At 54.2% G+C, this 41,453-nt stretch carries 38 protein-coding genes and 8 pseudogenes (1 of these 46 only partly in view); 28 read left to right on the top strand and 18 right to left on the bottom strand.

Features of this window, described 5'->3' with window-relative positions; translation table 11 throughout:
• Positions 1–71 precede the first annotated feature (71 nt).
• The 5 genes and pseudogenes from tnpB (FQ192_RS24500) to FQ192_RS24480 all read right to left on the bottom strand — a co-directional run bounded on the left by tnpB (FQ192_RS24500) (position 72) and on the right by FQ192_RS24480 (position 2,927).
• Positions 72–431 carry an IS66 family insertion sequence element accessory protein TnpB gene (gene tnpB / locus FQ192_RS24500; protein ID WP_231987099.1) on the bottom strand — a complete coding sequence of 120 codons (360 nt, stop codon included), beginning with the start codon at positions 429–431 and terminating at the stop codon, positions 72–74.
• A 79-nt stretch (positions 432–510) separates the two neighbouring features.
• Positions 511–1,569 (bottom strand): annotated as a pseudogene (locus FQ192_RS24495) (heavy metal-binding domain-containing protein); the annotation flags it as partial.
• Positions 1,570–1,659: 90 nt separating this feature from the next.
• Positions 1,660–1,911 (bottom strand): annotated as a pseudogene (locus FQ192_RS24490) (DUF2933 domain-containing protein).
• 125 nt (positions 1,912–2,036) lie between these two features.
• Complete coding sequence (locus FQ192_RS24485) at positions 2,037–2,432, bottom strand: hypothetical protein (protein WP_149660847.1); 396 nt, start codon at positions 2,430–2,432, stop codon at positions 2,037–2,039.
• A 99-nt stretch (positions 2,433–2,531) separates the two neighbouring features.
• Positions 2,532–2,927, bottom strand: coding sequence for a hypothetical protein (locus tag FQ192_RS24480; RefSeq protein WP_149660846.1), 396 nt, complete (start codon positions 2,925–2,927; stop codon positions 2,532–2,534).
• 285 nt (positions 2,928–3,212) lie between these two features.
• Here FQ192_RS24480 and FQ192_RS24475 point away from each other — a divergent pair, with 285 nt between their 5' ends.
• The 5 genes from FQ192_RS24475 (at position 3,213) to copD (ending at position 7,829) form a co-directional block, all read left to right on the top strand.
• The gene (locus FQ192_RS24475; RefSeq protein WP_149660845.1) at positions 3,213–3,422 is read left to right on the top strand and encodes a co-regulatory protein PtrA N-terminal domain-containing protein; all 210 of its coding nucleotides are present in this window, start codon (positions 3,213–3,215) and stop codon (positions 3,420–3,422) included.
• A 150-nt stretch (positions 3,423–3,572) separates the two neighbouring features.
• Positions 3,573–5,438 (top strand): copper resistance system multicopper oxidase, encoded by a 1,866-nt coding sequence (locus tag FQ192_RS24470; RefSeq protein ID WP_149660844.1) that lies wholly within the window; start codon positions 3,573–3,575, stop codon positions 5,436–5,438.
• 10 nt (positions 5,439–5,448) lie between these two features.
• On the top strand, positions 5,449–6,438 hold the full coding sequence (locus tag FQ192_RS24465; protein ID WP_372242360.1) for a copper resistance protein B: 990 nt from the start codon (positions 5,449–5,451) through the stop codon (positions 6,436–6,438).
• 69 nt (positions 6,439–6,507) lie between these two features.
• Positions 6,508–6,891, top strand: coding sequence for a copper homeostasis periplasmic binding protein CopC (copC, locus tag FQ192_RS24460; RefSeq protein WP_149660843.1), 384 nt, complete (start codon positions 6,508–6,510; stop codon positions 6,889–6,891).
• Positions 6,892–6,893: 2 nt separating this feature from the next.
• Positions 6,894–7,829: a copper homeostasis membrane protein CopD gene (copD, locus tag FQ192_RS24455; protein ID WP_149660842.1), complete on the top strand. Its 936-nt coding sequence runs from the start codon at positions 6,894–6,896 to the stop codon at positions 7,827–7,829.
• A 51-nt stretch (positions 7,830–7,880) separates the two neighbouring features.
• On the opposite strand, the gene FQ192_RS24450 is transcribed toward copD, so the two are convergent.
• Positions 7,881–8,327 carry a DUF411 domain-containing protein gene (locus FQ192_RS24450; RefSeq protein ID WP_149660841.1) on the bottom strand — a complete coding sequence of 149 codons (447 nt, stop codon included), beginning with the start codon at positions 8,325–8,327 and terminating at the stop codon, positions 7,881–7,883.
• Positions 8,328–8,611: 284 nt separating this feature from the next.
• On the opposite strand from FQ192_RS24450, the gene FQ192_RS24445 reads away from it, so the two are divergent.
• The 4 genes from FQ192_RS24445 (at position 8,612) to FQ192_RS24430 (ending at position 12,379) form a co-directional block, all read left to right on the top strand.
• On the top strand, positions 8,612–9,295 hold the full coding sequence (locus FQ192_RS24445; RefSeq protein ID WP_149660840.1) for a heavy metal response regulator transcription factor: 684 nt from the start codon (positions 8,612–8,614) through the stop codon (positions 9,293–9,295).
• Positions 9,292–10,680 (top strand): heavy metal sensor histidine kinase, encoded by a 1,389-nt coding sequence (locus FQ192_RS24440; RefSeq protein ID WP_149660839.1) that lies wholly within the window; start codon positions 9,292–9,294, stop codon positions 10,678–10,680. Before FQ192_RS24445 ends, FQ192_RS24440 begins: the two co-directional genes overlap by 4 nt.
• Before the next feature lie 255 nt (positions 10,681–10,935).
• Entirely contained in the window at positions 10,936–11,235 is a 300-nt protein-coding gene (locus FQ192_RS24435; protein ID WP_101209371.1) for a metal-sensing transcriptional repressor, read from the top strand.
• 7 nt (positions 11,236–11,242) lie between these two features.
• Entirely contained in the window at positions 11,243–12,379 is a 1,137-nt protein-coding gene (locus FQ192_RS24430; protein ID WP_149660838.1) for a nickel/cobalt efflux protein RcnA, read from the top strand.
• 8 nt (positions 12,380–12,387) lie between these two features.
• On the opposite strand, the pseudogene FQ192_RS34595 reads toward FQ192_RS24430, so the two are convergent.
• Positions 12,388–12,525: pseudogene (locus tag FQ192_RS34595) on the bottom strand (chromate resistance protein); the annotation flags it as partial.
• Between the two features lie 573 nt (positions 12,526–13,098).
• On the opposite strand from FQ192_RS34595, the gene FQ192_RS24420 reads away from it, so the two are divergent.
• The 5 genes and pseudogenes from FQ192_RS24420 (at position 13,099) to FQ192_RS24400 (ending at position 19,778) form a co-directional block, all read left to right on the top strand.
• On the top strand, positions 13,099–13,440 hold the full coding sequence (locus FQ192_RS24420; RefSeq protein ID WP_149660837.1) for a hypothetical protein: 342 nt from the start codon (positions 13,099–13,101) through the stop codon (positions 13,438–13,440).
• 110 nt (positions 13,441–13,550) lie between these two features.
• Positions 13,551–14,795 (top strand): annotated as a pseudogene (locus FQ192_RS24415) (TolC family protein).
• The gene (locus FQ192_RS24410) at positions 14,792–16,276 is read left to right on the top strand and encodes an efflux RND transporter periplasmic adaptor subunit (RefSeq protein WP_149660836.1); all 1,485 of its coding nucleotides are present in this window, start codon (positions 14,792–14,794) and stop codon (positions 16,274–16,276) included. The pseudogene FQ192_RS24415 and the gene FQ192_RS24410 overlap by 4 nt, the downstream one beginning before the upstream one ends.
• On the top strand, positions 16,273–19,431 hold the full coding sequence (locus FQ192_RS24405) for an efflux RND transporter permease subunit (protein WP_149660835.1): 3,159 nt from the start codon (positions 16,273–16,275) through the stop codon (positions 19,429–19,431). The genes FQ192_RS24410 and FQ192_RS24405 overlap by 4 nt, the downstream gene beginning before the upstream one ends.
• Positions 19,428–19,778 carry a copper-binding protein gene (locus tag FQ192_RS24400; RefSeq protein ID WP_149660834.1) on the top strand — a complete coding sequence of 117 codons (351 nt, stop codon included), beginning with the start codon at positions 19,428–19,430 and terminating at the stop codon, positions 19,776–19,778. Before FQ192_RS24405 ends, FQ192_RS24400 begins: the two co-directional genes overlap by 4 nt.
• 271 nt (positions 19,779–20,049) lie before the next feature.
• Here the strand turns inward: FQ192_RS24400 and FQ192_RS24395 are convergent, their stop codons facing one another.
• Complete coding sequence (locus tag FQ192_RS24395; protein ID WP_256672362.1) at positions 20,050–20,388, bottom strand: DUF5329 domain-containing protein; 339 nt, start codon at positions 20,386–20,388, stop codon at positions 20,050–20,052.
• A gap of 443 nt (positions 20,389–20,831) precedes the next feature.
• Here FQ192_RS24395 and FQ192_RS24390 point away from each other — a divergent pair, with 443 nt between their 5' ends.
• The 5 genes from FQ192_RS24390 (at position 20,832) to FQ192_RS24370 (ending at position 24,578) form a co-directional block, all read left to right on the top strand.
• The gene (locus FQ192_RS24390; protein ID WP_149660833.1) at positions 20,832–21,596 is read left to right on the top strand and encodes a hypothetical protein; all 765 of its coding nucleotides are present in this window, start codon (positions 20,832–20,834) and stop codon (positions 21,594–21,596) included.
• Between the two features lie 30 nt (positions 21,597–21,626).
• Positions 21,627–22,064 carry a hypothetical protein gene (locus FQ192_RS24385; protein WP_149660832.1) on the top strand — a complete coding sequence of 146 codons (438 nt, stop codon included), beginning with the start codon at positions 21,627–21,629 and terminating at the stop codon, positions 22,062–22,064.
• A 109-nt stretch (positions 22,065–22,173) separates the two neighbouring features.
• Positions 22,174–22,839: a response regulator gene (locus FQ192_RS24380; RefSeq protein WP_149660831.1), complete on the top strand. Its 666-nt coding sequence runs from the start codon at positions 22,174–22,176 to the stop codon at positions 22,837–22,839.
• Complete coding sequence (locus FQ192_RS24375) at positions 22,815–24,215, top strand: ATP-binding protein (protein ID WP_149660830.1); 1,401 nt, start codon at positions 22,815–22,817, stop codon at positions 24,213–24,215. Before FQ192_RS24380 ends, FQ192_RS24375 begins: the two co-directional genes overlap by 25 nt.
• 177 nt (positions 24,216–24,392) lie before the next feature.
• Positions 24,393–24,578, top strand: coding sequence for a DUF3606 domain-containing protein (locus FQ192_RS24370; protein WP_149660829.1), 186 nt, complete (start codon positions 24,393–24,395; stop codon positions 24,576–24,578).
• A gap of 167 nt (positions 24,579–24,745) precedes the next feature.
• Here the strand turns inward: FQ192_RS24370 and FQ192_RS24365 are convergent.
• Positions 24,746–25,021 (bottom strand): annotated as a pseudogene (locus FQ192_RS24365) (TspO/MBR family protein); the annotation flags it as partial.
• A gap of 83 nt (positions 25,022–25,104) precedes the next feature.
• Between FQ192_RS24365 and FQ192_RS24360 the strand changes: the two are divergent.
• Complete coding sequence (locus FQ192_RS24360) at positions 25,105–25,884, top strand: SDR family NAD(P)-dependent oxidoreductase (protein WP_149660827.1); 780 nt, start codon at positions 25,105–25,107, stop codon at positions 25,882–25,884.
• 450 nt (positions 25,885–26,334) lie between these two features.
• Here FQ192_RS24360 and FQ192_RS24355 read toward each other — a convergent pair whose 3' ends face one another.
• The 3 genes from FQ192_RS24355 to FQ192_RS24345 form a co-directional block, all read right to left on the bottom strand.
• Complete coding sequence (locus tag FQ192_RS24355; RefSeq protein WP_149660826.1) at positions 26,335–26,787, bottom strand: PAS domain-containing protein; 453 nt, start codon at positions 26,785–26,787, stop codon at positions 26,335–26,337.
• Between the two features lie 38 nt (positions 26,788–26,825).
• Complete coding sequence (locus tag FQ192_RS24350; protein ID WP_149660825.1) at positions 26,826–27,950, bottom strand: alkene reductase; 1,125 nt, start codon at positions 27,948–27,950, stop codon at positions 26,826–26,828.
• Between the two features lie 138 nt (positions 27,951–28,088).
• Positions 28,089–28,766 carry a type 1 glutamine amidotransferase domain-containing protein gene (locus FQ192_RS24345; RefSeq protein ID WP_149660824.1) on the bottom strand — a complete coding sequence of 226 codons (678 nt, stop codon included), beginning with the start codon at positions 28,764–28,766 and terminating at the stop codon, positions 28,089–28,091.
• Between the two features lie 221 nt (positions 28,767–28,987).
• Between FQ192_RS24345 and FQ192_RS24340 the strand changes: the two genes are divergently transcribed.
• Positions 28,988–29,572 (top strand): TetR/AcrR family transcriptional regulator, encoded by a 585-nt coding sequence (locus FQ192_RS24340; protein WP_149660823.1) that lies wholly within the window; start codon positions 28,988–28,990, stop codon positions 29,570–29,572.
• Positions 29,573–29,853: 281 nt separating this feature from the next.
• Here the strand turns inward: FQ192_RS24340 and FQ192_RS24335 are convergent, their stop codons facing one another.
• The 5 genes and pseudogenes from FQ192_RS24335 to FQ192_RS24320 form a co-directional block, all read right to left on the bottom strand.
• Positions 29,854–30,624, bottom strand: coding sequence for an EAL domain-containing protein (locus FQ192_RS24335; protein ID WP_218585796.1), 771 nt, complete (start codon positions 30,622–30,624; stop codon positions 29,854–29,856).
• 71 nt (positions 30,625–30,695) lie between these two features.
• Positions 30,696–31,130, bottom strand: a pseudogene (locus FQ192_RS35135) (methyl-accepting chemotaxis protein); the annotation flags it as partial.
• Positions 31,131–31,238: 108 nt separating this feature from the next.
• A pseudogene (locus FQ192_RS35130) lies at positions 31,239–31,922 on the bottom strand (PAS domain-containing protein); the annotation flags it as partial.
• An 858-nt stretch (positions 31,923–32,780) separates the two neighbouring features.
• Entirely contained in the window at positions 32,781–33,191 is a 411-nt protein-coding gene (uraH, locus tag FQ192_RS24325; RefSeq protein ID WP_149660821.1) for a hydroxyisourate hydrolase, read from the bottom strand.
• Between the two features lie 10 nt (positions 33,192–33,201).
• The gene (locus tag FQ192_RS24320; protein ID WP_149660820.1) at positions 33,202–33,705 is read right to left on the bottom strand and encodes a heme-binding protein; all 504 of its coding nucleotides are present in this window, start codon (positions 33,703–33,705) and stop codon (positions 33,202–33,204) included.
• 150 nt (positions 33,706–33,855) lie between these two features.
• Between FQ192_RS24320 and FQ192_RS24315 the strand changes: the two genes are divergently transcribed.
• The 7 genes and pseudogenes from FQ192_RS24315 to FQ192_RS24285 all read left to right on the top strand — a co-directional run bounded on the left by FQ192_RS24315 (position 33,856) and on the right by FQ192_RS24285 (position 40,890).
• Positions 33,856–34,527 (top strand): heavy metal response regulator transcription factor, encoded by a 672-nt coding sequence (locus tag FQ192_RS24315; protein WP_149660819.1) that lies wholly within the window; start codon positions 33,856–33,858, stop codon positions 34,525–34,527.
• Positions 34,524–35,894, top strand: coding sequence for a heavy metal sensor histidine kinase (locus FQ192_RS24310; protein ID WP_149660818.1), 1,371 nt, complete (start codon positions 34,524–34,526; stop codon positions 35,892–35,894). The genes FQ192_RS24315 and FQ192_RS24310 overlap by 4 nt, the downstream gene beginning before the upstream one ends.
• A 309-nt stretch (positions 35,895–36,203) precedes the next feature.
• Positions 36,204–37,763, top strand: a complete 1,560-nt coding sequence (locus FQ192_RS24305; protein WP_149660857.1) for a sensor domain-containing diguanylate cyclase — start codon at positions 36,204–36,206, stop codon at positions 37,761–37,763.
• A 288-nt stretch (positions 37,764–38,051) separates the two neighbouring features.
• Positions 38,052–38,567, top strand: a pseudogene (locus tag FQ192_RS24300) (TerC family protein); the annotation flags it as partial.
• A gap of 83 nt (positions 38,568–38,650) precedes the next feature.
• Positions 38,651–38,968, top strand: a complete 318-nt coding sequence (locus FQ192_RS24295; protein ID WP_149660817.1) for a transposase — start codon at positions 38,651–38,653, stop codon at positions 38,966–38,968.
• Positions 38,965–39,300: an IS66 family insertion sequence element accessory protein TnpB gene (gene tnpB / locus FQ192_RS34580; RefSeq protein WP_149660816.1), complete on the top strand. Its 336-nt coding sequence runs from the start codon at positions 38,965–38,967 to the stop codon at positions 39,298–39,300. Before FQ192_RS24295 ends, tnpB (FQ192_RS34580) begins: the two co-directional genes overlap by 4 nt.
• Positions 39,301–39,363: 63 nt before the next feature.
• Entirely contained in the window at positions 39,364–40,890 is a 1,527-nt protein-coding gene (locus FQ192_RS24285) for an IS66 family transposase (protein ID WP_149660815.1), read from the top strand.
• Positions 40,891–40,973: 83 nt separating this feature from the next.
• Here FQ192_RS24285 and FQ192_RS24280 read toward each other — a convergent pair whose 3' ends face one another.
• Positions 40,974–41,453, bottom strand: the 3' portion of a protein-coding gene (locus FQ192_RS24280) for a hypothetical protein (RefSeq protein ID WP_149660814.1). The gene runs 27 nt beyond the window's last position; only the last 480 of its 507 coding nucleotides appear in the window; its start codon lies off the right edge, out of view; its stop codon occupies positions 40,974–40,976.

Raw genomic sequence — 41,453 nt, 5'->3', positions numbered from 1 at the left:
ACATTTGCTTGAGCAGAACAGGGTCGTCAGGGAGGTCTTCGGGCATCAAATTCATGCCCGGATTATACCCGTCAGGCGACGAATCTTGGCGTTAAAACCTTGTGTGGACGGTTGCGCCAGAGATCAAATCCATCCAGTAGCCAGTTCAGTTCTTGGACGGTCAGCACGATAGCCTCGTCCACCTCTTCGGGTGAAGTCTTAAAACGCTCGGACTCCAGGCGCTTGAGCCAAAGGCAGAAGCCGTTACGCTCCCAGTACAACACTTTGACCCGATTACGGTGGCGATTCAGAAAAACAAAGAGCACGGGGTCAAACACCGCGACCTTGATATCCAGTTCGACTAGCGCAGCTAGGCCATCAATGGACTTTCGAAAATCTACCGGCTTTGGGTAGAGGTACACTTTTTCAACGCTGGCATTGGGACGCATCATGGTGATGGACTCCTGATGGAAATCGGGAGCACAGCATCAGCCGTCAGCTATCCGCTTGGAATGTGGGGTTCATGGAGCGGATACGTTGCATCGGCGCTTTTGAGCGTTGTGCCTGCACAACCATCTGCACAATCTGTGCGAGCAGTGTCGCCGACCCTATCTTCTGCGCCTGCATCACCAGACAGCCGTGGATGTTGAGAGTGGCGCCAATCAGCGCGTCGCCGGCCCTCTTCATGATCGGTATCGGTTCGCCGGTGAGCATCGACTCATCTACAGCGCTTTCGCCTTGCAACACCTGACCGTCGACAGGCACTTTTTCGCCCGGTCGCACACGTAACGTGTCGCCGCTGTGTACGTGTGTCAGAGGGATGTCTTCTTCCGTGCCATCGGCATTGATCCGTCGGGCAGTTTTGGGTGCCAGTCCAAGCAGCGACTTGATGGCAGCCGAGGTTTGCGAGCGAGCCTTGAGTTCAAGCATCTGGCCGAGAAGGGTCAGTGAGATGATCACAGCCGCCGCTTCGAAGTACACACCGATGCGGCCCTCCATCATGAAGTTGCTGGGGAATACATCGGGGGTCAGGGTGGCCACGACGCTGTAAAGGAAGGCCGCCGCCGTGCCGAGGCCGATTAGCGTCCACATGTTCGGACTTCGCTGAATCACCGAACGCACACCACGCACATAAAACGGCCAGCCAGCCCACAGCACGACGGGTGTAGCCAATCCCAGCTCGACCCAATTTTGCGTGGTGCCATGGAACAGCACCAGGGCATGGCCACCCATAGCCAGCACGGTTACGATCACTGTCAGTGGCAATGTCCACCAGAAGCGCCGGGTGAAGTCCTTGAGTTCTAAGTTCTCTTCTTCCTCCAATTCGGGAATCACCGGCTCTAAGGTCATGCCGCACTTAGGGCAGACGCCGGGGCCGATCTGGCGAATTTCCGGATGCATGGGACATGTGTATTCAGCGGCACCCGTTAACGGTTCTGCTGTTGTCTGAGGGATTTGTTCGTTTTTCAGTTGGGATATTCGATAACGCTCGGGCGCTGCCCTGAAGGTCGTTTGGCATTTCTGGCTGCAGAACCTGTATTTTTGCCCCTCATATTCCGTACTGAACTGGCTGTCGTTACTGACGGTCATTCCACATACCGGGTCATGGGAACCGGTGGGTTGGGGTTCAGAGTTCTGTATAGGGCCGTGCTCTTGACGAACCTCAGGGGTGTGCATGAGCTAACTCCTGTTCGCATCCTTGGTTGAGTCTAAGGTCTCGCCGTGATGATTGTGACCACCGTGGTGGTGCCCGAAAAAATGCATCAGCGGGCACAACAGCAAAATCATGTAAGGCAGTAAGCCCAGCATATGGCCTTAGTGTTCTCTTGCTAGATAGAACAGCACGATCACCAGCAGCATGCCCAGCGCTATACCGGGTTTACTCCTCCAAAATGTTGGAGAGGTGTTAGCGGAATGTGGTGAATTCATCATGGTTTTGTACTCCTGAGGGAGTGCTGTTTAGTGATACGTCGTATAGGTGCAACGGGCGGCAGTTTTACCCTTGGCATATTGGCTAAAGTAAAACCGTCGCTGCATTGCCTACAGGCTTGTGCGCGTCACTTGCTCATCGGCATGTTCATCATGCTCGTTTGCTGATCCATCATTTTCATCATCATGTTCATCATTCCCATCTCCATGCCGTCTTTGTTGCCGTCCATGCCCTTGCCATGACAGTTCTTATGCATCATGGCCATGCTGTCCTTCATCGTCTTCATGCTCTCCTGCATGGCGGCGTGTCGCTCGGCAGGGGTCTTGGCGGCGGCTGCCTTGTCGTGTGCAGCCTGCATTTTTTGCATTTGCTCGGTCATGACATTGTTTTGCATCGGCGTAGCTGCTTCGCTTGTCTTGGCGGGCGCGGTCTGCCCCTCCGGGTGATGCTCATCGACTGCCGAGGCGATAAGTGGGCTGCTCACGAGCAGGGTGGCGAGGATAAATTTCAATGTGGCATGCATGGCAATCTCCAAAGGGTCAGGACAACTCAGGTAATACCAAGCCGCGCCAGGTTGGCGCAGTCAGACAGTGCGCCGAAGACCGGCGCGCAGAAGGTCGGATTAATCGTTGAAACGGACGAAAATCAGGCGGGCAGGAGGTCTGGCCGGTACAGGGCGCCGTAATGCAAGAAAGGCAAAAGCGGAGGGATTGGCGGGATACAAAATCAGCAACGCTGGGATAAGGAGCAGAAACGTCCAACTGAACAGGTCAAATATATGAAGATGGAGCGAAGGACTTACAGCTATTGCCGCATCGGCGCAGTGCTGAAGGCAACCGAGGGCATGGGCGTCGTGGCTATCGTGGTCTTGCGCGGTGATCAGCGAGACATGAGCTGTAGCCGGATTGTGGCTGGGCTGTGCCAGACATCCCTGGGTCGCTGCCAGACCAAACGCTAACACCCACAGCACGATGGCGAGGCGTATGAACGTTGGTTGACGATGGCGAAACCAGAACATGGAGAATCTCCGGTACTGATTAGCGGATTTTGATTTTTCAACATACGCCACATTGAAGTGCCACGGTTGATCTACATCAATTTATGCAGCCGGCTGTCGGTTCTGTGGTGCGGTCAAATTTTACGACACCCGTCGATCTTTCAGATGTTGAGTTTCTCCGTGTGCTGTCAAAAGTGTAATCACCGGCTAAGCGTGCTGACAGGTGCGTCCCCTCATCATCCTCATCGAGCTGACGCTCAAACTCTCTGGTTTCAACGAGAGTCAATTCCTTGAAGGAGATGCACTATGAAAGCAACCAACGTTGTGATTCTTACACTCAGTTTGGCTATATCGTCCCTGGCCTTTGCCGAAGGTGGCGGCGACAGTGCGGTTGAGCGCATGGAACGAGCTCGCGAGACGGCAATGGCCACCACCAAGCCCGTCCCACAAGCGAAAGCGCAAGAGGATATTGCACAGGAAAAGCCCACGGCTGAAGAGCAGAAGCATCAATGCTGAGCCGCCCAGCTTACGGAAATGTAATCACCCCGTTTGCTGGCTTATGGCATCTTCCAATGTATCAAGCGCACTAGCTATCCAAAGCGTGAACCCTCGGGAACACGCCAACGTGCGTGCACCTGACATCCGACTGACGGGACATGAATCGGTATGCATTCCAAAACTTCTCGGCGCACCTTTGTGAAAGGTCTCACCGCAGGCGGGATTCTCGGTGGCTTAGGCCTCTGGCATACCCCTATTTGGGCGGCCCGTAGCTTGGGCGAGACTAATGTCCTGTCAGGTACAGAGTTCGACCTCTTTATCGGAGAAACACCGGTAAATATCACTGGGAATGCCCGGACTGCCATGACAATCAATGGTGGGATTCCGGGGCCTCAGCTGCGCTGGCGTGAGGGCGATACCGTGACCTTGCGGGTCAAGAACCACCTCAAGGATATGACATCAATCCACTGGCACGGGATTATCCTCCCCGCGAATATGGACGGCGTGCCGGGCCTTAGCTTCCATGGGATCGAGCCTGACGGCACGTATGTCTATCAATTCAAGGTCAAGCAGAACGGAACGTACTGGTATCACAGTCACTCCGGCTTCCAGGAACAAGTAGGTGTGTACGGCCCACTGGTAATCGACGCGAAAGAGCCCGAGCCGTTTGAGTATGACCGTGAATACGTGGTGATGCTTACCGACTGGACGGATGAAGATCCGGCTTCGATGATGAAAACACTGAAGAAGCAGTCTGACTACTACAACACCCACAAGCGCACAGTCAGTGATTTCATCCATGACGTAGCTGACAAAGGTTGGTCAGCTACCGTCGCTGACCGCAAGATGTGGGCCGAAATGAAGATGAATCCCACTGACATTGCAGACGTCAGTGGCGCGACATACACCTACTTGATGAACGGCCACGCGCCGAACTCCAACTGGACGGGCACCTTCAAACCTGGCGAAAAGCTTAGGTTGAGGTTCATCAATGGTTCAGCCATGAGCTACTTTGATGTCCGTATTCCGGGTTTGAAGATGACTGTTGTGGCTGCCGATGGCCAGTATGTTATGCCCGTAAGCGTGGACGAGTTCAGGATCGCCACTGCCGAGACTTTCGATGTGATCGTCGAACCAACTCAGGACGCCTACACACTGTTTGCGCAGTCGATGGATCGATCGGGGTACGCAAGAGGCACCTTGGCCGTCCGGCCTGGTCTGGCTGCCCCAGTACCTAAGCTTGACCCTCGTCCTCTCGTCACCATGGCCGACATGGGCATGGCGGGTATGGATCATGGCGCGATGGCTGGTATGGGGGATATGGCTGGGATGGATCACAGCAAGATGGCCGGCATGGGGGACAGCTCAATGGAGGGCATGTCAGGCATGGACGGCGGTGCCATGAAAGGTATGAACCATGGCGCTACGCAAGACATGTCCGGCATGGACAGCATGGCTGGGATGGATCACAGCAAAATGTCTATGGGCGGCATGAGTGGTATGGGAGAAATGCAGTCGCACCCAGCCACAGAATCCAACAATCCTCTCGTCGATATGCAGGCAATGTCAACGTCGCCAAAGCTTGATGATCCTGGCATGGGCCTTCGCGAGAATGGTCGAAAAGTGCTGACGTATTCTGACCTAAAGAGCACGTTTGAGGATCCAGATGGCCGTGAGCCAAGTCGAACTATTGAACTGCACTTGACCGGGCATATGGAGAAATTTTCCTGGTCTTTCGACGGGGTGAAGTTTTCGGACGCCGAGCCTTTAAAACTGAAATACGGCGAGCGAGTCCGGATCGTTCTCGTCAACGACACCATGATGACTCATCCCATCCACTTGCATGGCATGTGGAGCGACCTTGAAGATGAAAACGGGCAATTCCTTGTACGCAAACACACCATTGATATGCCGCCAGGGTCGAAGCGCAGCTACCGAGTGACAGCCGATGCGCTGGGGCGCTGGGCCTACCACTGCCATCTCCTGTACCACATGGAAATGGGGATGTTCCGCGAAGTGCGTGTAGAGGAATAAGGAGTCGACTATGAGCAATTATTTTTGCGGGACTCGCATGCACTCAGCTGTATTTACCGTCGCTCTAGCCGCTGGTTTTGTCTTGCCGGCAGCCGCTGAAACAAGCCAGGGTACCGAAGACGGGCAGATGCAGACCATGGATCACAGCCAGATGCAGGGCATGGATCACGGCAAGATGGAAGGCATGGATCATAGCCAGATGCAGGGTATGGATCACAGCCAGATGCAAGGTATGGATCACAGCAAAATGGAGGGTATGCAGCCCGCCAAGCAACAACCGCAGACCCAAAGCCGGACGCCGATACCGCAATTGACTGATGCCGACAGAGCCGCTGTCTATAAGTCCCCTGGTGGTCACGCGGTTCATGACACAGCCCTCAACTCATTTTTTATATTTGAGAAGTTGGAATGGCAGGATGCTGACGATGGAAGCGCACTGAACTGGGAAGCCCAAGGTTGGATAGGGGGAGATGTTGATCGTCTATGGTTGCGTTCCGAAGGCGAGCGCACCAATGGGAAGACTGAAAAAGCTGAAGTGCAAGCATTGTGGGGGCACTCAATCAGCCCCTGGTGGGATCTAGTCGGCGGTGTTCGTCAAGACTTCAAACCAGAAAATCCTCAAACGTGGGCGGCTTTCGGTGTCCAGGGCTTGGCGCTCTACAATTTCGAGGCCCAGGCCACAGCTTATCTAGGTGAAGGTGGCCAGACCGCAGCGCGACTGGAAGGGAACTACGACATTCTTCTAACCAATAAGCTGATTTTGCAACCAACGGCAGAATTCAATTTCTATGGCAAAAACGATCCCAAACGTGGAGTCGGTTCAGGGTTGTCTGAGAGTGAAGTTGGTTTGCGGCTGCGATACGAAATCCGTCCAGAGTTCGCACCTTACGTAGGTGTGACTTGGAATCGGTCTTATGGAAAAACCGCTGACTATGCCAGCGACGAAGGCGAAGACCGCAGCGAAGCACGTCTAGTGCTTGGCGTCCGGGTGTGGTTCTAAATCACGGTAAGCGGCACCAAATAATTACTTAACCTCATTACAACAGCTACGCGCTGTGAGGAGCCTTGCATGTCTGTATTTAAATCCTGTGTTGTGGCCGTCGCTCTTTCATCCAGCCTTCTGCTCAGTGCAGTTGCCCAGGCTCACCCGAAGCTAGTCTCTTCAACTCCAGCTGAAGGCGCGAACGGCCCAGCCCCAGCAAAGATTGAGCTGCACTTTTCTGAAAACCTGGTTACCCAGTTTTCCGGAGCCAAGTTGATCATGACCGACATGCCCGGCATGCCAAACTCTCCTATGGGTGTGAAAGCCAGCGTGGCCGGCAGTAACGACCCTAAAACCATGGTCTTGACCCCGGCCTCTCCTCTCACAACTGGCACCTACAAAGTGGAATGGCGAGCGGTTTCGTCCGATACCCATCCGATTACTGGCAGCGTCACCTTCAAAGTGAAATAAGTATGAGCGACCCAATTAACGTGGCGCTGCGCCTCGCGCTGTATTTGGATCTGATGCTCCTCTTCGGTCTTGCCGTCTTTGGGCTATACAGCTTTCGGGAAAAAGAGCGTGTATCGGGAGCGCTGTTGCATTTTGGGTCGCTACTACCTGGCACCGCTGTTATAGGTATGCTTTTGTCCATAGCAGCTTTTGTAGTTATGACAAAAAATATGAGCGGCGCATCCGACTGGGCAGAGCTGCGACCTCACATGGAAATGATGCTGTACGAGACTGAGGTCGGCTACAGCTGGGTGACACGCATGATCTCGCTAGCAGTGGTGATTTTTGCTGGAAGCCAGAACAGGCGATGGCCGACGGGCAGTCTCTGGGTCGCTACCATTGCGGGCAGCATTGCCTTAGCGACAATCCCATGGACAGGTCACGGGGCGATGGATGAAGGCGCCCTGCGATTCTGGCACTTTGCCGCTGATATTCTGCACCTACTTGCCGCTGGCGGATGGATCGGAGCTCTCGCGGCGTTTGGTCTGATGTTGAGTATTAGGGGGGCTAATTCGGAGCAACTGGTACGAGTGCTATCGCGAGCGCTCAAGGGATTCGAAACAGCGGGCGCATTCATTGTTGGTACGATCATAGTTACTGGCGTCGCTAATTATTTCTTCATTGTCGGGCCGACAGTAATCGAAGTCGTAACCAGTACCTATGGCATTCTCCTACTCGTGAAGATCCTACTTTTCGTGGGCATGATCGGGCTAGCTACCCTCAATCGTTTCTACCTGAGCCCTTCACTAGAGCGATCTGTGGTGGCCGGTGATTTTTCTCTAGCGGCAACTGCTTTGAGAAAAAGTGTGGTGATCGAATCGACCTGTGCTGTCGTCATCGTTTGCTTGGTGGCTTGGCTAGGAACATTGAGCCCCTCAATCGAGATGGCTCAAGGGTGATCCAGGAGCTAGATCCGGGCGGCCCCAAGGGCGCTCAGATCTGAGCAACGACTATCGGCTGATGGGGTAGTCAGCGACCACTTTTTGCGCACCTGCCTTGGTGAGCCCCAGGACTTGGTAAGGTTGATGATTCTGGCCGTAGTCCATACCAGGAGAACCTGCGGGCATGCCTGGCACTGCAATTCCTGCGAGGTCTGAACGACCATTCAGCTTCTTGATTTCATCGGCGGGGACATGACCCTCTACGAATTTTCCGTCAATCACAGCCGTATGGCATGAAGCGAGTCCCTGTGGCACGCCCAGATTCTGCTTGATAGCGCTCATGTTGGTTTCCACGTGGTCGACCACCTTGAATCCATTCGATTCGAGGTGCTTGACCCATTCCTTGCAGCACCCGCAGTTCGCGTCCCGATGTACATCGATTGTGAGTGGCTCAGCTGCCTGCACAACCCCACAAATCATCAATCCCACAGCAAGCGATAGCTTTCGTTTGAACATTCGATGCACCTCGTCACGTTTTAGTGTGCGGTTGCGCTGTATGCACTGGCCGTAGGCCAGGAGTCGTGCTTCCGCACTGGATGGAAGGTAGGTTAAGCGCAAAAAGCTCAGGTTCCCGATTACATTTTTGTAAGCCGCGTCTTCGCTGCCCTCGCTGAATTGCCCCCGAGCCTGTCGTGACTGCGTGCTTTCTGTTTGCTGTTGGGGCAATTACATTTGCGTAAGCTTCCGCACAGTCGTCAGATTGGTAGCACACTAGAACACCGCAAAACCGGAGCCCAAGCATGAAACTCTTGGTTGCAGAAGACGAACCCAAAATCGGAATGTACCTACAGCAAGGCCTCTTGGAAGCTGGCTTCAGTGTCGACCGGGTTGTGACGGGAACAGAGGCGTTAGACCAGGCGCTAAATGAGGCCTACGATCTTCTAATCCTGGACGTAATGATGCCGGGCCTGGATGGCTGGGAGGTCATTCGATCTGTCCGCACAGCCGGGAGCTCGGTTCCTGTGCTGTTTCTGACTGCCAGGGACGGAGTTGATGACCGGGTCAAAGGCTTGGAGTTAGGTGCGGACGATTATCTAGTCAAACCCTTCGCATTTTCTGAATTGCTTGCCCGCGTCAGAAGCTTGCTTCGCCGTGGCGCCGCCGTACCCAACCAGACATCTATTAAGATCGGGGATCTGGAGGTCGATCTTCTAAAGCGACGGGCCTCGCGCTCAGGTCGACGCATTGACCTTACCGCCAAGGAATTTTCGCTGCTAGAGCTGCTGATGCGCCGTCGGGGAGAAGTCTTGCCGAAATCACTGATCGCATCGCAGGTTTGGGACATGAACTTCGACAGTGATACCAACGTGATCGAAGTCGCGATTCGTCGGCTCCGGGCCAAAATCGATGACGATTTCGACACCAAGATGATTCAGACCGCGAGGGGAATGGGGTACATGCTAGATGCTCCGGATACAGAATGAAGCGCGCATCTCTTACCCTCCGTTTAAGCATGATGTTTGTCTGTGCCGTGGTGGCCGTGTTGGTAGTAGCAGGCTTTACCTTTGATGGGTTCAGTCAGCATCACTTTAAGGCCATCGACCGTCAAGCGATGACGGAAAAGCTCGAATCCATTCGGCAAATAATGGATGGCGAAGCTGGCTCCGCAGACCCTTCAGAAGTTGTGTTGCAACTACAAGCACTCCTTGGTGCTCACCAAGAACTCTCAGCCTCAATTATCGCGATGGGCGGGAAGACGTTCTTCGCGACTTCAAATGCAGTTGGACATCCTTCTTCCTCCTCTGGTGACCCGAGGGAAGATATGTGGGAGTGGACAGCTGGAAGCCATATGTACCGAGGCATGAAAGCCCAAGTTCATTTGGCGAATGAAGCTGAGCCACTGACCGCGTGGCTGAGTCTAGACATTACAAGCCATATGCATTTCGTTGAAACTCTGCGCTGGTGGTTAGTGATCGGGCTGGCGATTAGCGCCTTGGTCAGCGCAGGTTTAGGGTGGTTGGTCGCGCTCAGCGGACTGAAGCCGGTCGCACAAGTAACGAAAGTCGCGGCCTCGATGTCAGCCGGATCGCTGAAAGAGCGGATTCCCATGGACTCTGTGCCTCGCGAGCTAGAGCTCCTCGTCACTTCGTTCAACGCTATGCTGGCTCGCCTTGAAGAATCATTTGCTCGGTTGTCTAACTTTTCAGCCGATATCGCGCACGAGCTACGTACTCCTATCAGCAATCTGCGCACACATACCGAAGTCATCCTCACAAAGAAACGTGCACCAGAGGATTATGAAGAGAATCTTTATTCCAACCTGGAAGATCTGAACCGACTCTCCAGCATTATTGACGGCATGCTTTTTTTAGCAAAGTCGGACAACGGCCTGGTTCTACCTGCCAAAGAGAAAATCGAGTTGCGTTCGGTCGTCGAGAAATTGTTCGAGTATTACCAGCTTCTGGCAGACGACACAGGGGTAAAGCTGCAGGTAGTCGGGCACGGCGCGGTGAATGGTGACAGGACGATGCTGGATCGGACGATCTCAAATTTGCTGTCCAATGCGCTCAGGTATACCCCACCTGACTGTACGATCTCCGTGAAAATCGAGCCCCTTGGCGACATGATCAGCTTGTCAGTGGAAAACCCCGGCGAGGGGATAGCGGTAGAGCATCTGCCCCGGCTGTTTGACCGTTTTTACCGAGTCGATCCCGCACGGAGAGAGAGCGCTACGAACCATGCGGGGTTAGGGTTGGCAATCGTCAAATCACTGGTTGACGCCCATGACGGCACCGTCGGATGTGTCTCCAGAGAAGGTCATACGACCTTTGTAATCCGCTTACCCGCGTGGCCTGCTGATCACGAGTGAAAGCAAGAGATCGCTTGTATGCCTTGCGCAATCTCCCATGCTAGCTGTTTCGACGTCACTGACAAGATATAGGTATGCCTGGCCCAGGCCACAAACTATGGCGAGAGTAAGCGTGAGTACCACCGTCGTTGTCAGCGTTCTGCTGAACATGGCGTTCGGGTTTAAACTTGTTTTATAGGGTTTTGTTACGTTTGACCTATCCCCCTGGGGGGGATAGGATGCCAGCGTAATTCTTTGGGGCCCGAGGCTCAAGTCATGAGTGAGCAAGAACACCAGCATAGCCATCCGCACACCCACCAAAGTCACGAGGCGATCATCAAGCGCCTCAAGCGGGCTGATGGCCATTTACGCGGCATCATCACCATGATCGAAGAGGGTCGTGAATGCGTGGACATTGCTCAGCAGTTGCACGCTGTCGAAAAAGCGGTCTGCCAGGCAAAGCGCACGCTCATCCAGGATCACATCGATCACTGCCTTGAGGACACCGTTTCGGCGTTAGGTAATGGCGAGCGCGCACCGCTGGAAGCGTTCAAACAAATCACCAAATACCTCTAGGTCTGATATGCCCAACTTCGCTGAACTGCTGCAACAAGGCGGGGCTCACGCCTGGCTGTATTTCCCGAGCGCTATTCTGCTCGGAGCCTTGCATGGGCTTGAACCGGGCCATTCAAAAACTATGATGGCAGCCTTCATCGTGGCCATTCGTGGCTCGGTAAAACAAGCCGTATTGTTGGGCTTGGCCGCGACGCTGTCGCACACCGCTGTGGTGTGGTTGGTCGCCATCGGCGGCATGTACCTGGGCAAAGGACTGGATGCTCAAACCACTGAGCCGTACTTCCAGCTTGCGTCCTCTGCACTGATCATCGTGATTGCGCTGTGGATGCTGTGGCGTACCTGGCGCGGTGAGCAGATGTTCAAGTTCGAGCAAGGTGATGATCATCACCACGACGAGCATGACCATGGTCATCATGATGAGACCCACCGAATCGATACTGGCCATGGCCGTGTTGAGCTGTCGATCTTCGAAGAAGACGTGCCACCGCATTGGCGCCTGAAGACATTGACCGGACACGCCTGGACAGCCTCAGATGTTCGCCTGATGACTACTCGTCCGGACGGCAGCACTCAATCGTTCTCTTTCGTCGAGCGCGAAGGCTTCCTGGAGTCGGCAGTCGATATCCCGGAGCCTCATGAGTTCAGTGCCCGCTTGAGTCTGGGCCATGCAGGTCATTCCCATGATTATGACCTGGAATACCTAGAGCATGATCACGGGCACACGCATTCCGAACTGGAAGGCCTGGAGTTGTCGATTGATGGCTATCAGGATGCGCACGAACGTGCACATGCCAATGATATCCGTAAACGCTTCACCAACCGCGAGGTGACCACGGGTCAGATCGTCATGTTCGGTCTGACTGGTGGTCTGATTCCTTGCCCTGCCGCAATCACTGTCCTGCTGCTCTGCCTTCAGGTTAAAGAAGTCGCGCTGGGAGGCATGCTCGTCCTGTGCTTCAGCATCGGATTGGCGCTCACCTTGGTGACTGTGGGTGCTGCTGCGGCCATTGGCGCTAAGCAGGCATCTAACCGCTGGCCATGGCTTGGCACCGTTGCTCGTCGTGCGCCGTACCTATCCAGCGTGTTGATCATTTGTGTTGGTCTGTACGTAGGGTTCCATGGCTGGATCGGCCTGAACGCATAAGGTGATGTCCGAGTGCCCTGCGGATCGACCACCGGAAGGATGTAAGCAGTGCCATTGATGGAAAAGATGTCGCGTTCGACGGACGCCAGGGCTTCACGACAGACATTGGAGTCAGGCAACAGATAGGCACCATCGCGCAAAACCGCGAAGGACAGCTAATGGATGAAATCAGTCATAGCCCCAATGCCTGCACCACTCTCGGGAACTCAGCACCATTTGTAAGGAAGGTCACCCCACTTTTGGGGAATGCTCCGTGAAGCAATATGAATCTACCGTCCTGAAGTGGCCATTTCATCGCAAAGTCGTGGTGACCTACCAACTGGCTTGGTAATTGCTCTCATGCTTGTACTCAATATTCGTTGAGTAATCGAAAACCGGAGATTAGAGCCTTGTGGAAACGTCCTCTGCTTATCGGAGTTTCGCTTGGAATCGGAATCCTTACACTCGGTTTGGCTGTGAGTATTATCCTCATGCAATGGCAACTGAGATAACCCAGCCACGCAGCTGTGCAGACGAAGTAATACGTCTCGGCTGAATTGGCTTGAGTGATGCCTTGATCGGTTTTTAACCACTGCAGATCTAGAAACTGCATGTCAGAAACTTTATTTCGCGTCGGTAATGTTGGCTTAACTTAGGATGTGCTTTATCGCCTTTGGCAGGCCTATTGGGCCGACCGCTTCCAATTGTAAGAGCCATTCTCAGCGACTAGACTCCAGACCATGAAACGCTATCTGCGGTTTTGCATCATCTTCATGATCAGCTTGGCGCTTCCCCTCAGCGGGATGGCGGGCGTTCAGGCACCGACAGAACCGTGCCCAATGAAGACGATGGGCATGGCGATGATGGACGATATGGGGATGGACTGCTGCAACGACATGAAAAGCCCTTCCGAGCACGGTAAACCTTGCAAGCCGGGCCAGGAATGCAAGACGGGCGGCATGCTGCAAGTCTCGATCTTCAAGCCTCCTGTAACCGTGTTCAGCCCCGTAGTGCTTTCCCTCATCAGCGACTCCCTACCTGTACAGACCCCGTCCGGGGTATGGCGACCGCACCGAGTTTGATTCCTGTCCCACATTGAGCCTCATTCCGCATTAGCGGGATGGACTAGCTGCGCGCATGTCTTTTGACGCGTGCAGTGGATGATTACAGGAATCGTAAACATGAACTCCAAGTGAAATGCACAGGCTGGTCTCTAGTGGCCGGCCTAGCGGCAAGCGTGCTGGCATTGCCGAGTTTCGCTGCCGCATTGACGCTCGATGAAGCGTTGCGGCTGGCAGAAAACAATGCGCCGTCGCTGACCGCACAAGACGCGAAAATTCAGGCTGCCAGCAATGCAGCCATCCCTGCTGGTGAATTACCTGATCCCAAGCTCCTGGTGGGCGTGCAGAACTACCCCATCGGCGGGCCGGATCGTTGGAGTATCGACCAAGACTTCATGACTATGCAGATTGTCGGGGTCAGGCAGGAGATGCCCAATAGCGACAAGCGCAAAGCGCGTATCGAAGTCGCCGATGCAGCTATTGATCGTGCCTCTGCGGAGCGTCGAGTCGAACGTCTGAAGGTGCGCTAGTCCACGGCGTTGGCCTGGATCAGCAGCTACGCGGTTGAGCGCAAAGATGTGCTTTTCCAGGACTTCTACAAAGAAAACCGCCTGCTGAGCGATACCGTCCGGGCCCAAATTGCCGGTGGCCGCGCTCAACCCGCCGATGCGGTGACACCCAAGCAGGAAGCAGCTCAACTGGCGGAGCAGCAGGACGATCTGATTCTCCAGAGAGCACAGGCTCGAGCGGCCCTCAAACGCTGGATTGGCTCCGCCGCCAACGACAAGCCTGTGGGCAGCTTGCCTGAATGGCCCGTCGACACCTCAAGTTACTCTCATAAACTGCAACACCATCCCGAGTTGGCAGCGTTTGCACCGATGACCCGCGAAGCGCAAGCCAAGGTTCGTGAAGCTGTGTCGGAGAAGCAGTCAGACTGGAGCTGGGAACTGGATTACCAGCGCCGTGGCCGTGAGTTCGGCGATATGGTCAGCGTGCAATTTTCCTGGGATCTACCGCTGTTTCCTGACTCTCGCCAAAACCCCAAAATCGCAGCCAAACAGGCGGAACTCAGTCAGCTTGAGGCCGAGCGCGAAGCCCTGTCACGCGAGCATACCCAGCAACTGGAAAACGAACTGGCTGACTACGAGCGCCTGAGTCGTGCGGTACGCCGTAACCAGGAAAGCCTGTTGCCGCTGGCTAAGGAAAAGGTCGAACTCAGCATGGCCAGTTATCGCTCGGGAAAAGGCGATTTAAACGCCGTTGTTGCCGCCCGTCGTGAACTCATCGAGGCCCGCCTCAAACAGATCGACGTGGAAGAGCAGCGAGCGCTGACCAGTGCGTGGTTGTATTTTGCTTATGGGGAGTCCAGCCAATGATCCTTAAAAAAGGGAACGGGGCATTGTTGGTAGGCATCTCGCTGGCGTTCGGTATTGCCGGTGGTTACTGGTTCGCTCAACAGCGCATGAATGGGGTATCCAGTTCTGCCCAGGAGCAGACCCTCGATTCACCTGACGAACGCAAGGCTCTGTATTGGTATGACCCCATGTACCCGCAGCAAAAATTCGATAAGCCGGGTAAGTCCCCCTTCATGGACATGCAACTGGTTCCTAAGTACGCCGGTGGCGCAGGGGATCGTGCGACCGTCAGTATCGATCCGAGTCTGACCCAGAATCTCGGTCTGCGTTTTGCAACAGTCACCCGTGGAATCTTTGACTCCAGCCTCGATGTGACGGGTGTTTTGGGATTCAACGAACGTGATGTCGCGGTGATTCAGGCACGCACCACGGGCTTTGTGGAGCGGGTCTATGCCCACGCTCCCGGTGATGTGCTCAAAGCCAACGCGGCGTTAGCGGATATCCTGGTGCCGGATTGGGCGGCTGCCCAGACAGAGTTTCTTGCATTGAAGCGCAGCGGGGATGCTGACCTGTTGGCTGCGGCCCGTCAGCGACTGCGGCTCACCGGTATGCCAGCAGCATTGATTGCTCAGGCAGAGCGTGGCGGCAAGGTTCAACCCTACCTGACTCTCACCAGCCCTATTGGTGGTGTGCTGCAAGAATTGAATGTACGTGCGGGTATGACTGTGGCGACTGGCGATACTCTGGCACGCGTCAATGGCTTGAGCAGTGACTGGCTCGCCGTGGCCGTTCCAGAATCGGATGCCGGATTGATCACCGTGGGGCAGGCGGTCGAAGCGCGTCTGCCAGCCTTCCCAGGGACAATGCTCAGTGGCAAGGTCAGCGCGATTTTACCCGAGACCAACCCGGACAGCCGCACTCTTCGCGTGCGGGTGGAACTCCCCAATCCCGACGGACGCCTCATACCGGGTTTGACGGCGCAGGTACGCCTGAATCGCTCGACCGGGCAAAGTGTGTTGTGGGTGCCGAGCGAGGCCGTCATTCGCACTGGCCGACGTGCCTTGGTGATGCTCGCCGAAGACGCGGGCCGCTACCGTCCAGTGGAAGTGCACCTCGGGCAGGAAAGCGATGGCAAGACGGCGATAGTGAAAGGTCTGGAAGAAGGCCAGAAGGTGGTTACGTCTGGCCAGTTCCTGCTCGACTCGGAGGCCAGTCTTAAGGGAATCGTTGCAAGCTCGGAGGAAGAGTCACTGCCCAGCGCAGCAACCTCCAGTTTTCATGAGGCGGATGGGCAGATCGTTGAGATCAACGACAAAGAAGTCACGCTCACCCATGGCCCCTTCAAGACGCTGGGCATGCCTGGCATGACGATGACTTTCCCACTCGCCAGTCCGGCTCTGATACAGGGCCTCAAAGCGGGCGACAAGGTTCGTATCGCGGTCAGCCAGACCGATGATGGTTTGCGTGTTGAGCGCCTGGATAAATCGGGGAGCCAGCCATGATCGCGGCCCTAATTCGTTGGTCAGTGGCCAACCGATTCCTGGTGCTACTGGCGACACCTTTTGTCACGGCGTGGGGCATTTGGTCGGTGCAGAGCACGCCCATTGATGCGCTGCCAGACCTCTCCGATGTGCAGGTGATCATCCGTACACCTTACGCAGGCCAGGCGCCGCAGATTGTCGAAAACCAGGTGACCTATCCGTTGGCGACCACCATGCTCTCGGTGCCAGGCGCAAAGACGGTGCGCGGTTATTCCTTCTTCGGTGACAGCTTCGTCTACGTGCTGTTCGAGGACGGTACTGACCTGTACTGGGCCCGCTCACGGGTGTTGGAGTATCTGAGTCAGATACAAAGTCGGTTGCCAGCCAGCGCAAAGCCAGCGTTGGGGCCGGATGCGACGGGAGTGGGTTGGATCTATCAGTACGCCCTGGTGGATCGCAGTGGCGGACATGATCTTGCACAGCTTCGTGCACTTCAGGACTGGTTTCTCAAGTTCGAACTCAAGACCCTGCCGAACGTTGCGGAGGTGGCCACTGTGGGGGGTATGGTCAAGCAGTACCAGGTGCAGCTTGATCCCCTCAAACTGGCCAGCCTCGGTATCACTCAAGCTGAGGTAACCGAGGCTATCGGCAAGGCCAATCAGGAAACCGGTGGTGCCGTGCTGGAGATGGCAGAGACCGAGTTCATTGTGCGGGCCTCAGGCTACCTAAAAACGCTCAATGACTTTCGTGCTATCCCGTTGAAGCTCGGTGCTGGAGGTGTACCGGTGAGTCTTGGCGATGTCGCCACGATCCAGTTGGGGCCGGAAATGCGGCGTGGCATTACTGAACTCGACGGCGAAGGCGAGACAGTCGGCGGCGTGGTGATTTTGCGCAGCGGCAAGAATGCTCGCGAGACCATTGCGGCGGTCAAGACGAAACTCGACGAGCTGAAAAAAAGTTTGCCGGTCGGGGTGGAAATCGTCACCACCTATGACCGGAGCAAGCTGATCGACCGTGCCGTGGAAAACCTCAGCCACAAGCTAATCGAAGAGTTCATCGTCGTCGCGTTGGTCTGCGGGATCTTTCTCTGGCACTTGCGCTCATCGCTGGTAGAGATCATTTCGCTGCCAGTGGGGGTGTTGATTGCTTTCATCGTCATGCGTTACCAAGGGATCAACGCCAACATCATGTCCTTGGGTGGGATTGCCATCGCCATCGGCGCCATGGTCGATGCTGCCGTGGTGATGATCGAGAACGCCCATAAGAAGATCGAGGCCTGGCACGCGGCCAATCCTGGGGAGGAACTGAAGGGTGAGCGTCATTGGCATGTAATGACCGAAGCGGCGGCAGAAGTAGGCCCAGCACTGTTCTTCTGTTTGTTAATCATCACCCTGTCGTTCATTCCGGTTTTTACCCTGGAAGCACAGGAAGGGCGATTGTTCGGCCCATTAGCTTTCACCAAGACCTACGCCATGGCCGCAGCGGCGGGATTGTCAGTGACTTTGGTACCAGTGCTGATGGGCTATTGGATTCGGGGTCGAATCCCCACTGAGCAGCACAACCCGCTAAACCGTTGGCTGATCCGGATCTACCAGCCCGCTCTGGACGCGGTGCTGCGTCGACCAAAGATCACGCTGCTGGTGGTGCTATTGGTTTTTGTCAGCGCGTTATGGCCATTGTCACGCCTAGGTGGCGAGTTTCTTCCACCGTTGGACGAGGGTGATCTGCTGTATATGCCTTCGGCTCTGCCGGGGTTGTCGGCACAGAAAACGGCGCAACTACTGCAACAGACCGACCGCCTGATCAAAACCGTGCCAGAGGTCGAACATGTCTTCGGTAAAGCTGGTCGTGCCGAAACCGCCACTGACCCCGCACCGCTGGAAATGTTCGAAACCACGATCCAGTTCAAGCCGCATGACCAATGGCGTTCAGGGATGACCCAGGAAAAACTGGTGGAAGAACTGGATCGAGTGGTACGAGTCCCAGGGTTGACCAATATCTGGATACCGCCGATTCGTAACCGCATCGACATGCTGGCCACCGGGATCAAGAGTCCCATCGGAGTGAAAGTTGCCGGCAGCAACCTGACGGAAATCGATGCGGCGACTCAGGCCGTCGAGCGGGTGGCAAAGGACGTGCCCGGTGTCAGTTCGGCTCTGGCCGAGCGACTGACCGGTGGCCGCTATATCGACGTGGATATCGACCGCAAGGCCGCCGCCCGCTACGGACTAAATATCGCTGATGTGCAGTCCATCGTTGCCGGCGCTATCGGCGGCGAAAACGTCGGGGAGACCATTGAAGGCCTCGCACGCTTTCCGATTAACGTGCGTTACCCACGTGAGTGGCGTGACTCGCTAGGCGCTTTGGCGCAGTTGCCAATCTACACACCGCTAGGTAGCCAGATCACCCTCGGCACGGTAGCGAAGGTCACGGTCACGGACGGCCCGCCTATGCTCAAGAGCGAGAACGCACGGCCTTCAGGCTGGGTTTATATAGATGTGCGTGGTCGGGACATTGCTTCTGTGGTCGCCGATCTACGCCAGGTCGTCAATGAGCAGGTCAAGTTGCAGCCCGGCATGAGTCTGAGCTACTCAGGACAGTTCGAGTTTCTCGAAAGGGCCAACGCACGCCTCAAACTGGTGGTACCTGCCACGCTGTTGATCATCTTCGTGCTGCTCTACCTGACTTTCGCCCGCTTCGATGAGGCCTTGCTGATCATGGCCACTCTGCCATTCGCACTGACCGGTGGAGCATGGTTCCTCTATCTGTTGGGATTCAACCTGTCGGTCGCCACCGGAGTCGGCTTTATCGCATTGGCCGGGGTGTCTGCCGAGTTCGGCGTGATCATGCTGCTCTACCTGAAGAACGCTTGGGCTGAACGTGAAGACCTCGGCGATAGCACTGAGCGCGGGCTGGTTGCGGCGATTCGTGAAGGAGCTGTGCAGAGAGTTCGGCCCAAGGCCATGACAGTGGCCGTCATTATCGCTGGGCTATTACCCATCTTGTTAGGCAGCGGGACTGGTAGCGAAGTGATGAGCCGCATTGCCGCGCCCATGATCGGCGGTATGGTCACGGCACCTTTGCTTTCCCTGTTTGTCATTCCGGCAGCCTATCGTCTGATGCGTCGTCGGCACCTCTCAGTTGCACCCATCAAGCCTCAAGGAAAAGTCGTATGAAACTGACCATGATTGCAGTTGCAAGCACCGTATTTGCGCTTTCACTTTCTGTCCATGCAGAGGACATGCCGGGCATGAAAATGGACGGTATGGAGGGCATGCAGATGGAACAAGATTCAAAACAGGCTCAAGTTGCCAATGCCGAGGGAACGATCAAGGCTATAGATACTACGAAGCATACGTTGACCATCTCCCACGGAGCTGTTCCAGCCGTACAGTGGCCTCCAATGACAATGGCCTTTTCAGTGACGGAAGATCAGCTGACAGGGCTGACGGCTGGAGACCGTGTAACGTTTTCCTTTCGGCTAGAGGGCGGCAAAGCCGCAATTGTTTCCATTAAAAAATAAGAATGTAACGATGAGAATCACCGGCACGCTCTGTCGTGCCGATTTTTTTGGTGTGCCTAGTGCCCGCCAAAAATAGCTCTCCCTCCCGTTACACGTCTGGTCAAACCAGATTGACCGGGGGATTGCGCTGGCGTCGCAGCGAAATAAGTTCCCGCCAGAATAGCCCCTCAAACCACAACAATGATCACCGACGCCATTTTGCTTACCAAACGCGTCACAGATGGGAGTGAAAAGCTATGCCACCTAGGGTGTTGTTCGACTTTGGACTAAATCAATGAAGCTGCCGTTGCCTCTGTAGCTCCTTTTTCAGCCACGTGTTTGCCGGCTGCGCGCCTTCTGGACATCGCACCTCATAGGCGCGGCCACTTGAACTGCTTTTAGTGGCAGCAAGATCAATGAAGTCTTCTGCACTGTTCACCATGTTCTTACCTTCGAGATAACTAAGCTTCTTCTCCAGATGCCCTCGAGCCAGGGTTCCTGGGTACTCACTCCCGTTACGCACAAACTGACATTGACTGTGTTCGACAAAGTCCAGCAAGCCTTTAATCTCTTGAGTGGCTTGAGGAGTGGCCTGAGCCTGCGCATCAGTTACGATTGCGATAAGGCTCATACTCGCAACCATCATCAATAGGCTGATAGGCCCTGCCGCCGCGCCTCTCCAAATTCTCACGGTTCATCCTCTTACTAAAACTTGCACTAATGTCCCAGCCTTTAACTGATACCAAGAATGCTGCAGGACTCGCACGGACTTAAAAGAGCCGGCGCAGCAATATACGCAGACTACGGATAGTTCAAGGCTTGCGATAGGCGCAAAGGGGCATCCTGTTAGAACCAACCGAGCGTCAAAGCACGGCATCAGCGTGGATGATTCCGTGTTCGGACTCCTGGTCACGCCATACAGGCTGCGAAAGGAGCGCGCTTAGCGAATGCATCAACGCTCAGGTCATCCAAGGATGTGCCCAATCGCATACCCCCCCTCAGTCTCACCTAAGTTTCGCTACGTATCTTCTCTCCTACGCAAGTTCAGCGAAGATTAGGAGAGGCGACCAGCACATGAATGTCGAGAAAGCCGGATGGCTCAACAAAGTGCCCGAGGTGACCCTGTCATTCTGGGTTATCAAAATTTTGTCGACGACGGTGGGTGAAACAGGCGCAGACTTTTTGGCAGTGGATGCCGGTTTCGGTGCGGCATGGACAAGCATCGGCATGGCCGTCCTGCTAGCTCTCGCGTTGTTTTTTCAACTGCGTACCAAGGCCTATGCACCTTGGATCTACTGGTTAACAGTAGTGCTGGTAAGCATCGTCGGGACACAGATCACGGACATCATGACTGACATGCTCGATATCAGCCTGTACACCAGCACGGCAGTCTTCGCCGTTCTGCTGACAATCAACTTTTCAGTCTGGTATCGGATAGAACACAACCTGTCGATCCGCGAAATCGTCACCCCGCGACGGGAGCTTTTCTACTGGGCCACCGTGCTTTGTACCTTTGCCCTCGGGACAGCAGCGGGCGACCTGGCCACCGAAGCACTGGGCCTTGGTTTCACCCTCGGTGTCGTGATTTTCGGTTCGCTGATCGCCGCGACTCTGGTGGCTTGGCGCTTGGGCGGCAATGTGGTGCTGACCTTTTGGATAGCCTACATCCTGACCCGCCCATTTGGCGCCTCTCTGGGAGATTTGCTGACCCAAGCTAAAACCTATGGTGGCCTCGGCATGGGAGCAACTTGGACAAGTGCCATCTTCCTTTGCGTCATTGTTCTTTTGGTCGCGGTCGCACAAATCAGTCTTGGCAACCGTAAAGCCGTCAACCAATAACCTGTCAAAGAACGAATCAAGGAATCCGTCATGCTCTCAATTCAAAATGTCATCCGCCACGTTGCTATTGTCTCATCGATCTTTTTGCTCAGCGTCGCCGCTGGCTGCTCGAAACCCGCTGACAAACCCGGTTCTGCCACGCCGACCACCTCGACGAGCGCGCCTGCCCAGTCGGGTTCCAAATTGGGTGATCTGTCGGAGTTCCGCACCACCGCCGCTGATGTCGCAGCGCTCGTCGATAAAAATGACCTGCCTGGAGCGAAAGCCCGTATCAAAGAACTGGAAACTTCGTGGGACTCTGCCGAAGCTGGCATCAAACCTCGTGCCGCCAGTGATTGGCATGTGCTGGACAAAGCCATCGACCGGGCACTGGACGCATTACGCAACAGCACTCCAAAGCAGAGCGATTGCAAAGCGGCAATGGATGATCTGCTGAAAGCTTTCGATTCGATGAAAGGCAAGCAATGACCCGCAGCTGTACATTGCGTTGATCCGGAAGCGGACAAGTCCCGACCCAAATGCTTCAATGCAGGCGCGGTGGTCATGATCGACGCGCCTTTTTTTTGCGGAGCGATAAATGCGGATATTGCTGGTCGAAGATGACCCGATGATTGGTGATGCCATTCAAGGCGCGCTCAATGACGCTAGCTACGCCGCCGACTGGGTGAAAAACGGACTCACCGCCCTTGCAGCACTGGAAACCCAAGCCTATGACATGGTGTTGCTGGATCTCAGCTTGCCCGGCAAAGACGGTCTTGATGTGCTCGATGGTATTCGTGGACGCAACAACCCGGTGCCGTTACTGATCATCACCGCAAGGGATGGACTCGATGATCGCCTGCGCGGCCTCGACGCCGGCGCGGACGACTTCTTGCTCAAACCCTTTGCCATGGCGGAGTTATTGGCACGCATGCGCGCCGTATTACGCCGAAAAGGCGGCAGTGCCCAGTCAGTGCTAGACAATGGTGTGGTGTCACTGGATTTGGTATCCAAACAAGCGGCTACTGCGGAGACCCCCGATATTCAGCTCTCGAGCCGCGAGTTTGCCCTGCTACAGGCGCTACTAATCCGACCTGGAGCCATTCTGTCGCGCAGTGAGCTGGAAGACCGTATTTACGGCTGGGGCAATGAAGTGGAAAGCAATGCCGTGGAGTTTCTGATTCATGCGCTACGAAGAAAACTGGGGAACCACGTCATCAAGAATGTCCGGGGAATGGGATGGTTGGTTTTAAAAAACGCTTGAACGACTCGGTACAGTTGCGGTTGTCCGTAACGCTGTCGCTTGCCATCCTGATCGTGGCGGTACTGGCAGGTATTTTCGCGTTTGCTTCTACGATCAACGAGTCGCACGAGATGCAGGACGAGACCTTGCGTCAAGTGGCCATCCTGTTTGATCGGCAAAAGATGACCTTGCACTATCCTGTGGTTGAGCAGGTTGTTGGCGACGACGAAGAGTCCAGGGTTAGCGTGCAATACTTGTCCGACAGCAGTAAAGCGACCGGCAATGACGACGCAACAACACCGTTGCCCTTCCCGACAACACTGGCCGATGGCTTGTCGACCTTGAGCGTCGCAGGTGAGAATTTTCGCGTGCTGGTGAGGACAACGGTCGGTGGCGAACGCATCGTTGTCGCCCAAGAAGCTGACGTGCGTGAGAAAGAGGCGCGAAAGAGCGCTTGGCGTAGTCTGTTGCCGTTTCTCATTCTGTTTCCGGTGCTGTTGTTGGTGGTGAGCGATCTGGTGCGCAAACTGTTCCGTCCCATAGCAACCCTCTCGGAAGAAATATATCGGCGCGACGAGCAGGCGCTACATCCTATCGACGAAAACCACCTACCAACCGAGATCCGGCCTTTCGTCGTGGCGATCAATCGAATGTTGACGCGCGTCTCGCAGTCCATGGAAACCCAGCGTCGCTTCATTGCTGACGCCGCCCACGAACTGCGCTCCCCGATGACGGCCTTGTCACTGCAAGCCGAGCGACTGTCGGCCATAGAAATGTCGACTGCGGCCTATGAGCGTTTCTTGCCACTGTCCCTAGGAATTGAACGCAGCAGAAAATTGATCGATCAAATGCTGGCCTTGGCTGCAGCACAATCGAGCTCGGATCGAAAACCGACATCAGTTTCAGTCCTAAAAGTTTATCGACGGGCTCTAGAGGACTTACTGCCTCTCGCAGAGCGCCGGCACATCGATATCGGTGTTGAAAGCTTTGAAGACGTACAGGTCGTTGGAAACGAAATGGATCTCTTCATCCTGGTCAGGAATCTGGTGGACAACGCCATCCGTTATACCCCTGTTGGTGGACGAGTTGACTTGGCTGTCGAGTTGGAATTTGAGATTGTGATCCTTGAAGTCAAGGACTCGGGCAAAGGTATCAGCGCAGAAGAACAGTTGCTGGTGTTCGATCCGTTTTACCGCAGCTTGGGAACCGATGAATCAGGCTCTGGGCTGGGTTTATCTATAGTCAAGGCGATTGCTGATCGTCTGGGGGCGCACATACGTATGAGTTTTGCGGATGAGATGAACAAGAACGGATTATGTGTTTCGGTCTGGCTAAAAAGAGGTAAGGCTGAAGCAGGCGGCCCGGTCATAGACCGCCCCGAGTTTCCTAACCCCTAGCTGCGAGCCGATATCGGTCTTTCAAATATCAGATCGCGTAGGCCATAGCTTGAACCAAAGTTTCGAAATAGATGCTGTGGCTGTCTGCGCAATTCACGAATTTTTCACAAAAGCCAACGCGACCTGCCTGAACGGACTACTCTCATTCTGCAGATTAAGCATGCCCCGGAGCTTTTCATGGAACAGCGAAAGCCGATACTCGGCACCGACGCGATTCGAATCAATGTCGAGTTCATCACTGAACTCAAGTATTGGGCTGAAAAATTTGGGGTTTCAAGGGATGAAATCAAATCAGCCGTCAAAGAGGCAGGTGATTCACTAACCGCAGTCACGCGACATCTCGACAGCGCATTATATGCTTGAGCAGACTAGCCCCTAACGTCATCGCGGACGAAGTGCCCGAGTCTCCCTAATCTTTGTGGTTAAGACCGCCGCCGCTGTAGCCTTGGTAGATGTCGATCAGCTCGTTTCTTGTCATTAAGCTTCTCCACATACGCGGGTTTTAAGTAGCCCATCGGGATTGAGCACCAGCGGTTATTGCGTAAGATAGAAAGATTCAACGCCGCTGCGATATAAAGCCACACAAGGTAAGGAAACAGGATCAAGCCAGTGATCACGTTAAGCTGCAATGCCATCACCACCATCGCAGCGGCCACAACCCAGTGTAGCTTCAGGATCACCATGCCGGCGAAAATGTGGTGAGCTCTTAAAGACACCAGTGTCCATAGCGTATTAAGGGCAATCTGCGCCGCTCGTAAGGCCAGCACCGCCTGACTTGCAGGTATCAATGTCAACCGGTATCCGGCCTGATCACAAATTCCCGAATCACCGGCATTCATCGGCTTTTTTGCTATCGTGTATTAAATTTGTGATTACAAAGAGATAAGAAATGGCGATTCCAATGTGGCAAGGTAAAGTCGCCCTGGTCAGCGGTGCGGGCAGTGAAAATGGTATTGGTCTGGCGATCGCCCGACGCTTGGGCCGCCAAGGCGTGCGAGTCTTGATCACTGCCAGCAGTGCGCGGATCCAGCAACGTGTCGCCGAGTTGCAGGCTGAGGGTATAGACGCTCGGGCGATGGCAGCCGACCTGACTGACGAATTACAAGTCAAAGCGCTGACCGATTGGGCTCATGAGCAGTTCGGCCATATCGACATTTTAGTCAATAACGCCGGTATGGCTATGGTCGGCAGCCCGGAGCCCTTCGTCGAAGTGGCGGACATGGATTTAGCGACCTGGAATCTATCTCTGGCGCGCAACCTGACTAGCGCTTTTTTGCTGACTCGTGCGGTGTTGCCGGGGATGAAGACGCGCGGTTACGGACGCATCGTCCACATCAGTTCGACGTCCGGTACACGCGGAAGCAATCCAGGTGAGTCGGCTTACAGTGCGGCAAAAGCAGCGATGCTGGGGATGAATATGGCCCTGGCGCTGGAAGTCGGCAAACGGGGCATCACCGTCAACAGTGTTGCACCAGGCTGGATTGATACGGGAGCATTGACCGAGGAAGAAAGCCGCGCCGGTACCTACACTCCGATCGGCCGCGCCGGTCGTCCAGAAGAGGTTGCCGCTGCGGTGGCGTTTTTGGCGTCTCCGGAGGCCAGCTATATCACCGGTGAAGTGCTAGTGGTGGATGGCGGTAATTGTCTGATCGAAAACAAGGCTCCCTGACGCTAGGTTGGTCTGATGTCTTGTAGTGAGCCTACTATTTAGCGAAGAAATCAAACACGCAGATACTTTCTGGCCTTAAGCCGGATGCTAGCTCTGCCAGCGTTGAAAAAGTGACACAAGTTGAGCGATTACTTTCAGGGGCTTCTATACCAGAACATCCGTGCAGCCCAGCCATCCTTAAGCACCACGTTTGTCTTTCGATGACGTAGGGCATCGGCATACACCAAACTCGGCGAAAGGCCGGGCCATTGGCATCTCGCCGCATAGCTGGAATGGGCCATGACCTTGTGCACCATCTGATTACGATTACGGCAGTGCACAAATTTTGGTGGATGATTGCGAGGGGAGTGGTTTGGTAAGTTGCTTAAGAGTTCACCAGTACCCGGTTCAGAAACAGGGACATTTTTACGAGTAGATACTGGATCGCTAACCCATCAAGTGCGGATCCATCTAGGCTTTAGATTGTAATAGAGCCAGCTGGGTCTTCAGCTGTGCGACTTCAGCTTCCAGTTCACGCACTCGCTCCTTGGCCTCAACTTCGACGCTAACGTCCTTCTGGATACCGATGAAGTAGCTGAGTTGATCTGTGTCGTTGAACACTGGTGTGATCGACAGTTCGTTCCAGAAGGCGCTGCCGTCCTTGCGATAGTTACGAATGACTTGGCGGCAGGGGAGCAGGTTCCTTATCGCCTCGCGGATTACTGTCAAACCAGCTTGATTACGGTCATCACCCTGCAGGAAGCGGCAGTCCTGGTACAGGATGTCGTCAACGCTGTACCCCGTAAGGCGCTGAAAGGCGGGGTTGGCATAGATCAGGATGTTTTCGTCGCCTTCCTGCTCTGCTACCACGATGCCGTCATTGGATGCTTCAACCACCAGTTTCAGCAGTTCTGCGTCGATCATTTTCAGAGCCCCAGTGAGTGACATCTCATTTTTAGCGGTTACCCGCCATACACGGAGTAATCAGTATAACCCTCGGCATTGCCGCCATACACTGTGGCTGAGTTCAGAGGGTTCAGCGGCCAATCGTTCGCGATTCTGGCTGGTAGATCCGGGTTGGCCATGAACGTACGGCCAAAAGCGACAAGGTCGGCCAATCCTGAATCCAGCAACTGCGTAGCGCTTTGTGCAGTGTAACGACCGGCGTAGATGATCGCCCCGCTGAAGGAACTACGGACTGCGCGACGGAACGATTCCGGCATCCGTGGTGCATTATCCCAGTCCGCTTCGGCGATGGAGAGGTAAGCAATCCCAACAACCTCAAGTACTTTGATCGCTTCGATGTAGGTGGTATGAGGATCGTCTTCAACCATCCCTAGGTAAGTGCGCTCCTCATCGGTGCTGCTGAACAATGGCGCGAAACGGGCGCCAACCTTTTCTTTGCCAATACACTCTGCTACCCCAGCAACCACCTCACGCAGAAACCGAAGGCGGTTGTGAAGTGAACCGCCGTACTGGTCTTCGCGATTATTGCTGTGGGCTGAAATGAACTGATTTACCATGTAACCATTGGCGCAATGTAGCTCAATACCGTCAAAGCCAGCTTCCATGGCATTACGTGCCGCCTGGATATAAAGCTGTACAAGTTCTTCTACTTCACGAGTGGTCAGAGCTCTTGGGGCTGATGGCTTCACCAAGGCTCCGGCACCTGGTTCTGTTTCTATGAAGACACTGACCCGTTCGGTCGCAATGGCAGAAGCCGAAACAGGAGCTGCATTCTCAGGTTGTAGCGAGGTGTGAGAGACGCGGCCTACGTGCCAGAGTTGCGCGAAAATAACTCCTTCGCGGGCATGCACTGCTTCAGTCACTTTACGCCATCCGGCGATCTGCTCTGCTGTATGGATGCCTGGAGTCCAAGCATAACCCTGTCCTCGGGGCTCAATCTGAGTGCCCTCAGTGACAATCAAGCCCGCACCCGCACGTTGCTGATAATACTCGGCCATCAACTCATTGGCGATGTTGCCGGGTTGAGTGCTGCGTTGACGAGTGAGTGGGGGCAATACAATCCGGTTTTTAAGGGTGTGATTCCCGAGAGTGGCGGTTTTGAATAAGCTGTTGTTTTTCATAGGCCTGCCTTACGTGCATGATGCGTCGATCTCAATAACTATTAGACCGGTCGACTTTTAACTAACGAAAAAAAGGAACACCGCGCAATCAGAGCGCGGTGCTCAAATGGACAACTGTTCAGAGGCTCTGGGAAAGGTTCATCCCAGCATATTCAGCAATGCTAAGGCCGCTGCTGCAGAGCTGGCTGGGTTCTGACCGGTGATCAACCGTCCATCGATTACTACATGAATTTGCCAGTCTGCAGATTTGGTGTAGCGGGCCCCAATGCGCTGAAACTCATCCTCAATCAGGAACGGAACCACATTCGTCAGGCCAACGGCAGCTTCTTCGGAGTTGGAGAAGCCAGTCACGTAACGCTGATGGATTAAAGGTTTCCCGTCGTTTCCTAAGACGTGGCGCAACACTCCCGGAGCGTGGCAGACAAAACCGTGTGGTTTGTTGCTACGGTCAAAAGCTTCAATCAAGGCGATTGAGTCTTTGTTTTCGGTCAAATCCCAAAGGGGGCCATGGCCGCCTGGGTAAAAGACCGCATCGAAATCTTCAGCATTCACGTCGGCTAGGCGCTTTGTATGTGCGAGCACTTGCTGGGTAGCTGCATCACTCCGGAAACGATTAGTTTCAGTAGTCTGAGCGTCGGGCTCATCACTTTTTGGATCGAGTGGAGGTTGGCCGCCGGCAGGGGACGCGAGCGTGACTTCAGCACCGGCGTCCTTGAAGACATAGTAGGGGGCAACAAATTCTTCGAGCCAGAAACCGGTTTTTTTGCCGGTGTCACCTAGTAGGTTGTGTGAGGTCAAAACCATCAAAATTTTCATAGGGCACTTTTTGGATGGAGGTCTGACGCTAATGAAGCGGATCGTCTTCGATCATCATCATCATCATCATCAGCGTTATGTGATTTGGTGGCGCTAAGCATATGGTTCAATTAGACCAGTCGTCTAGTATTTTTTTTTACGGATGTTTTCAGCGCTACTCCCATGGAAAAATTGCGACTTGAAAAATATACGACTGGTCTATTGTCTGGTATTTTGCGCTCATGAAACCAACCTACGACGACACACGCCAACACTTGCTCGACACCGGCCACCGCATGATGGCTGAGAAGGGCTTCACCAGTGTCGGCCTCAATGAAATCCTGCAAACGGCTGGCGTGCCCAAAGGCTCGTTCTATCACTACTTCAAGTCCAAAGAACAGTATGGTCAGGCCTTGCTCGAAGACTATTTCGTCGGTTATCTGGCGGATATGGATCGGCGCCTGGCGCAGCCAGGGCTGACAGCTTATGAGTGTCTGATGGACTACTGGCAAGGGTGGCAAGACCGCTGCATTTTGACCGGACATGGCGACGAGTGCCTCGTCGTAAAGTTGAGCGCCGAAGTGGCTGATCTTTCCGAGTCTATGCGTCTCACTTTGCGTGATGGGGCAGAAAAAATTGTTTCGAGAATCACCACCTGCATCGAGCAGGGGCAAGTTGAAAAATGCCTACCTAACGACGACGCACGCTACTTGGCTGAGACGCTATACCAACTTTGGTTGGGTGCAAGCTTGCTCAATAAGTTACAACGTACTGGTCAATCCTTGCGCACGTCGATGGCCACGACTAAACGGCTTTTGGACGCTTGAGCTCAGTATTTGTTCAGTTATAAAACCGCACCAACAGCTGTTACGATGATCATTCGCCCAAGTGTGGTTTCACCGAGAGTCAGTTCATCGATCCTATGTGTCGGGGAGCGTGATTTGTCTGTCGTAGTGACCTGCCGCAATTTGGTAGGCCTATGTCAGCATGGTGTTCGCATCGCTATCGGTCAGCCGATCCGAATAGATAAAGAGCCATTCCTATTGGTTAATTGGTCTTCCCACGCAATTTATTCAGGTAATAGATCCAGAATGAGTAAACCTTATACCTAGCCAATGTTCGGTATCGGCCAGTTCACGTTAGGCAGTGTTTCATATTCGGGCCTTGCGAACAGATAGCCTTGATAGAAGTAAATGCCGAGGGCTAGTAACTGCTGTAATTCAGCATTGGTCTCTACGCCCTCTGCAATCACATCAATTTTGAGAGCTTTGCATACACCTAATATACCTTGGACGATTGCCTGTCGCACCGGGTCAGTGCCTATGCTACGTACCAGGGTCATGTCCAGTTTTATGATGTCGGGTTGAAACTCTGCCAGCAAATTGAGCCCCGAGTACCCAGCACCGAAATCATCTATCGCTGTCTTGAAGCCTTCAAGGCGATATTCTCGAATGATGCTTTTTAGATGTTCCTTGTCCACCAGTTCTTCGTTTTCGGTGATCTCGAAAATCAGCCTTTCGGTAGGAAATCCAAATCTGCGTGCGGCTTCAAGCGTCGCACGAATGCACGTGGCTGCTTGATATACCGCATTGGGTAAGAAGTTGATGCTGACAAAGCAGGGTATTTGTAAGCGCGAAGCAAGCTCAACAGCCTTGACTCGACATGCTTGGTCAAAGGCATAACGGTTCTGTTCGTTCACCTTTCCAAGAATGGCAGCGGCACCACTGCCATCGCAACCACGTACCAAAGCCTCGTAGGCAAAAATACTGTTGTCGCGTAGATCTACGATTGGCTGGAACGCCATACTGAACTCAAAATCCAGTTCATTGCCCTCTCGGCAGGCGCTACAAGGAGATACTGGTCGTGATTTTTCGTTCATTCAAACCCCGCTTTTCAATCACTATCCATGTGTCGATCAAACCAAGATTTTGCACATGCCGCAAAGCTGAATCATCTAGCTAATGTCGACGAGAAATTGCTGATCGCCTTTACGACTTGGCGAGCACTATCCTGAATATCCAGGATTACTTGACCAGCCTCACCGGCTAATTTGACTCCTTGTTCTGCCTTGTCTTTACTTGCCTCCATCCTGGCCACTGCCCCCCGGGCCAATTCACGATTGTGCTGCACCACCTCGACAATCTTGATGGTCGCCTGGCTTGTGCGCGAAGCAAGATTGCGCACTTCGTCTGCGACCACCGCAAAACCTCGACCCTGCTCTCCGGCACGAGCGGCTTCGATGGCGGCGTTTAGCGCAAGAAGATTCGTTTGTTCGGCGATGCCACGGATGGTCTGCACGATGCTGCTGATTACTTCCGACTGCTGACTGACATCATTGATACCTTCGGCTGCGTGATTCAATTCGCCAGCCAGGCTTTGCATGACATCCACGGTCTCCTGCACCACTCGGGCGCCTTCGTGTGCTGTATTGTCGGTTTTCAGTGAAGTCTCGTAAGCCATGCGTGCGGCTCGTGACTCAGTTTCCTGCTGGAGAACCTGAGCCGTGATATCGCTCGCAAACTTAACTACTTTGTAAAGGCTGCCGCTGGCGTCGAACACCGGATTGTAAGTCGCACGTAACCAGACTGTTTGTCCCTGGTTGTTGAGGCGTTTGAAGTTACCGGAGAAAAATTCGCCGTGATTCAGGCGCTCCCAGAACTGGCGATACTCGTTGGATTCACTTTCGCTACGCTCACAGAACAGACGATGGTGCTTGCCAACAATCTCATCCAAACGGTAACCCATCGCTGCAAGGAAGTTTTCGTTGGCGCTGATGACTTCTCCCTGTCTGTTGAACTCAATGGTTGCCATGGAACGGTTAATCGCATTGATTTGGCTCTCCTGCTCTTGTTCCTTCCGCACCCGGTCAGTCACATCAGTAGCAATCTTGACGACCTTAATCACCCGTCCAGAGGCGTCGCGAACAGGGTTGTAACTAGCCTCCAGCCAGATCTCACGCCCCTGTTTGTCCAGGCGCAGGAAGCGGTCGTTTATGAACTCACCATTACTCAGCCGTGACCAAAAACCTTGATAAGCGACGCTGTTGGCGTATTTCGGTGTACAGAATAAGCGGTGATGCCGGGAGTGAATTTCCTCAAGGCGATAGCCCATTACGCTCAGGAAATTGTGATTGGCGCCGAGGATCGTGCCATCAGGTTGGAACTCAATCAGAGCCATGGAGCCACCTAATGCTACGAGGGTGGCTTCGCAGTCAGCCAAACGCTGCTTGCTGATGGTCAGTTCTTTTTTGATTTGCGAGTTGAACATACGAACCTCAGTGGTTATGAACTGCTTGGCACTTTCATCAATCCAACGCAAAATCTATACAACGATATTGTGATTGTACAAGAAAATTCCAGATTGAACACGAGGGAAGCATGTTGATCGCGAGTAATGCGCTGATCGGGTAGGGGATTGCGCACCGGCAATAGACTATCGGTTTACGTAGCTTTTGCACTCTCGGCAGAGCACTCGATATCCGACTGAAAGGGGCGTGCGGATTGCACCTCAAGTGATTTTAGTGGCCTAAATTCCTAACGTTTGCGGCACGAGAGCGTCAAGACGCGGGTTCAATCCGATCACAACGGATACCAATAAATAGCGGTTGGGACTCATTGGCGCCTCTGCGCAGGTCATTGATGTATAGCGCGCAGAACGGGCATTCATCGATAAAGTAAGGCGTCACCGCCTGCTGATCAGTCTTGTGCGAATTTCAGAGTCTTGTATAGGTTTTTATCAAGTAAGCACAGGAACACACTGAGGATGGACGCTATTCTTTGCGCCTTGAAATCCACCGCATGCCTTGTCTCGGCATGACCAATCGGGTGGGGTGATGAGTGGCCTGCAGTTCATGGTCGAGGATCAGAAAGGTGCTGTCACCGGCATCCCCCCCTGAAACGTGAACCAAGCCTAAGGAGTGAGCGTGGTTCATTGCTTAAGGTTTTGATGCCGAAAAGTTAATCGACAGTGCCGCCCTTTTGAGTAGGGGCGGCTGTCTTCACGTTCGTGCGGTATCCATTTTGTATCGTTTAACGATCAATTTCCTCGGTATGTGGAGAATCCGTATGGACTGAGTAGTAACGGAATGTGGTAATGCGGGACGGTACCATCCACCTCAAAAACGACCGGTACTTCCGGAAAGAAGCTGGAGGTTTTGTGCGCTTTGAACCACTCACCGGTCTTGAAGGTGACACGGTAGGTACCTTTCTCCAGACCCCGACCTTGCGGATACAGCTCGGTGATACGACCTTGCTCGTTGGTTTTCGCGCTGTTGAGCATGTCCCAGTCTTTCCCATCCTGTTTTTCCAACGTGACATTGACTCCAGGGGAGGGCAGGCCATCCTGCAAGTTGAGTACATGCACGCTCAATGGATTTGCTGCCGCTGATGCAAGGGCTGAAAAGGCACTTAATACTGCGCCAGCGAAGAAACTTTTCAATACAGTCATAGTGATGTCCTTAGTTTTTAACGGCAGGTAAAACTTTGTTGATAGCGACCTCTGCACATCCTTCATCGTGTGCAGCGCCCCCCGCACCAGCCACCCCGATGGCGCCGATGACCTGACCATCGAATTTCAATGGCACGCCTCCGCCGAGCAGCAACAACTCATCGAGGGTGTTGAGGTTTTCAGCATCCGGATTAGCGCGAGCGCGTTCAGCTAACAACCGCGTCGAAGTCTTGGTCGACAGGGCGGTATAGGCTTTGCGTTGCGCGGCTAACGTGTTGTGCGGGCCGACATTGTCATCGCGTTGCACGGCAACCAGATTGCCGCCTCGGTCAACAACTGCGGCAACGGCTGTGCGGCCATCGGCGTGACAGGCTGTCAGCGCGGCAGTCAGCAAATCGTTGGCCATTGCAAGTGACACGTCCTTGCGCTGCGCAACTTGATCCGAGCCTGCAACGGCGAACGCAGAGCTCATTGCAAGTGTCATTAGCAATGAAGTCGATAGGCTTGTACGCATGCTGTTTCCTTGGTGGGTTGAGTCTGTCTGAGTCATTGCCAGACATCATGACCAGCCCACCCCGTCAGGATGATTGCCGCCTGATTACCAATATGTAATGTGAGAAATCAGCGAAGCGGGCTAGCCTGTGCTCCAGTCGTGGAGGAAAAAATGCGTATCCTGGTGGTTGAAGATGAAACGAAAATGGCGGATTACCTGCGCAAAGCCCTGACTGAATCGGGTTATGTGGTGGAGATCGCCCTTGACGGGCTGGATGGCCAGCATTTGGCACAGGAGAGTGAGTTCGACCTGATCATTCTGGATGTCATGCTACCGGGGTTGGATGGCTGGCAATTGCTGCAAATCATCCGGCGTAAGTGGCAGACCCCAGTACTGTTTCTCACCGCACGTGATTCAGTGGATGATCGGGTCAAAGGGCTGGAGTTGGGGGCCGATGATTATCTGGTCAAACCCTTTTCCTATGCCGAGCTGTTGGCACGCGTACGCACTTTGCTACGCCGTGGCCCGCCTCGCGAGGTTGAGCATTTTGTCGCTGGCGACCTGATCCTGGATTTGTTGCGACGCAAGGTAACGCGCAATGGAGAACGTCTCACCCTGACCAACAAGGAGTTCGCGCTACTGCATCTGCTGCTCAGTCGTGAAGGGGAGGTGTTATCGCGCTCGCTGATTGCCTCCCAGATCTGGCAGATGAACTTCGACAGTGACACCAATGTGGTGGATGTCGCTATTCGCCGCCTGCGGGCCAAGGTTGACGATCCTTACGCGCTGAAGTTGATTCACACAGTGCGTGGCATCGGTTACATGCTCGAGGTGCAATCCTGAAACTATTACCGCGCACCCTGAGCCTGCGCCTGGCCATCATGTTCGCACTGGTCAGCTTAGTGTTATTGGGCTCAATTGGTTTTTACCTTTATCAATCGCTACAGCGAGAGATTGCCTGGCGCGATGACCAGGCATTGCTGGGGCGCCTGGAGCGAATGCAGGCGTTGATCAGCGATAGCGATAGCATCGAGCAATTGCAAGGTCGGCCCAAGCTTTACGAAAACATGTTGGGCAATCGCGACAATCTGCTCTGGATCGTCGATGACAACGGTAGGGTGTTGATCGAAATCAACCCGGTGGGTATGACTTTTCCAAAGTTGCCGGCTGCCCCCCAGGCTCGCCTTGTTGAGGATCACTCTTCCGAGCCTGTGCGGCTAGCCTGGCGGGATGTCGTACAGGGTGATCGCAGCTTGACCCTGATCGCTGGCAAGTTGTTGGGTGAGCGCGAGCAGATGCTGGGGGTTTACCGACTCAGGCTTTGGCTGGCCATGTCAGTCGGAGCGCTATTGGCTTTTGCATTCGGTTGGTGGGTGAGTCAACGAGGCCTTCACCCTGTTCGCCTGCTGGCCAAGCGCGCTGCCGGAATCGATGTGCAGCATCTGCATCTGCGGCTGGATGAGTTCAGTGAGCTGAATGAGCTCAAACCGCTCTGTAATGCCCTCAACCAGATGCTTGCACGCCTTGAGGACGGATTCGCCCAGCTTTCACGTTTCTCGGAAGACCTCGCCCATGAGATGCGAACCCCACTAGGCAACCTGATGGGACATACCCAGCAAACCCTGAGGCGCAGTCGCTCTATCGAGGACTATCAGAACTTGCTGGTTTCCAATCAGGAAGAGTATGAAAGGCTGGCGCGAATGATCGACAGCATGTTGTTTCTCGCTCGCACCGAGCAACCCAACGCTTGCGTAAAGTTCGAGCAAATCGACCTGCACGATCTGATTGAGCAGCTTTGTGAGTATTTCGAAGGGGTAGCGCAAGAACGAGATGTGCATCTGATAAACCAGGCCCAGGATCAATTGCTGGGTGATCCAGGCTTGATCCGTCGAGCACTGGCTAACTTGCTGGCGAATGCGCTGCGCTACGCAACTCCTACCTCTGCAGTGACGATCAGCAGCAGGGTTTTGGAGGACAGTCTCGACATCACGGTGCACAACCACGGCGAGCCGATTGCGGCAGAACATCTTCCACGATTGTTTGAGCGCTTTTACCGGTGTGACCCCTCACGCAATCAACCCGACGATTCAGGCGGTCTGGGATTGGCCATCGTTCGTTCGATTATGCAACTGCATGGTGGTTGTATAACCGTTGTTAGCACTGACGCAGGTACGAGCTTTCACTTGGAGTTTCCCCTTATAAACGCTTGAGCTCGAACCGAAGCTATTGCACACGACACAGCGAGTGCTGGCAAATTGCCCTATAGTGGGTTTCGTTGCAGCAGTGAACATCTAGGAAGCAGAAAGTGGGGCTCGAAAATTTTTCTTTCGAGCACATGCGAAAGGGGTAATCGCAGTGCAGAGCAGAAATCGTATCGGATCTGACACCTTGGGAATTGTTTTCAATGCTCAGCGACCTTCAAATCGGCATTTATCGGTCGTTCACCCGCGATCTCGTTTAGCTTCAACGGTGCTTGCCAAGGCTCGGCTCTCGCTCTGCGCCTTGGAAAAGTTAAAGTGATGCTTACTAGGCGGAACAGCTCCCTGGCAGGTTTCATTATCCTCGCTGTCGGATTGGTTGGCTTTTCAGCCCTGTTACTGCTGAAGTCCGAGACTGAACGTAGAGAAAAGCGTTTCTCGGAATACGTGCAGAATATTTCCGGCATCGTGCGCAATCAGCTTGATACTAATGAGGCGGTGCTGGCGGGTTTCTCGGCATTTCTTCAGGCCGTCGATCAGAGCGATACGGAAGCTGCGGCCCGGTATGCAGCTGTCGTTTTAGCTGCTTACCCTCATATTTACATGCTTGAGGCGGCGCGGGCGGTACCCATCGCCGAACAGGCGGCTTTTGAAGATCTGTTGCGCCGTACTTGGCGTCCAGACTTTCAACTCAAGGATTTTCCGAGTCTCACTCACCAACCTGCGCAACATCAGGTCTATCTCAATGAGACTTGGCCTGTATTGTTCATGTACCCCTTACTCCCTGAATCGAGTTCGATCTATGGCGTCAAGCTAGAAACCGTCGCCTATCTCTCCTATGCGTTGGCTCGAACACACAATAATCAGAAGCCGGTCGTATCGCCTGTTTTCTCAATGTATGAGGGGGGGGACGCTTACATTCTGATGCAGTCAGTCATTCGTCCTGAACAGGATCGAGAGAACACTCGCCCCAATTTCTTTGGCAGCACGATGGTGTCTTTGCTTTTGATCAAGACGGATTCGCTACAGGATGCTGTGAGTTATGCGAACGTAGATCCCCTGGTTCGCGTCAGTGCTGTCCTGAAAACCGCTGCAGGATCTGAAAGCAATGTCTTTTCAACGCAGACCGAGCAGGCCGGTATCTTGGATCGCTTCCTATTACCGGCGCTATCTGACCGAGTCGAGATTAGGAGTGTTTCACAACCGATGATCTTGTTGTTTGAGCGTCAGTTGCGATTGGGCGATATTCTGACAGCGGAAACATTGATCATCCTTGCGGTTCTCGCGGGGGCATTCGTGCTTGTGCCTGTGGCGTTGATTCGGCATTTCAAAGCGATCGAAAGAGCAGAGGTTGAACACGAACGCTCGGCTTATCTCGCAACTCATGACGTGCTCACCCAACTGCCTAATCGCTACCTTTTCGCCGATCGATTTGATCAGGCCTACTCCGATTGGAAAGTGAACGGGGTTCCGTTTGCCGTGCTGCTGATCGACCTGGATCACTTCAAGGATATCAACGATAAGTACGGCCATGAGGTCGGCGATCAGGTTCTCCGAGCGGTCGCAAATCGCATGCTTCAAGCCACTCGCTCGTGTGACACCATCGCACGCTACGGCGGGGATGAGTTCGTGATTCTGGTTACAGGCATTACCCACCCCGAGAGTGCTGAACTGAAGGCGGCGAGGGTGCTCGAGACCATCGCGCAGACAGTCGTGACCAGTGCAGGAGAGCTTTCAATATCGTGCAGTATTGGAGTCTCGCTGTGTCCTATCCATGGCAAGAGTCTCGATACATTGCTTAAGGCGGCGGATCAGGCCATGTATGGCGTTAAACAACTGGGGCGAAAAGGAGTCGCGATGACTGAGTCCCCGGAAGCTTGAGATGCTTATAGGATATTCAGGCTCATTTAATCGCTAAGTTCGGCAACAAAAAAGCCAGGGAGCCAGGCTCTGTTAAAGGCTCTCTGGATGCAGATATCATTTCTGCATATCGGCATTCCGACTTCCGCTACGACCTACCGATTTGAAATAACTTGCAAACCTTGCGTGATTGAGAAACCCCACGCGTCTCTCTAGATTTGAACTCGCAATGCCGGGCCCCTCTGACAGCTACCCGCTGCCATGTCGGAGTTGCAGTTTGTATAACTTCGACACTTAGAGGAGGGGCTCATGACTGCCCTAGAACCGTTCTTCCTGGCCGAGTTCCTCGGCACCGCCACTTGGTTTTGGCTAGTCTTTATAAGCATCGTGATAGGCCTGTTGGTCTTCGACCTCGGGGTTCTCCACCGTGAGCAGCGAGAAATCGGCGTTACTGAAAGTCTGCTGCTTTCTGCTGGCTATATCACGGCTGGCTTGCTGTTCGGCCTCTGGGTCTGGCAGGTCAAGGGTGTTGACGCCGGGATGGATTTCTACTCCGGTTTTCTGATCGAGAAATCGTTGTCGATGGACAACGTGTTCCTGATGGCGATGATCTTCAGCTTCCTCTCTATCCCGCGTAGGTATCAGCACGAGGTGCTGTTCTGGGGCATTCTCGGTGTCATCGTGCTGCGCGCGATCATGATTGGCCTGGGTGCGGCGCTGATCGCCGAGTTCAGCTGGATTCTGTATGTGTTAGGCATCTTCCTGCTGGTAACTGGAGTGAAGATGCTGTTCAGCAAGGTCGATGCCCGTAAGCGGATGGCAAACACACCTTCCGAACTCCAGCATTAAGGGCGATTGTGTCCGCGTAAATTTAAGCGGACGCAATTACCCTTAATGTCAGGATCGTCATGCGCCAACGTAAGTCTTACCCGAAATCCTTCAAGTCTCAGGTCGTCAAAGAATGTCAGCAGCCCGGTGTTTCGGTCGCGGCCATTGCGATGAGCCATGGCATCAACGCCAATGTGGTTCGCCGATGGCTGCCCCTTTTTAGCGATCAGCAAGCCAGCACGCTGCCAGCGTTCATTCCGTTGAAGGTGGAACCAAAGCGAAAGGTTGAAGCGTTAGCGACCGTCGAGCTATCGCTGGGTCAGCAAACCCTCTCCGTCAAATGGCCCATCTCCGATCCTGAAGGCTGTGCCCGTTTTGTCCGTGGCCTCACTCAATGATCCGCATCGACGCCATCTGGCTGGCCACTGAGCCCATGGATATGCGCGCCGGCACAGAAACCGCGCTGGCTAGGGTGATTGCGGTGTTCGGTGCGGCGAAGCCGCACTGCGCTTATCTGTTTGCCAATCGTCGGGCCAATCGAATGAAAGTCCTGGTGCATGATGGGATTGGTGTTTGGCTGGCGGCACGCCGGTTGAATCAGGGGAAGTTCCAGTTGCCAGGCATTCGACAAGGTTGCGAGCTGGAGCTGGATAGCGAGCAACTTCAGGCCCTTGTACTTGGTCTTCCATGGCAGCGTGTTGGCGCTGGCGGTGCAATCACGATCCTTTAAAAAGGCAGTAATTAACGCCTGAGCCTGCTACCGCAGGCGGTCTGCTTTGGTAAAATCCACGGCATGACTTCCTTGCCCAACCTCGACCAAATGACCCCCGACCAACTGCGTGCACTCGCTGCGCAGTTGATGTCGCAGGTCGACACCATGGGCAGAAAGAGCCACCGCGATAACACCATCATCGAGCAGCTGACCCACGAGATCGCGCTCCTCAAGCGGCACCGGTTTGCCAAGCGCAGCGAGCAGATCAGTCCTGAGCAAGGCAGCTTGCTCGACAATCTGCTAAACACTGACCTTGAGGCCATCGACGCTGAGCTGACGGCACTCCAGCCGGTTACTGCTCCAGAAGAGGCGCGCCAAAAACCAAAGCGCGCGCCGTTGCCGCCACAGTTTCCACGCACCGTCATTCATCATGAGCCAGAAAATACTCAGTGCTCCTGCGGTTGCCAGCTCCAGCGCATTGGCGAGGACGTCAGCGAGAAGCTCGATTACACGCCAGGCGTGTTCACCGTCGAACAACATGTGCGTGGGAAGTGGGCCTGCCGTCAGTGCGAAACATTGATCCAGGCGCCGGTACCGGCCCAGGTGATCGACAAGGGAATACCTACGGCAGGTCTGCTCGCTCATGTAATGGTGGCGAAATTCGCCGATCACTTGCCGCTGTACCGGCAGGAGAAGATCTTTGGCCGAGCCGGCTTAGCCATCGCGCGTTCAACTCTCGCGCAATGGGTTGGACAGACTGGTGTGCAGCTTCAGCCATTGGTTGATGCCTTGCGAGAAGCTGTTCTGGCCCAACGAGTCGTCCATGCCGACGAAACTCCGGTGCAGATGCTTGCGCCCGGACAGAAGAAAACGCACCGCGCATATGTCTGGGCTTACTGCACCTCACCGTTTTCGGCGCTCAAGGCTGTGGTCTATGACTTCAGTCCGAGCCGCGCCGGTGAGCATGCGCGTAACTTCCTCGGCTCGTGGAACGGCAAGCTGGTGTGCGATGACTTTGCTGGCTACAAAGCAGGCTTCGAGAAGGGCATGACCGAAATTGGCTGCATGGCCCACGCCCGCCGTAAGTTTTTCGATCTGCACGCGGCGAATAAAAGCCAGTTGGCTGAACAAGCACTGCACTTGATTGGCGGGTTATACGAAGTTGAGCGCCAAGCGCGTGACATGAGTGACGAGGATCGCTGCCGAATACGGCAAGAAAAAGCAGCGCCGGTGGCGAAAGCGCTGCACAACTGGATGTTGACCCAGCGCGATCTTGTGCCCAACGGCTCAGCAACGGCCAAAGCCTTGGATTACAGCCTTAAACGCTGGGTAGCGCTGACGCGCTACCTGGAAGATGGGGCTGTGCCCATAGACAATAACCCGGTGGAAAATCAGATCCGACCATGGGCGCTTGGACGTTCCAACTGGTTGTTTGCCGGGTCGCTGCGCAGCGGTAAACGGGCCGCGGCGATCATGAGTTTAATCCAGTCGGCGCGCATGAATGGGCACGATCCGTATGCCTATCTCAAAGATGTGCTGACGCGGCTGCCCACGCAGCGATCCAGTGAGATCAACCAACTGCTGCCGCATCAGTGGATGCTCGTCTGAGTCACGCAAGGTGATTTCGGCGAGCGCTTATCGCCAATGTCGTCTTGACCCACAATCTCGGAGCCAACCTCAAAACTAGAACTCTATCGGCCAAGCACGCTCTCTAACCAATTGCAGTCCTGAAACTGGGCAGTAAACTCAAGCAGCTCTCGGTTGATCTGGTCAACTGTTCCAACTATCTCGCTCTCAGCCAATGAATAGGCATCCTCGAAATAGCCGCACAGGCTAAGAGCGTCAGGAAAGTCGTAATTCGACCGAAACCAGGATTGGTAAAGTCCTTCTGCTAAGACCTTTCCAAAATCAGGATCTACAAGGAGTCGTTCATGTGCCTTGGCGAGCACATAGGGCAATACCTCTGCGCGGCTCAAGGTGGGCGTCCCGACTCGAAGTAACTGACTAGCAGTGTCGTACCGATTCGAGTCACTCATCAGTGCAAGCTCTATCAGTTCGTAGGCAGGATTTTCCCGTGTAATGATCTGATCATCCGCCCATTGCACAATGTCCGAGACCTCAAGGACACGTAGCTCCAACGCTTCTCTTAGATAAGCGATCTGGTCATCAAC

This window comes from Pseudomonas sp. ANT_J12 (genome assembly GCF_008370045.1).
GTDB lineage: Bacteria > Pseudomonadota > Gammaproteobacteria > Pseudomonadales > Pseudomonadaceae > Aquipseudomonas.
This window is presented reverse-complemented; position numbering and strand designations above follow the sequence as displayed.

Excerpts from the sequence above, each read along its gene's own strand:
- tnpB (WP_231987099.1), bottom strand. The coding sequence starts at position 431 with ATGATGCGTCCCAATGCCAGCGTTGAAAAAGTGTACCTCTACCCAAAG.
- FQ192_RS24485 (WP_149660847.1), bottom strand. The coding sequence starts at position 2,432 with ATGCATGCCACATTGAAATTTATCCTCGCCACCCTGCTCGTGAGCAGC.
- FQ192_RS24480 (WP_149660846.1), bottom strand. The coding sequence starts at position 2,927 with ATGTTCTGGTTTCGCCATCGTCAACCAACGTTCATACGCCTCGCCATC.
- FQ192_RS24475 (WP_149660845.1), top strand. The coding sequence starts at position 3,213 with ATGAAAGCAACCAACGTTGTGATTCTTACACTCAGTTTGGCTATATCG.
- FQ192_RS24470 (WP_149660844.1), top strand. The coding sequence starts at position 3,573 with ATGCATTCCAAAACTTCTCGGCGCACCTTTGTGAAAGGTCTCACCGCA.
- FQ192_RS24465 (WP_372242360.1), top strand. The coding sequence starts at position 5,449 with ATGAGCAATTATTTTTGCGGGACTCGCATGCACTCAGCTGTATTTACC.
- copC (WP_149660843.1), top strand. The coding sequence starts at position 6,508 with ATGTCTGTATTTAAATCCTGTGTTGTGGCCGTCGCTCTTTCATCCAGC.
- copD (WP_149660842.1), top strand. The coding sequence starts at position 6,894 with ATGAGCGACCCAATTAACGTGGCGCTGCGCCTCGCGCTGTATTTGGAT.
- FQ192_RS24450 (WP_149660841.1), bottom strand. The coding sequence starts at position 8,327 with ATGTTCAAACGAAAGCTATCGCTTGCTGTGGGATTGATGATTTGTGGG.
- FQ192_RS24445 (WP_149660840.1), top strand. The coding sequence starts at position 8,612 with ATGAAACTCTTGGTTGCAGAAGACGAACCCAAAATCGGAATGTACCTA.
- FQ192_RS24440 (WP_149660839.1), top strand. The coding sequence starts at position 9,292 with ATGAAGCGCGCATCTCTTACCCTCCGTTTAAGCATGATGTTTGTCTGT.
- FQ192_RS24435 (WP_101209371.1), top strand. The coding sequence starts at position 10,936 with ATGAGTGAGCAAGAACACCAGCATAGCCATCCGCACACCCACCAAAGT.
- FQ192_RS24430 (WP_149660838.1), top strand. The coding sequence starts at position 11,243 with ATGCCCAACTTCGCTGAACTGCTGCAACAAGGCGGGGCTCACGCCTGG.
- FQ192_RS24420 (WP_149660837.1), top strand. The coding sequence starts at position 13,099 with ATGAAACGCTATCTGCGGTTTTGCATCATCTTCATGATCAGCTTGGCG.
- FQ192_RS24410 (WP_149660836.1), top strand. The coding sequence starts at position 14,792 with ATGATCCTTAAAAAAGGGAACGGGGCATTGTTGGTAGGCATCTCGCTG.
- FQ192_RS24405 (WP_149660835.1), top strand. The coding sequence starts at position 16,273 with ATGATCGCGGCCCTAATTCGTTGGTCAGTGGCCAACCGATTCCTGGTG.
- FQ192_RS24400 (WP_149660834.1), top strand. The coding sequence starts at position 19,428 with ATGAAACTGACCATGATTGCAGTTGCAAGCACCGTATTTGCGCTTTCA.
- FQ192_RS24395 (WP_256672362.1), bottom strand. The coding sequence starts at position 20,388 with ATGAGCCTTATCGCAATCGTAACTGATGCGCAGGCTCAGGCCACTCCT.
- FQ192_RS24390 (WP_149660833.1), top strand. The coding sequence starts at position 20,832 with ATGAATGTCGAGAAAGCCGGATGGCTCAACAAAGTGCCCGAGGTGACC.
- FQ192_RS24385 (WP_149660832.1), top strand. The coding sequence starts at position 21,627 with ATGCTCTCAATTCAAAATGTCATCCGCCACGTTGCTATTGTCTCATCG.
- FQ192_RS24380 (WP_149660831.1), top strand. The coding sequence starts at position 22,174 with ATGCGGATATTGCTGGTCGAAGATGACCCGATGATTGGTGATGCCATT.
- FQ192_RS24375 (WP_149660830.1), top strand. The coding sequence starts at position 22,815 with ATGGTTGGTTTTAAAAAACGCTTGAACGACTCGGTACAGTTGCGGTTG.
- FQ192_RS24370 (WP_149660829.1), top strand. The coding sequence starts at position 24,393 with ATGGAACAGCGAAAGCCGATACTCGGCACCGACGCGATTCGAATCAAT.
- FQ192_RS24360 (WP_149660827.1), top strand. The coding sequence starts at position 25,105 with ATGGCGATTCCAATGTGGCAAGGTAAAGTCGCCCTGGTCAGCGGTGCG.
- FQ192_RS24355 (WP_149660826.1), bottom strand. The coding sequence starts at position 26,787 with ATGATCGACGCAGAACTGCTGAAACTGGTGGTTGAAGCATCCAATGAC.
- FQ192_RS24350 (WP_149660825.1), bottom strand. The coding sequence starts at position 27,950 with ATGAAAAACAACAGCTTATTCAAAACCGCCACTCTCGGGAATCACACC.
- FQ192_RS24345 (WP_149660824.1), bottom strand. The coding sequence starts at position 28,766 with ATGAAAATTTTGATGGTTTTGACCTCACACAACCTACTAGGTGACACC.
- FQ192_RS24340 (WP_149660823.1), top strand. The coding sequence starts at position 28,988 with ATGAAACCAACCTACGACGACACACGCCAACACTTGCTCGACACCGGC.
- FQ192_RS24335 (WP_218585796.1), bottom strand. The coding sequence starts at position 30,624 with ATGAACGAAAAATCACGACCAGTATCTCCTTGTAGCGCCTGCCGAGAG.
- uraH (WP_149660821.1), bottom strand. The coding sequence starts at position 33,191 with ATGACTGTATTGAAAAGTTTCTTCGCTGGCGCAGTATTAAGTGCCTTT.
- FQ192_RS24320 (WP_149660820.1), bottom strand. The coding sequence starts at position 33,705 with ATGCGTACAAGCCTATCGACTTCATTGCTAATGACACTTGCAATGAGC.
- FQ192_RS24315 (WP_149660819.1), top strand. The coding sequence starts at position 33,856 with ATGCGTATCCTGGTGGTTGAAGATGAAACGAAAATGGCGGATTACCTG.
- FQ192_RS24305 (WP_149660857.1), top strand. The coding sequence starts at position 36,204 with ATGCTTACTAGGCGGAACAGCTCCCTGGCAGGTTTCATTATCCTCGCT.
- FQ192_RS24295 (WP_149660817.1), top strand. The coding sequence starts at position 38,651 with ATGCGCCAACGTAAGTCTTACCCGAAATCCTTCAAGTCTCAGGTCGTC.
- tnpB (WP_149660816.1), top strand. The coding sequence starts at position 38,965 with ATGATCCGCATCGACGCCATCTGGCTGGCCACTGAGCCCATGGATATG.
- FQ192_RS24285 (WP_149660815.1), top strand. The coding sequence starts at position 39,364 with ATGACTTCCTTGCCCAACCTCGACCAAATGACCCCCGACCAACTGCGT.